The 56,855-nt window shown below is 71.3% G+C and carries 52 protein-coding genes and 2 tRNA genes (2 of these 54 cut by a window edge); 30 read left to right on the forward strand and 24 right to left on the reverse strand.

Annotated features, from left to right (window positions below):
• The 3 genes in view from AS850_RS12925 to AS850_RS12935 are tightly spaced (at most 1 nt apart) and all read left to right on the forward strand, a layout consistent with a single transcriptional unit that may run on beyond the window.
• Positions 1 to 450, forward strand: the end of a protein-coding gene (locus tag AS850_RS12925) for a sensor histidine kinase (RefSeq protein WP_119869494.1). Its footprint begins 2,043 nt before the window's first position; the window shows 450 of its 2,493 coding nt (coding positions 2,044-2,493); the start codon falls outside the window, past its left edge; it ends in the stop codon at positions 448 to 450.
• Entirely contained in the window at positions 447 to 1,148 is a 702-nt protein-coding gene (locus tag AS850_RS12930; protein ID WP_119869495.1) for a response regulator, read from the forward strand. The genes AS850_RS12925 and AS850_RS12930 overlap by 4 nt, the downstream gene beginning before the upstream one ends.
• Before the next feature lies 1 nt (position 1,149).
• The gene (locus AS850_RS12935; RefSeq protein ID WP_119869496.1) at positions 1,150 to 1,935 is read left to right on the forward strand and encodes an SGNH/GDSL hydrolase family protein; all 786 of its coding nucleotides are present in this window, start codon (positions 1,150 to 1,152) and stop codon (positions 1,933 to 1,935) included.
• Positions 1,936 to 1,955: 20 nt separating this feature from the next.
• Here the strand turns inward: AS850_RS12935 and AS850_RS12940 are convergent, their stop codons facing one another.
• A complete protein-coding gene (locus AS850_RS12940) occupies positions 1,956 to 2,495 on the reverse strand; it encodes a DUF6611 family protein (RefSeq protein WP_119869497.1) in 540 nt (179 codons plus the stop codon).
• A gap of 135 nt (positions 2,496 to 2,630) precedes the next feature.
• On the opposite strand from AS850_RS12940, the gene AS850_RS12945 reads away from it, so the two are divergent.
• The 5 genes from AS850_RS12945 to AS850_RS12965 all read left to right on the forward strand — a co-directional run bounded on the left by AS850_RS12945 (position 2,631) and on the right by AS850_RS12965 (position 6,860).
• Positions 2,631 to 3,485 (forward strand): DUF429 domain-containing protein, encoded by an 855-nt coding sequence (locus AS850_RS12945; RefSeq protein ID WP_119869498.1) that lies wholly within the window; start codon positions 2,631 to 2,633, stop codon positions 3,483 to 3,485.
• Positions 3,486 to 3,648: 163 nt separating this feature from the next.
• Positions 3,649 to 3,909 (forward strand): hypothetical protein, encoded by a 261-nt coding sequence (locus AS850_RS12950; protein WP_119869499.1) that lies wholly within the window; start codon positions 3,649 to 3,651, stop codon positions 3,907 to 3,909.
• A 3-nt stretch (positions 3,910 to 3,912) separates the two neighbouring features.
• On the forward strand, positions 3,913 to 4,074 hold the full coding sequence (locus tag AS850_RS17070) for a lactococcin 972 family bacteriocin (RefSeq protein WP_119870313.1): 162 nt from the start codon (positions 3,913 to 3,915) through the stop codon (positions 4,072 to 4,074).
• Positions 4,075 to 4,170: 96 nt separating this feature from the next.
• Positions 4,171 to 6,162 carry a hypothetical protein gene (locus AS850_RS12960; protein WP_119869500.1) on the forward strand — a complete coding sequence of 664 codons (1,992 nt, stop codon included), beginning with the start codon at positions 4,171 to 4,173 and terminating at the stop codon, positions 6,160 to 6,162.
• A 23-nt stretch (positions 6,163 to 6,185) separates the two neighbouring features.
• Positions 6,186 to 6,860: an ATP-binding cassette domain-containing protein gene (locus AS850_RS12965; RefSeq protein WP_216819755.1), complete on the forward strand. Its 675-nt coding sequence runs from the start codon at positions 6,186 to 6,188 to the stop codon at positions 6,858 to 6,860.
• Between the two features lie 82 nt (positions 6,861 to 6,942).
• Here the strand turns inward: AS850_RS12965 and AS850_RS12970 are convergent, their stop codons facing one another.
• Both AS850_RS12970 and glgX read right to left on the reverse strand, forming a co-directional pair.
• Positions 6,943 to 7,455 (reverse strand): GNAT family N-acetyltransferase, encoded by a 513-nt coding sequence (locus AS850_RS12970; protein WP_119869501.1) that lies wholly within the window; start codon positions 7,453 to 7,455, stop codon positions 6,943 to 6,945.
• Between the two features lie 112 nt (positions 7,456 to 7,567).
• Complete coding sequence (gene glgX / locus AS850_RS12975) at positions 7,568 to 9,595, reverse strand: glycogen debranching protein GlgX (RefSeq protein WP_119869502.1); 2,028 nt, start codon at positions 9,593 to 9,595, stop codon at positions 7,568 to 7,570.
• Positions 9,596 to 9,888: 293 nt separating this feature from the next.
• Between glgX and AS850_RS12980 the strand changes: the two genes are divergently transcribed.
• Both AS850_RS12980 and AS850_RS12985 read left to right on the forward strand, forming a co-directional pair.
• Positions 9,889 to 11,082 carry a glycosyltransferase gene (locus tag AS850_RS12980; protein ID WP_236940715.1) on the forward strand — a complete coding sequence of 398 codons (1,194 nt, stop codon included), beginning with the start codon at positions 9,889 to 9,891 and terminating at the stop codon, positions 11,080 to 11,082.
• A 9-nt stretch (positions 11,083 to 11,091) separates the two neighbouring features.
• Positions 11,092 to 11,637, forward strand: coding sequence for a dihydrofolate reductase family protein (locus AS850_RS12985; RefSeq protein ID WP_119869503.1), 546 nt, complete (start codon positions 11,092 to 11,094; stop codon positions 11,635 to 11,637).
• 3 nt (positions 11,638 to 11,640) lie between these two features.
• Here the strand turns inward: AS850_RS12985 and AS850_RS12990 are convergent, their stop codons facing one another.
• On the reverse strand, positions 11,641 to 12,396 hold the full coding sequence (locus AS850_RS12990) for an anti-sigma factor family protein (RefSeq protein WP_236940716.1): 756 nt from the start codon (positions 12,394 to 12,396) through the stop codon (positions 11,641 to 11,643).
• Complete coding sequence (locus tag AS850_RS12995) at positions 12,393 to 12,902, reverse strand: sigma-70 family RNA polymerase sigma factor (protein ID WP_119869504.1); 510 nt, start codon at positions 12,900 to 12,902, stop codon at positions 12,393 to 12,395. Before AS850_RS12995 ends, AS850_RS12990 begins: the two co-directional genes overlap by 4 nt.
• A gap of 207 nt (positions 12,903 to 13,109) precedes the next feature.
• Between AS850_RS12995 and AS850_RS13000 the strand changes: the two genes are divergently transcribed.
• Positions 13,110 to 13,802, forward strand: coding sequence for a YceI family protein (locus AS850_RS13000; RefSeq protein WP_119869505.1), 693 nt, complete (start codon positions 13,110 to 13,112; stop codon positions 13,800 to 13,802).
• Positions 13,803 to 13,823: 21 nt separating this feature from the next.
• Here AS850_RS13000 and AS850_RS13005 read toward each other — a convergent pair whose 3' ends face one another.
• Positions 13,824 to 15,488, reverse strand: coding sequence for an ABC-F family ATP-binding cassette domain-containing protein (locus AS850_RS13005; RefSeq protein ID WP_119869506.1), 1,665 nt, complete (start codon positions 15,486 to 15,488; stop codon positions 13,824 to 13,826).
• Between the two features lie 140 nt (positions 15,489 to 15,628).
• Here AS850_RS13005 and AS850_RS16695 point away from each other — a divergent pair, with 140 nt between their 5' ends.
• From AS850_RS16695 to AS850_RS13030, 4 genes are read left to right on the forward strand one after another with little or no spacing between them, the layout of a single operon-like run.
• Complete coding sequence (locus AS850_RS16695) at positions 15,629 to 16,285, forward strand: acyl carrier protein (protein ID WP_216819757.1); 657 nt, start codon at positions 15,629 to 15,631, stop codon at positions 16,283 to 16,285.
• Positions 16,282 to 17,469: an acyl-CoA dehydrogenase family protein gene (locus AS850_RS13020; RefSeq protein ID WP_216819759.1), complete on the forward strand. Its 1,188-nt coding sequence runs from the start codon at positions 16,282 to 16,284 to the stop codon at positions 17,467 to 17,469. The genes AS850_RS16695 and AS850_RS13020 overlap by 4 nt, the downstream gene beginning before the upstream one ends.
• A complete protein-coding gene (locus AS850_RS13025; protein WP_216819761.1) occupies positions 17,466 to 18,407 on the forward strand; it encodes a hypothetical protein in 942 nt (313 codons plus the stop codon). The genes AS850_RS13020 and AS850_RS13025 overlap by 4 nt, the downstream gene beginning before the upstream one ends.
• Positions 18,404 to 20,155, forward strand: coding sequence for a hypothetical protein (locus tag AS850_RS13030; RefSeq protein WP_119869507.1), 1,752 nt, complete (start codon positions 18,404 to 18,406; stop codon positions 20,153 to 20,155). The genes AS850_RS13025 and AS850_RS13030 overlap by 4 nt, the downstream gene beginning before the upstream one ends.
• Positions 20,156 to 20,162: 7 nt before the next feature.
• Here the strand turns inward: AS850_RS13030 and AS850_RS13035 are convergent, their stop codons facing one another.
• From AS850_RS13035 to AS850_RS13045, 3 genes are all read right to left on the reverse strand, one after another.
• Entirely contained in the window at positions 20,163 to 20,813 is a 651-nt protein-coding gene (locus tag AS850_RS13035) for a TetR/AcrR family transcriptional regulator (protein WP_119869508.1), read from the reverse strand.
• Positions 20,814 to 20,905: 92 nt separating this feature from the next.
• Positions 20,906 to 21,505 carry a hypothetical protein gene (locus tag AS850_RS13040; protein WP_123955515.1) on the reverse strand — a complete coding sequence of 200 codons (600 nt, stop codon included), beginning with the start codon at positions 21,503 to 21,505 and terminating at the stop codon, positions 20,906 to 20,908.
• Entirely contained in the window at positions 21,502 to 23,655 is a 2,154-nt protein-coding gene (locus AS850_RS13045) for a phosphoesterase (protein WP_119869510.1), read from the reverse strand. Before AS850_RS13045 ends, AS850_RS13040 begins: the two co-directional genes overlap by 4 nt.
• 152 nt (positions 23,656 to 23,807) lie before the next feature.
• On the opposite strand from AS850_RS13045, the gene AS850_RS13050 reads away from it, so the two are divergent.
• From AS850_RS13050 to AS850_RS13060, 3 genes are read left to right on the forward strand one after another with little or no spacing between them, the layout of a single operon-like run.
• Positions 23,808 to 25,088, forward strand: coding sequence for an Nramp family divalent metal transporter (locus AS850_RS13050; RefSeq protein ID WP_119869511.1), 1,281 nt, complete (start codon positions 23,808 to 23,810; stop codon positions 25,086 to 25,088).
• Positions 25,089 to 25,113: 25 nt separating this feature from the next.
• On the forward strand, positions 25,114 to 25,749 hold the full coding sequence (locus AS850_RS13055; RefSeq protein ID WP_119869512.1) for a metal-dependent transcriptional regulator: 636 nt from the start codon (positions 25,114 to 25,116) through the stop codon (positions 25,747 to 25,749).
• 42 nt (positions 25,750 to 25,791) lie between these two features.
• Positions 25,792 to 26,703 (forward strand): alpha/beta hydrolase, encoded by a 912-nt coding sequence (locus AS850_RS13060; protein ID WP_119869513.1) that lies wholly within the window; start codon positions 25,792 to 25,794, stop codon positions 26,701 to 26,703.
• A 49-nt stretch (positions 26,704 to 26,752) separates the two neighbouring features.
• Here AS850_RS13060 and AS850_RS13065 read toward each other — a convergent pair whose 3' ends face one another.
• The 3 genes from AS850_RS13065 to yczE all read right to left on the reverse strand — a co-directional run bounded on the left by AS850_RS13065 (position 26,753) and on the right by yczE (position 29,719).
• Positions 26,753 to 28,060, reverse strand: coding sequence for an LCP family protein (locus tag AS850_RS13065; RefSeq protein WP_119869514.1), 1,308 nt, complete (start codon positions 28,058 to 28,060; stop codon positions 26,753 to 26,755).
• Between the two features lie 169 nt (positions 28,061 to 28,229).
• Complete coding sequence (locus AS850_RS13070) at positions 28,230 to 28,970, reverse strand: S1 family peptidase (protein WP_119869515.1); 741 nt, start codon at positions 28,968 to 28,970, stop codon at positions 28,230 to 28,232.
• A gap of 80 nt (positions 28,971 to 29,050) precedes the next feature.
• On the reverse strand, positions 29,051 to 29,719 hold the full coding sequence (yczE, locus tag AS850_RS13075) for a membrane protein YczE (RefSeq protein WP_216819763.1): 669 nt from the start codon (positions 29,717 to 29,719) through the stop codon (positions 29,051 to 29,053).
• A 61-nt stretch (positions 29,720 to 29,780) separates the two neighbouring features.
• Between yczE and yczR the strand changes: the two genes are divergently transcribed.
• The gene (gene yczR, locus AS850_RS13080; protein ID WP_119869516.1) at positions 29,781 to 31,211 is read left to right on the forward strand and encodes a MocR-like transcription factor YczR; all 1,431 of its coding nucleotides are present in this window, start codon (positions 29,781 to 29,783) and stop codon (positions 31,209 to 31,211) included.
• Positions 31,212 to 31,352: 141 nt separating this feature from the next.
• Here the strand turns inward: yczR and AS850_RS13085 are convergent.
• Together AS850_RS13085 and AS850_RS13090 are read right to left on the reverse strand one after the other, a co-directional pair.
• Positions 31,353 to 31,443: transfer RNA gene (locus tag AS850_RS13085), tRNA-Ser, on the reverse strand.
• Positions 31,444 to 31,854: 411 nt separating this feature from the next.
• A complete protein-coding gene (locus tag AS850_RS13090) occupies positions 31,855 to 33,063 on the reverse strand; it encodes an LCP family protein (RefSeq protein ID WP_236940717.1) in 1,209 nt (402 codons plus the stop codon).
• A gap of 397 nt (positions 33,064 to 33,460) precedes the next feature.
• Here AS850_RS13090 and AS850_RS13095 point away from each other — a divergent pair, with 397 nt between their 5' ends.
• Entirely contained in the window at positions 33,461 to 34,849 is a 1,389-nt protein-coding gene (locus tag AS850_RS13095) for a magnesium chelatase (RefSeq protein WP_119870321.1), read from the forward strand.
• The gene (locus tag AS850_RS13100; protein WP_119869517.1) at positions 34,842 to 36,965 is read left to right on the forward strand and encodes a vWA domain-containing protein; all 2,124 of its coding nucleotides are present in this window, start codon (positions 34,842 to 34,844) and stop codon (positions 36,963 to 36,965) included. Before AS850_RS13095 ends, AS850_RS13100 begins: the two co-directional genes overlap by 8 nt.
• A 35-nt stretch (positions 36,966 to 37,000) precedes the next feature.
• Here the strand turns inward: AS850_RS13100 and AS850_RS13105 are convergent, their stop codons facing one another.
• The 6 genes from AS850_RS13105 to serS form a co-directional block, all read right to left on the reverse strand.
• Positions 37,001 to 37,786: an SCO1664 family protein gene (locus tag AS850_RS13105; RefSeq protein ID WP_119869518.1), complete on the reverse strand. Its 786-nt coding sequence runs from the start codon at positions 37,784 to 37,786 to the stop codon at positions 37,001 to 37,003.
• Positions 37,786 to 38,466, reverse strand: coding sequence for a DUF3090 domain-containing protein (locus AS850_RS13110; protein ID WP_119869519.1), 681 nt, complete (start codon positions 38,464 to 38,466; stop codon positions 37,786 to 37,788). Before AS850_RS13110 ends, AS850_RS13105 begins: the two co-directional genes overlap by 1 nt.
• 52 nt (positions 38,467 to 38,518) lie before the next feature.
• Positions 38,519 to 39,208, reverse strand: a complete 690-nt coding sequence (locus tag AS850_RS13115) for an MSMEG_4193 family putative phosphomutase (protein WP_119869520.1) — start codon at positions 39,206 to 39,208, stop codon at positions 38,519 to 38,521.
• A 74-nt stretch (positions 39,209 to 39,282) separates the two neighbouring features.
• Positions 39,283 to 39,367, reverse strand: a tRNA-Ser gene (locus AS850_RS13120).
• Positions 39,368 to 39,482: 115 nt separating this feature from the next.
• Entirely contained in the window at positions 39,483 to 40,382 is a 900-nt protein-coding gene (locus AS850_RS13125) for an HAD family hydrolase (RefSeq protein ID WP_236940718.1), read from the reverse strand.
• Entirely contained in the window at positions 40,379 to 41,644 is a 1,266-nt protein-coding gene (serS, locus tag AS850_RS13130; protein ID WP_119869521.1) for a serine--tRNA ligase, read from the reverse strand. Before serS ends, AS850_RS13125 begins: the two co-directional genes overlap by 4 nt.
• 83 nt (positions 41,645 to 41,727) lie before the next feature.
• Here serS and AS850_RS13135 point away from each other — a divergent pair, with 83 nt between their 5' ends.
• Positions 41,728 to 42,765: a diacylglycerol/lipid kinase family protein gene (locus tag AS850_RS13135; protein WP_119869522.1), complete on the forward strand. Its 1,038-nt coding sequence runs from the start codon at positions 41,728 to 41,730 to the stop codon at positions 42,763 to 42,765.
• A gap of 116 nt (positions 42,766 to 42,881) precedes the next feature.
• On the opposite strand, the gene pheA is transcribed toward AS850_RS13135, so the two are convergent.
• Positions 42,882 to 43,868, reverse strand: coding sequence for a prephenate dehydratase (gene pheA / locus AS850_RS13140; protein ID WP_119869523.1), 987 nt, complete (start codon positions 43,866 to 43,868; stop codon positions 42,882 to 42,884).
• A gap of 100 nt (positions 43,869 to 43,968) precedes the next feature.
• Between pheA and pgm the strand changes: the two genes are divergently transcribed.
• Positions 43,969 to 45,588, forward strand: coding sequence for a phosphoglucomutase (alpha-D-glucose-1,6-bisphosphate-dependent) (gene pgm, locus AS850_RS13145; RefSeq protein ID WP_119869524.1), 1,620 nt, complete (start codon positions 43,969 to 43,971; stop codon positions 45,586 to 45,588).
• Between the two features lie 386 nt (positions 45,589 to 45,974).
• Here the strand turns inward: pgm and AS850_RS13150 are convergent, their stop codons facing one another.
• From AS850_RS13150 to AS850_RS13160, 3 genes are read right to left on the reverse strand one after another with little or no spacing between them, the layout of a single operon-like run.
• Positions 45,975 to 47,684, reverse strand: coding sequence for an FAD-binding oxidoreductase (locus tag AS850_RS13150; protein WP_335589174.1), 1,710 nt, complete (start codon positions 47,682 to 47,684; stop codon positions 45,975 to 45,977).
• Positions 47,681 to 48,667: a lysophospholipid acyltransferase family protein gene (locus AS850_RS13155; protein WP_236940719.1), complete on the reverse strand. Its 987-nt coding sequence runs from the start codon at positions 48,665 to 48,667 to the stop codon at positions 47,681 to 47,683. The genes AS850_RS13150 and AS850_RS13155 overlap by 4 nt, the downstream gene beginning before the upstream one ends.
• Entirely contained in the window at positions 48,664 to 49,443 is a 780-nt protein-coding gene (locus AS850_RS13160; RefSeq protein ID WP_119869525.1) for an SDR family NAD(P)-dependent oxidoreductase, read from the reverse strand. The genes AS850_RS13155 and AS850_RS13160 overlap by 4 nt, the downstream gene beginning before the upstream one ends.
• 77 nt (positions 49,444 to 49,520) lie before the next feature.
• Between AS850_RS13160 and AS850_RS13165 the strand changes: the two genes are divergently transcribed.
• The 7 genes in view from AS850_RS13165 to AS850_RS13195 are tightly spaced (at most 51 nt apart) and all read left to right on the forward strand, a layout consistent with a single transcriptional unit that may run on beyond the window.
• Complete coding sequence (locus AS850_RS13165; protein WP_119869526.1) at positions 49,521 to 50,342, forward strand: hypothetical protein; 822 nt, start codon at positions 49,521 to 49,523, stop codon at positions 50,340 to 50,342.
• Positions 50,339 to 52,678, forward strand: coding sequence for an SDR family oxidoreductase (locus AS850_RS13170; RefSeq protein ID WP_119869527.1), 2,340 nt, complete (start codon positions 50,339 to 50,341; stop codon positions 52,676 to 52,678). Before AS850_RS13165 ends, AS850_RS13170 begins: the two co-directional genes overlap by 4 nt.
• A 20-nt stretch (positions 52,679 to 52,698) precedes the next feature.
• Positions 52,699 to 53,493: a ferritin-like domain-containing protein gene (locus AS850_RS13175; RefSeq protein WP_119869528.1), complete on the forward strand. Its 795-nt coding sequence runs from the start codon at positions 52,699 to 52,701 to the stop codon at positions 53,491 to 53,493.
• 51 nt (positions 53,494 to 53,544) lie between these two features.
• On the forward strand, positions 53,545 to 54,303 hold the full coding sequence (locus tag AS850_RS13180; RefSeq protein ID WP_164088459.1) for a DUF4129 domain-containing protein: 759 nt from the start codon (positions 53,545 to 53,547) through the stop codon (positions 54,301 to 54,303).
• On the forward strand, positions 54,300 to 54,887 hold the full coding sequence (locus tag AS850_RS13185) for a hypothetical protein (protein ID WP_123955516.1): 588 nt from the start codon (positions 54,300 to 54,302) through the stop codon (positions 54,885 to 54,887). The genes AS850_RS13180 and AS850_RS13185 overlap by 4 nt, the downstream gene beginning before the upstream one ends.
• Positions 54,884 to 55,906: an AAA family ATPase gene (locus tag AS850_RS13190; protein WP_236940720.1), complete on the forward strand. Its 1,023-nt coding sequence runs from the start codon at positions 54,884 to 54,886 to the stop codon at positions 55,904 to 55,906. The genes AS850_RS13185 and AS850_RS13190 overlap by 4 nt, the downstream gene beginning before the upstream one ends.
• On the forward strand, positions 55,903 to 56,855 hold the 5' portion of the coding sequence (locus AS850_RS13195; RefSeq protein ID WP_119869531.1) for a DUF58 domain-containing protein. The gene runs 400 nt beyond the window's last position; 953 of the gene's 1,353 nt are visible here — the first part of the coding sequence; its start codon is at positions 55,903 to 55,905; its stop codon lies beyond the right edge, outside the window. The genes AS850_RS13190 and AS850_RS13195 overlap by 4 nt, the downstream gene beginning before the upstream one ends.

Here is a 56,855-nt window from a genome sequence, read left to right on the forward strand (position 1 = left end):
GACGTCGACGACGTCATCCTCGGCTCCCTCGACGAATTGGGCCTCGGGCCCGACGAGGTCGAGCTCGGCCTCGGCGACGACGTGCCGCCGGTGCTGGCCGACGCCGTCCTGCTCCAGCGCGTCATCGTCAACCTGCTCGACAACGGCAACCGGCACAGCCCGCTCGGAACGCGGGTGCGCATCAGCGCCAGCCGTTTCGCCTCGCACGTCGAGATCCGCGTGGCCGACCACGGCCCGGGCATCGCGCGCGAGCGGCGCGACGAGGTGTTCCAGCCGTTCCAGAGGCTCGGCGACACCGACAACACGACCGGTCTCGGCCTCGGCCTCGCGCTCTCCAAGGGCTTCACCGAGGGCATGGGCGGGACCCTGCAGGCCGACGACACCCCCGGAGGCGGCCTCACCATGGTCGTCTCGCTGCCCGTTGCGATCCCCTACGGAGGCACCGCGTGAAGATCCTCGTCGCGGACGACGACCCCCAGATCATCCGCGCCCTCCGCGTCACGCTCGGGGCGAGCGGCTACGACGTGATCACGGCGGCGAACGGGGCGGAGGCCCTCAATCAGGCCATCAACCACCACCCCGACGTCGTCATGCTCGACCTCGGCATGCCCCACCTCAACGGCATCGAGGTGATCGAGGGGCTCCGCGGGTGGTCGCAGGTGCCCATCCTCGTCGTCTCCGGACGCACCGGGGCGGCCGACAAGGTCGACGCCCTCGACGCCGGGGCCGACGACTACGTCACCAAGCCTTTCGCGATGGACGAGCTGCTCGCCCGCATCCGGGCTCTCACCCGCCGTGTGCCGGCCGCCACCGAGGAGCCCTCCTCGGCCTTCGGCGACGTCTCGGTCGACTTCGCCGGCAAGACCGTGTCGCGCCTGGTCGACGGTCGGCCGACGTCGGTGCGCCTCACGCCCACCGAGTGGCGGATCCTCGAGCTCCTCGTGCAGAACCCCGGCAAACTGATCACGCGCGAGTCGATGCTGACGCAGATCTGGGGCCCCAACCACGCGCGCGACACCGGCTACCTCCGCCTCTACCTCGCGCAGCTCCGCAAGAAGCTCGAGCCGGAGCCGGGGCAGCCGCGCTACCTCGTCACCGTGCAGGGCATGGGTTACCGCTTCGTGCCAGACGGCGGGGCGGTCGGCTGACGTGCCCTCCCCCCTCCTCGTCGCAGCCCTCGGAAGCTCCTTCGCCGCGGGGCCCGGAATCGAGCCCGTGGCCGATGCCGCCGCCCTGCGCTCGGAGCGGAACTACGCGCACCAGCTCGCCGCGCGCCTCGGCGCCGACCTCGTCGATCTGACGGTGTCGGGGGCCACGACGTCGAACATCCTCGACACGCCCCAGCAGAGTCCGAACGGCGCCACCTTCCCGCCGCAGCTGGACGGCCTCCCCGCGGACACGGACGTCGTCACGATGACCGCGGGCGGGAACGACCTTCGGTTCGCCGGAGCCCTGCTCCACCTCTCCTGGCTTCGGGTCGAACCGGACTCCCCCCTCGTGCCGATGCTCGGGGAACCGTTTGCGGACGGCATCCCCCCGGCGACCGACGACGTCGTCGAGTCGGCGACGACCGGACTCGTGCGAGTCGTCGAGGCGGTGCGCCGGAAAGCTCCGAACGCGCGCGTCCTGCTGGTCGACTACCTGACCGTGCTCGACCGGGACTCCCTCCCGCACCTCCCCTTCACCGCGGACGAGTTCGAGGTCCTCCTGGTGATCCAGAGCGCCATCGGGAGGGTCTTCCGCGAGGCGGCCTCGCAGACGGGTGCCGACCTGGTCCTCGCCTCGACCCTGAGCGCCGGTCACGCGCTCGGGTCGAGCGACCCCTGGGTGCAACCCTTCCACCGGGACCCGGCAGCGACGGCCGGATCGTTCCATCCCACCGAGGCCGGCATGTCGGCGATCGCCGTCGAACTGGAGCGCGTCCTCCGGGCGTGATCGGCCGGCTCGCTCGCCGACTACGCCTCGAGGCGATCGTAGAGCGCCGCCCAGCGGAGCTCGTACGCGACCGGCGTGATGCGACCCTGTGCCTCGAGACGGTCGATCCTGTCGAACCCGCGCCGGACCTCCTGCAGGAGCCGCCCGTCGCCGTAGCAGCGCGCGCCGCCCGCCACGGCCACGATGCTCACGGTGAGGTGCCGCAGGCGCGGCCGGAGCCGCCGCGTCAGCGCCGCGCCGACGACGAAGCCGAGGGCGTAGATCGCCACGGCGGCGGCGAACGACGCCCACTGCGGCAGCGCGTCGAGCACCACGAGGGTGACGAGCGCCGCCGCCGCGCCGGCCACCGGCCAGGCGTGGAAGGCGTTCAGGAGGCGCCGCTCGCCCGCGTTCGTGCCGGGCGGGTAGACGGTCAGGCGCGTCCGGCACCAGCCCGAGCGTCCGCCGGGGTTCACGTCGACGCTCCCCCACCGGTGCTCGCCCTCGGTCAGGCGGGTCACGGCCCGCCGCACGGCGGTGCTCGGACGGTGGGACGCGGATCGGTCGGTGGTGGAGGTCACGACACGACGGTAGGGCTCGGGGCTCCTGCGCGGACCGGCCCTAACGGTTCCCCTACGGAGCGCCGACTTTTCCTAACGGCTCGCTGACGGAACTCCCAGCGGGGCCGCGCAGGGCGGGCGGAGCAGACTGGTCGCATGCTGTTCGTGGGTGTCGACCTGGCCTGGGGCGAGGGCACCCCGACGAGGCCCGCCAACGAGACGGGGATCTGCGTGCTCGACGAGACGGGGCGCGTGGTCGACGCGGGCTGGGAGCGGGGGGTCGCAGCGGTCGCCGAGCGGATCCTCGGTGTCGTCGGCGGGGGGACCGGCGGCGGGGGCGCCGTCCTCGCGGTCGACGCCCCGCTGGTCGTCCCGAACGCGACCGGTATGCGCGAGGCCGAGAAGCAGGTCGGCCGCGCCTACGGGCGTTGGAAGGTCAGCGCGAACGCCTCCAACCAGGGTCTCGGCTGGCTCGCCGGAGTCACGCTGCGCGACCGTCTCGAGGCGGCGGGCGTCGCGGTCGTGTCCGGGGTGGCGGCTCCCGCCCCCGACGACCGGGTGATGTTCGAGTGCTATCCGTTCACGACCCTCGTCGGCGCCGAGGAGCTCGGCTACGACGTCGAGCGCCCGCGCTACAAGCGGCTCGACCCGGCGCTGTCCCCGGCGGAGGCCCGCGCGGCCCGGGCGGTCGCCACCGACGATCTCGTGCGGCGGATGTCGGAGCTCCGGAGCGCCGATCCGCCCCTCGACCTCCTCTCGCATCCGGCGACCCGGGTCCTCGTCGAGACGCCCGATCCGCTGCCGGGGCCCGCTCACAAGCACCGGGAGGACCTCCTCGACGCGGCCCTCTGCGCCTGGACCGCCTCGCTGTGGCACCGGCACGGTCTGAGACGCACGCAGATCCTCGGCGGGATCGCGCCCGAGACCGAACCGCAGGATGCCCGGGGCCGACCCGCCACGATCGTCGCCCCGTGTCGCCCGTCCCAGCGCCTGCCGCTGCCGCCCCGCTGACCCCGCGCGCTCTCGCCGGTCGGATCGGCGTCGAGCGAACCGGCGACGTCGGTGGGCATAACTTTCGTCATTCACGACTGTGAAATTCTGATTTACTATTCGAATACGCAAGCCGGGCAGTCGAGGAATCGTATCCTTGCCCCCACTCTCGAAAAGGAATTCAGTGAAGAAACCACTCGTCATCGCGTCCACCGTCCTCTGTACCGCCGTGGGCCTCTCCCTGACACCTCTCGCGGCGCAGGCGGCTTCCGCTCCACCGGCACGCGATGGCGCCGCGACGTCGACGACGTTCTCGGACGAGGGAAGCGCCGATGGCGTCGACCGCTCCGCCGTCGTCGACGGTGACGGCCCGTCCACGTTCGGCACGATCGTCCACCCCGAGGGTGGCGAGTGGCACTACGGGGTCACGGGCGTCCTGGTCTAGAACCTGTATTCCGACTTCTACCACCCCTCGAGGAAGCACGGCTCCTCGGTCTACAACGGCAATGGCACCGGGAACCGAAGCGACATCGTCGAGGCCAAGATCTGGTCGCGGTCGAAGGTTCACCACACCTTCGTCGGAAACCAGGCGTTCTACCGATTCGGGTAGCACCGCGCACCACCACGGCCCGGCCGCGTCACCCGACCGGCCGGGTCACCGACGCGTGAGGGCAATTCGCCCTCTCATCGATTGGGAAGCGCAGCAATGGTCCTGAAACTCAGCCTGGCGGCAGCAGTGCTCACCGCACTTCTGGGTGCGTTCCTCGTGGTTCGCACGAGCGACGAGGCGATGGTCCGTGGCGCGACCGTCGCCATGATCGTGTGGGACATCGGTGACGAACTCTCGCGGGAGCAGGTTCAAGAGGAGATCGCCGGAACAGCGGCCCGAGAGGGCCTGAGCCTCTACCGCAGCATCGATTCGGTCACCCCGTCAGGACGCGCCACGCGAACTCTGACGGTCATCAACCCCGGTACCGACCAGGGCCTTCCCGGGCTCGCCGAGCCCTACCCCTCCTTCGGCAGGTCCTTGGAGACCCGCTTCGGCCCTCTCGCCGCGGGGTCGTCCCCGACGGGCACCTACGTGTCCAGCGGCAGCGCCCAGGCCGCCGACGAGCTCGCGACGACGCTGCGCGACCGAGGGGTGACCGTCTCGACGAGACGAGTCAGCCCGGCGGCCCTCGCGCTCTTCACGGCCGAGGTCGTTCCGCTCGCCCCTCTGGCCCTCGCTGCCGTTCTGAGCCTGGTTCTCGGCTGCGTCCACTCGACTGTCGGCTTTCGCCGACGCGACACCATCCGCGAGGTGCACGGGATGACTCGCGGTCGGATCGTCGTCGGCCACGCCGCGCGATGCCTGGCTACGACCTTCCTCTTCGGAGCCATCGGGCTCGTGGCCTCCGTTCCCGCTCTCGCCGCCTACAACGGCCTCGCCCAATTCGGCCGCTTCGCCGTGACAGCGGGCGTCGCCGTCGGCGCGGTGGCCGTCACGGCCGCGATGGTGGTCCTGCTCACGGCAGCCCGTCGATCACGCGTCCAGAACGCCGAGGCCATCGCCGGGCGACGACCGCTGCGCCGGCTCGCCGTCTTCGCCGGAGCGACCCATGCCGTGGCCCTGGGGCTCGTCCTCATCGTTCTCGCGTCAGCAACCGCGTCCGGCCTGCCCGCCCTGCAGAACAGGGCGGACGACTCGTCGTGGTCGTCGGCGGAAGATTTCACCTCACTCACGTTTCGGATCTCGAACACCGAACTCGACAGGGACACCGCGGCCTTCGCCGACATCGGCCGGCACGTCATCGCGCAGCCCCGCGACGGACTGATCGTGGCGGGCTCGGAAGGAGAACCGGAAGGCTACGGTCCCGAGGTCGGCAACTCCCTGATCGTCAACACCCGCTACCTCGACGAACAGGAGGTCCTCGGCCGAGGGGGACGCCGGGTGCTCCCGTCGGACCTCCGACCACAGGCCCTGACGCTCCTGATATCCGAAGGCATTCCGGTGGAGGTCGACACTCTCGTCCGTCAGTATCAGAGGTGGATCCTCTTCCAAGCCGAGCTCCCCGGGAGAGAGGTCCATCCCGAACGGATTCCGATCGACTACCAGGTCGTTCCGGCCGGCCAGTCGCTGTTCACCTACGCGACCAGCGAGCCGACGAGTCGGCAGCTCTCACCGGTCGTCGCGATCCTCCCGACGTCGAATCCGCTCCTCTCCGACGACTGGATCACCTCCAACATGACTCGCGGCGGTGTTCTCTTCGGCAACTCCAGCTGGCTCCGAACGGGCCTCAGCGACGCGGAGCTCGGGTCTTCGGTCCTCCTGAATCGTGTCGGTGACCTGGCAGCCCTTCGCCTGGCGGATCAGGAACGCACGCTTCGTGCGAGTGCGTTCTCAGGAGCTCTCGCCGCCCTCGTCGCGCTCCTCGCCGCCGCTCTTCTCGCCACCTCGATCGCCGAGCGGAATCGGCGCCGGGACTTCCTGCGCCACGTCCACGGGTACGGCTTCGCCACGACCGCACTGGCGCCGATCGCAGTGGTCGCGGCGTCGAACACCGCCGTCCTGGCACTGGCCACTACCGCTCAGCTCTTCGAGAGCCCGCTCGCTCAGGCACTCGCGAACGCCGTCGTCGCGGCGGATCTCGTCGTCGTGGGCGTCCTCCTGGCCTTCCAGAGGCGACGCTTCCGCACCGACACCATCACGAACTCGTGACACAGCTCGACCGAAAGGAACTCGTGAGCACCACCTCGCCGTCCACAGCGATCTCGGTAGAAGGACTCTCCAAAACGCGCGGAAAAGAGACGCTCTGGGCCGACGTGACCTTCACCGTCGAAGCCGGTTCGGCCCTGGCCGTCACCGGTCCGAGCGGTGCCGGCAAGTCGACGCTCCTGAACTGCGTCGGTCTCCTCGAAAAACCCGACGCCGGCACGATCGACCTCGACGGCGTCTCGACACGTCGGATCTCCCGCTCGACTCGACGACGGTTGTTCCGGTCCACCATCGGTCACCTCTTCCAGAACTACGGTCTCGTGGAGAGCTGGACGGTCGACGGCAATCTCGACGTCGCCTTCGTCGGCCGAGGCCTCGACCGTCGTCTGCGAAGAGATCGACGACGCGCCGCCCTCGAGCGGGTGGGGCTGACCGGTCTCGGCACGAGGCGCGTCTACTCCCTCAGCGGTGGCGAGCAGCAGCGAATAGCCCTTGCGCGCCTGCTCCTCAAGAACCCCACCGTGGTCCTGGCCGACGAGCCCTCGGCGGCGCTCGACCACGACAACGCCGCCGTCGTTCTCTCCGTCCTCGCAGAGCTCCGCCACGGGGGCAGCGCGATCGTCGTCGCGACCCATGACGACGTCGTGACCGAGTGGTGCGATGACCGGATCGAGCTCGCAAGGGGACGAACCGTCTGGTGATTCTCGACGCCGGGTCGGACCCTCCCGGACAGCGTCACCCGGGACGGGCACCGCGGCCGCTCGCGCGGGCGCAGCCGAGCGGTCAGGCGGTCAGCGGCTTCCGCATCTCCCACTCGAGGCCGTGCGGCGCCAGCTCGTAGGGCAGCCTTCGACCCGTGTCCGCGAAGCCACGTCGCTCGTAGAAGCGGATGGCACGGCCGTTCTCCTCGTGCACGAAGAGCGTGAGGTCGGTGCCGAAGTCGCGAGCCCACTCCTCGACGCGCGCGAGCAGCGCGTCGGCGACACCCGCATCCTGCCCTCGGAAGGCCGGAGCCACGTAGACGCCCACGAGAAGCGGCCCCGCCCCCGGCCCTGTCGGCAGGTAGCCGCCCATCGCGCCGACCCACCGCGACAAGTCCTCGTCGATCGCGGCGAACAGCGCCTGACGCGGCCCCTCGCCGCGGCGCGCCCGCTGACGCCACTCCGGCTCGGCATGGCGGAGCGCCCGCTCGAGGGTCTCCCCGTAGGCGATCGGCGTGTCCCCGAGCATCTCGAGGCGCAGGAGCCGGTACTCGCGCCAGTCCTCTTCGGTCGTCGGTCGGATGGTGACGCTCATCGACCCAGCCTAGGCAGGGGCACCTCCGAGCGCGCTAAACCCTCGCGGACGGCCGCCGCGGTGGCCCTAGGACCACCGCCGCAGCCGAGCACGAGGGTTTAGCGGGCGCAGGCTACGCCCGCGAACGCACCAGCGTGAAGGACGCGTCGCGCACGATGAGCGTCGTCACCGGGGCGGCGACCTGCTGCTCGGGGTCGCTCGACAGAGCGAGCTCCCAGTCGGCGAACGGCGCCTCGGGCAGCGTGAACTCGACGACGTTCGATGCCGCGTTCATCAGCAGGGCGAACGTGTCGGCCCCCTCGTGGCCGAGCACGAACATGACGGCGCGGTTCTCCGGATCCTGCCAGTCGGCCTCCTCGAAGCCGTTCGCGTCGGCGCGGAGCACTTCGACGGAGTCGGCCGCGGAGACGTCCGGCGCGGTGCGGAACCACTCCGGTCGCAGCGCCGGGTTCTCGCGGCGCAGCGCGATGAGCGACGTCGTGAACGCGAGGAGGTCGGCGTCGACGTCGTTCCAGTCGAACCACGAGATCTCGTTGTCCTGGCAGTAGGCGTTGTTGTTGCCGCCCTGCGTGCGGCCGACCTCGTCGCCGCCGAGGATCATCGGGACTCCGGCGGAGAGCAGCAGCGTCGCGAGCAGGTTGCGCTGCTGACGGCCGCGCCACTCGAGCACGCCCGCGTCGTCGGTCTCGCCCTCGACTCCGCCGTTGAAGGAGGCGTTGTTGCTCTCGCCGTCCTTGTTGTCCTCGCCGTTGGCCTCGTTGTGCTTCTCGGCGTAGGAGACGAGGTCGCGCAGGGTGAAGCCGTCGTGCGCGGTGACGAAGTTGACGCTGGCGAGCGGCGAGCGCCGGTCGGCCTGGTAGACGTCGGGGCTGCCCATGATCCGCTGCGAGAAGGTGCCGAGCACGTCGCCGTGACCCCAGTACTCGCGGGTGTCGTCGCGGAACTTCCCGTTCCACTCCGACCAATCGGCCGGGAAGCCGCCCACCTGGTAGCCGGCGGTGTCCCACGGCTCGGCGATGAGCTTGACCGGGGCGAGCACGGGATCCTGGTGGCACAGGTCGAGGAAGGCGGAGTGCTTCTCGGCGTCGCCGTCCTGTCGGGTCAGCGTCGTGGCGAGGTCGAAGCGGAACCCGTCGACGTGCATGTCGGTGACCCAGTAGCGCAGGCTGTCCATGATGAGGCGGAGGGCCGCCGGGTGGCCGACGTTGAGGCTGTTGCCGGTGCCGGTGGTGTCGAAGTAGTGTCCGCGGTCGTCGTCGACGAGCCGGTAGTAGGAGGCGTTGTCGATGCCCTTGAACGACAGCGTCGGGCCCTGGTCGTTGCCCTCGGCGGTGTGGTTGAAGACGACGTCGAGGATCACCTCGAGCCCGGCGTCGTGGAGGGCCTTGATCATCTCCTTGAACTCGGTCACCTGCTGACCGGCGTCGCCCGACGACGAGTACTCGCTGTGCGGGGCGAAGAAGCCGATGGAGTTGTACCCCCAGTAGTTGCGGAGGCCCTTGCCCGCGAGGGTGTCGTCCTGCGCGAACTGGTGGACCGGCAGGAGCTCGACGCTCGTCACGCCGAGGTCGGTCAGGTGCTTGATGGCCGCAGGATGCGCGAGGCCCGCGTAGGTCCCGCGGATCTCCTCGGGCACGTCCGGGTGCTGCTTCGTGAAGCCCTTGACGTGGACCTCGTAGACGACCGTCTCGTCGAGGGGGATCTCCGGGGAGCGGTCGTCGCCCCAGTCGAAGGAGTTGTCGGTGACGATGCACTTCGGCATGGACGCGGCGGAGTCGTCGTCGTTGCGGGTCTCCTGCGCCTCGAACTCGTGCGAGAAGAGCGCCTGGCCCCACTCGAAGGCGCCCTCGATGGCGCGGGCGTGCGGGTCGAGCAGCAGCTTGGCGACGTCGTGGCGGAGACCGTTCGCGGGGTCCCACGGTCCGTCGACCCGGAGGCCGTAGCGGGTGCCGACGGGCACGTCCGGCACGAAGCCGTGGAAGACGTAGCCGGTGCGGTGGTCGAGGGCGGTGCGGGTCTCGGCTCCTGCGTCGTCGAAGGCGCAGAAGAACACGGTCTCGGCGGTCTCCGAGTACACGGCGACGCGCACGCCGCCGTCGACGGGTGAGACACCGAGCGGATACGGGTAGGAGGTCGTCATGCCTCAGTTGTACGGGGTGCGGGCTGGGAGTGCGCACGCCCGCGGATTTGTCCCCCGACACGCGGTCTCTCGCAGCATCCCGCGACCCGGAGCCTGGCAGATTGCAGTCATGAACATCCAGCGTTCCGCACCCGAGGCCGAAACCACCCTCGCGGACACCGTGCCCATCGATCTCGCCGAGCTGCGCCAGCTTCTCGACGAGGGAGGCGCGGCGGCCCTCTAGCCGCCTCGCTCACCGCTCGCCGGGGTGGCGGTCGCCGAACGACGTCGGTCGCGACCGCTACCCTCGGGGAGTGCCTCCTGCCTCCTCCGATCCCCTCCGGATCGCCCTCGTCTGCCTGCACACCTCGCCCGCCTCCGACCCGGGAGTGGGCGATGCGGGCGGCATGAACGTCGTCGTGCGCAACCAGGCGACCGCCCTGGGGGCCCTCGGGCACCGAGTCGAGCTGATCACCCGCCGCTCGTCGCCCGATCAGCCCGCGGTGTCGGAGTTCGCCGAGAACGTCGTCCTCCGATACGTCGACGCCGGCCCCGCGCACCCGGTCGCCAAGGGGCGCCACGAGGAGTTCGTGGCCGACTTCCGCGACGCGCTGCGCGATCTCGGGCCGTTCGACGTGTTCCACTCGCACCACTGGTTCTCGGGGATGGCCGCCCTGCCCGTCGCCCGCGAGCGCGGCGTGCCGCACCTCCAGAGCTTCCACTCGATCGCCGCGGAGGAGTCGACCCCGCTCTCGGAGGGCGAACGGCCGGAGTCGCCGGGTCGCCTTGCGGGCGAGGCCTACCTGGCCCGCGAGTCCGACCTCGTCGTCGCGATCAGCGCCGCGGAGGCCGAGACGGTCGTGCACCGGCTCGGCGGCCGGGCCGACGACCTGCGGGTCGTCTCCCCCGGGGTCGACTCCGAGCTGTTCCGTCCTGGGGCGCGCTCCGACGATCCGTCGCTCGTCGTGGCCGGTCGGCTCGATCCGCTGAAGGGCTTCGACCTCGCCATCGAGGCCGTCGCCCTGCTGCCCGAGGGCGCCCGCCCCGAGCTTCTGATCGCGGGCGAGGAGTCGGTCGACTACGCCGACTATCCGGAGCGCCTGCGGGCCCTGGCCGACGAGCGCGGTCTCGGCGATCGGGTGCGCTTCGTCGGACCGCAGTCGCGCGGCGACCTGGCCGCCCTGCTCCGCGGCGCGGCCGTCGTGCTGATCCCCTCGCACTCCGAGACGTACGGCCTCGTCGCCCTCGAGGCGGCCGCCAGCGGCACACCCGTGGTCGCCGCCGCGGCGGGCGGGCTGCGCGAGGCCGTCGTCGACGGGGTCACCGGGCTGGTGCTGGGGTCGCGGGAGCCGCGGGCGTGGGCGGACGCCCTCTCGCGCATCCTGCTCGACCCCGACCTGGCGAGGTCGCTCTCGACCACGGCTCGCGTCCGGGCGGTCGGCCTGAGCTGGGAGCACTCGGCGGAAGCCCTCATCTCGATCTACCGTTCGCAGTCGACCTCGCGCTAGCGTGTCGCCATGGGACGCATCGTGGCGGTGGAATACCTGACCCTCGACGGGATCTTCGAGGAGCCCGGCTGGAGCGGTCCCTACTTCGGCGACGAGCTCGGCGCCTTCCAGGCGGCGAACCTCGACGAGGCCGACGCCCTCCTGCTCGGCCGGGTCACCTACGAGGGGTTCTCCCGCGCGTGGCCGCAGATGGAAGCCGAGACGGGCGCGTTCGGCGTGAAGATGAACGCGATGCCGAAGTGGGTCGCGACGTCGACCCCCGACGAGCTGGAGTGGAACGCCTCGGCGCTCCGCGGCGACGTGGTCGAGGCCGTCCGCGCGCTCAAGGCCGACCAGGCGACCGGGTCGCTGCTGATCAACGGCAGCGCCGACCTCGTCAACGCCCTCAGCGCGGCCGCCCTCATCGACGAGTACCGCTTCATGGTCTACCCGGTCGTCGTCGGCCGCGGCAAACGGCTCTGGGCCGACGGGGCGGCACCCCTCTCGCTGGAGCTGGTGTCGTCGGAGGTCACCTCCACCGGCGTCCCGATCCTCCGGTACCGGCCGGCCGCCTAGCCGTCAGAGCTCGATGCGCGTGAGAACGGTCCGGGAGTCGGCGGTCGTGATCTCGACGCTGCGCAGCCGGTCGAGAGGCAGTCGCGACGAGGCCGCGAGGCCGTCGGCGCCGCCGGGCGCGTTCTCCCACGTGGCCACCACGGTGCGGCTGCCGTCGATCTGCTCGACGACGAGGTCGTAGACCCCGGTGGCCCCTGCGTCGCGGGCGTAGGAGCAGTTCCAGTCGAAGCGGGTGCCCCACGACGTCGCCGTGACGGCGAGATCGGCGGTCACGGCGCCGCCGACCATCGACGTCATCGGGGTGAAGTGCGGGGCGGACGCGCCGGAGGCGAACGGTCGGGCCGCGACCGGCGCCCCCGACCGGGTGAGCTGCGCCCCCAGGGCGTACCCGCCGCCGGCGAGGACGACGGCCAGGGCGACGAGGCCCGCGGCGAGCAGCCGACGCCCGGAGAGGGAGCGTCGGCCCGAGACGGGCCGCCTTCCGGGCAGGAGGCGTCGGCGGGGGCGCCACGATCGCGCTCCGTGCGGCGCGGGCACCCGGGGCTCCTGCTCGGTGCTCGTCTCCGCGGCCCTCTCCGCGTCGTCGGCCGGCAGGAGGCGCAGGATCGCGGGAAGACCCGCCAGCTCGGCCACGGAGGCACGGCACGTCGCGCAGGTCTCCAGGTGCCTCTCGAACTCCACGCGCTCGTCGGCGCTCAGGCCGCCGAGCACGTAGGCCGCATCGTTCTCGTGGACGCCGTCCCGATCGTCGTCGATCATCGGGTCACCCCTCTCTCCTGCAGGGCCAGGCGCAGAGCCTTGGCGGCGTAGTGGAGCCGCGATTTGACGGTGCCCGCGGGGACGCCCTCGATCTCGGCGGTCTCGGCCACGGTCCGGCCGAGCCAGTAGCAGCTCACGACGACGCGGCGGTGCTCGGGCGAGAGCGAGACCAGGGCGTCCTCGATGAGGAGCCGGTCCAGCACCCGGTCGGACTCGTCGACGGGCGACCCGCGCTCGGGCAGGTCGTCGGTGGCGAACTCGTGCGTGCGGCGAGCGCTCCGGGAGTCGTCGATGACGAGGTTGCGGGCGACGGTGAAGAGCCACCTCCGCGCGGCGGCGTCCTCCTCGGCGAGGATCGCGGGCGAGCGCCACGCGCGCAGGAGCGCCTCCTGCGCGACGTCCTCGGCGAGGGCGTGATCGCTCGTCATACGGTGCACGTAGCGTCGCAGGACCTCCCCGTGCGCGTCGCTCAGCGCCCGGAGCCGTGCCGAACCGACGTCGACCATCGCACCTCCTCAGGCTTAAGACGAGACAGGACGCCGAAACGTTCACCCGCGGTCGGGATCCGTCGGAGACGTCCCTCCGCGGTCACGACAGTCGAAGACTCACCTGGGAGTGACCTGAGCGTCTGAACCCGCGGCCGCTCGGCGCCGTCGTACCAGGTGACGGCAGGTCGCCGTCGTCCGCCGCGACCGGAAGAAAGAGATCCCCCCATGCAGAAGAAGACCGGAGTCATCATCGGAGTCAGCGCGATCGTGGTCGTCGGGCTCGGGGTCACCGCCGCCGTGGCCGGGCCCGCTTTCTACCGCGACGTGATCGTGGGCGCGCCCGCTGCGGCTCCCACGGTCTCCGCGGCCGCCGGGGGCAGCACGCTCGACCCCACGAAGCTGAGCGGCGACTGGTCCATCGGCGGCGGGAGCACGGCCGGCTACCGGGTCGACGAGGTGCTCAACGGCACCGACGTGACGGTCGTCGGCAAGACGGAGAAGGTCACCGGCAGCCTGGAGGTCGACGGGGAGTCGGTGACGAAGGCCACCGTCGACGTCGACGTGGCGAGCATCGCGACCGACAGCGCGAACCGCGACAGCTACTTCCGCGACACGGCCCTCCAGGTCGGCTCGTTCCCGAAGGCGACCTTCGCCCTGACGAAGCCGCTCGAGAACGCCGTTCCCACCTCCGGCGCGGTCACGACCTCGGAGGCCACGGGCACCCTGACCATGCACGGCGTGACGAAGTCGGTGACGGTGCCGCTCAAGGCGGTGCTCTCGGGGTCGACGATCCAGGTCAGCGGGTCGATCCCGGTGACGTTCGCCGACTACGGTGTCCAGGCGCCGAGCCTCGGCTTCGTGAAGGTCCAGGACCAGGGCAAGGTGGAGTTCCTCGTGAGCGCGAAGCCGGCGTCCTGACGCGACGCGGCCGGGACGGCGTCAGAGCTCGGTGACGCGGCCCGCCTCGACGTGCCAGTGACGGTTCGTGCGGACGGTGTCGAGCATCCGGCGATCGTGGGTCACCAGGAGCAGCGTGCCCTCGTACGCCTCGAGCGCCTGTTCGAGCTGCTCGATGGCCACGAGGTCGAGGTGGTTGGTGGGCTCGTCGAGCACGAGGACGTTGACGCCCCGCGCCTGGAGGAGCGCGAGACCGGCCCGGGTCCGCTCGCCGGGTGAGAGGTCGTCGACGCGGCGGGACACGTGGTCGGCCTTCAGGCCGAACTTCGCCAGGAGGGTGCGGACCTCCGCCTGCGTCAGCTCCGGCACCTGCGACTCGAACGCGTCGGCGAGGACGCTCGGCCCGGCGAGCTGTGCCCGCGCCTGGTCGATCTCGCCGATCGCGGTGCTCGCGCCGAGGGACGCGTTCCCGGACGTGGGCTCCTGCCGACCGAGGAGGGCGCGGAGGAGCGTCGACTTGCCGGCGCCGTTCGGCCCCGTGATACCGATACGGTCGCCGCCCTCGACCTGCAGCGTCACCGGCCCGAGGGTGAAGGAGCCCTGGGTGAAGCGGGCGTCGGAGAGGGTCGAGACGACGGCCGACGACCGCGGCGCCTGCCCGATCGTGAACTCGAGCTGCCACTCCTTGCGCGGCTCGTCGACCTCGTCGAGCCGGGCGATCCGGCTCTCCATCTGCCGGACCTTCTGAGCCTGCTTCTCGCTCGACTCGGCGGCGGCCCGGCGGCGGATCTTGTCGTTGTCCGGGCTCTTGCGCATCGCATTGCGCACCCCCTGGCTCGACCACTCGCGCTGCGTCCGGGCCCGGCCGACGAGGTCGGCCTTCTTCTCGGCGAACTCGTCGTACGCCTCCCGCTTCTGGCGCCTCGCGACCTCGCGCTCCTCCAGGTAGGAGTCGTAGCCGCCGCCGAAGACGCGGTTGGTCGACTGCGCCAGGTCGAGCTCCAGCACGCGGGTGACCGACCGGGCGAGGAACTCGCGGTCGTGGCTCACGAGGACGACGCCGCCGCGGAGCCCGGCGACGAACCCCTCGAGCCGCTCCAACCCGTCGAGGTCGAGGTCGTTGGTCGGCTCGTCGAGCAGGACGACGTCGAAGCGCGAGAGCAGCAGCGCGGCGAGACCGACGCGGGCCGCCTGGCCGCCCGACAGCGAGGTCATGAGGGAGTCGACCGTGACGCTCCCCTCGCCCGCCCCGAGGGTCAACCCGAGGTCGGCGAGGACGGCGGGCACGCGGTCGTCGAGGTCGGCCGCGCCCGACGCCAGCCAGCGGTCGAGGGCCGCCGAGTAGACGTCGGCGCTGTCGGCAGGAGCATCGGGGTCGGCGAGCGCCGCGGCCGCCGCGTCCATCTCGCTCGTGGCCTCGGCGCAGCCGGTGCGACGACCGATGTAGGCGGCGACGGTCTCGCCCGGGACGCGCTCGTGCTCCTGCGGGAGGAAGCCCACGAAGGCGTCGGCGGGAGCGAGCGACACGGTGCCGGCGAGCGGCGCGTCGATCCCGGCGAGGAGGCGCAGGAGCGTCGACTTGCCCGCTCCGTTCACTCCGACGACGCCGACGACGTCTCCCGGGGCGACGGTCAGGTCGAGGTCGTCGAAGAGGGTGCGGGCCGCGTAGCCCCCGGCGAGGCCCTTGGCCACGAGCGTTGCGGTCATGCCTCCATGGTGCCATCCCTTCCGGGCGCCCCCGGACGGGGGTCGCCTGTCCCCTAGAAGGAGGACCCCGGCGGGCCCTACGATGAGCGGGTCGCGCGCACCCGAACGGGCGACTCCGTCCCTACCCGAGGGGATCCACCATGTCGCCGAGCGCGCCCTCCGACGCCTCCCGGCCCGTCGTCGGCACCGATCTCGTGTCGGTCGCCGACGTCGCCGACTCCGTTCGAGCCTTCGGCTACCGCTATCTGCAGCGCATCTACACACCGCTCGAGATCGCCCAGAGCGGCGGCGCGTCCGAGCGCCTCGCCGCACGGTTCGCCGGCAAGGAGGCCGTGGCGAAGATCCTGCGGCCCGACCCCGGCTCCGGCTTCCCGTACCGGGACATCGAGATCGCCTCGATGCCCACCGGGGCACCGCGCGTGCGCCTTCGCGGAGCGGCCCGCGACCGGGCGGCCCTGCTTCGTCTCGACACCATCTCCGTCTCCCTGACCCATGACCACGGCCTGGCCTTCGCGACCGCCGTCACCCTGCTTCCCCGAAAGGATCGACACCCCGTGAAAGACACCATCAGACAGGTCCTCGACCAGTACGGCCACCTGACGACCCCGGCGAACCGGCTCGCCGACTCCGACGACCTCTACCAGGCCGGATTGACCTCGCACGCGACGGTCAACGTGATGCTCGCCCTCGAGGACGAGCTCGACCTCGAGTTCCCCGACGAGCTGCTCTCGCGCGACACCTTCGCCACCATCGCGGCTCTCGACGAGGCGGCGCGCTCCCTCGGGGCGTCTTCGTGACCGACACCCTGGTCGGGAGCGTCGGCACGGCGGCCCGCTTCGCCTCGCGTGCCCGCGAGTCCGCCCTCGTCGCAGCCGCCCACGCCGACGACGTCGACTCGCGGGCACGGTTCCCCCTCGAGGCGATCACGTCGCTCCGGGACGCCGGTCTTCTGGGTGCGGCCGTGCCGACGCACCTCGGCGGTGAGGGCGCCTCCCTGACCGAGCTGGCCGAGATCGCGACGACGATCGCCGAGGGCTGCTCCGCCACGGGAATGATCTTCGTCATGCACCAGATCCAGGTGCTCTGCCTCACGAGGCACGGCGCCGGGTCGACCGCTGCGGAGTCCACCCTCCGCGGAGTCGCGTCCCGGGGCGATCTCGTCGCCTCCGCCACGACGGAGATCGGGATCGGCGGGAACACCCGCACGAGCGGTTGCGCCGTGGAGCCCCGGTCGGACGGCAGGATGCACCTGGCGAAGACGGCCCCCGTCATCTCCTATGGCGCCCAGGCCGACGTGATCCTCACCACCGCCCGGCGGAACGTCGACAGCGCCCCCTCCGATCAGGTGCTGGTCATCTGCTCGCGGGACCAGACCACGCTCGTGCCCACCGGGGACTGGGACACCCTCGGCTTCCGGGGAACCTGCAGCCCGGGCTTCGAACTCGACGCGACCGTCGGAGCGGACGACGTCCTGCCCGTCGACTACGCGACCATCTCCGGCGAGACCATGCTGCCCGTGTCGCACACGCTGTGGGCGGCCGTCTGGCTCGGAATCGCCCGGGCCGCGACGGACCGCGCGACGTCCGTCACCCAGCGGGCGGCCAGACGGTCCATCGGCACCCTCCCCCCGTCGGCGACGCGCCTGGCCGAGCTGCTCGGCATGCTCGGTGCCTTCGAGGGCGTCGTCGCGGACGCCGCGAGCACCTTCGACCGCCTGGCCGACGACCGGAAGGCGATCACCTCGATCCCGCGCGCGATCGGCTACAACGCCCTCAAGCTGACGGCCTCGCAGTCGGTCATCGACATCGTCGGGAAGGCGATGCTGGTGTGCGGTATCCAGGGCTACCGCCAGGACACGGACGTCAGCCTCGGCCGCCTGCTCCGCGACTCCTACGGCACCGCCGTCATGGTCAACAACGACCGCATCCTCGCCAACAACGCCCAGCTCTCGCTCCTGCAGCGCCGTAAAGGACTCCGATGACCGACATGTCCGACGACCGGACGGCCCTCGACCGGGCCCGAGACGACTTCCGCGCCGAGGTGCTCGACGCCGGCCTCCTCGTCGACGCGGGAGAACCCGGTCTCTACGGGCGCTCCGGCGTGTTCGACGACCTCGTCGACCGGATCGCCGCCTTCGCCTCCACCGGCTTCGCGGAGCTCGGAGCCGAGCGACTCCGATTCGCGCCCGTGTTTCCTCGCCGCGAGTTCGAGCGCACCGACTACATCGTCTCGTTCCCGCACCTGACCGGCACGATCAACGGGTTCGTCGGCTCCGAGGCCGACCACAAGAGCCTCGTCACCGCGCGCGCCGCCGGCGAAGCCTGGGATTCCTGGTTGAGCCCGGCGGAGACGGCTCTCGTGCCCGCGGTCTGCCACCCCCTCTACGAGCGCCTCAGCGGCACCATCCCGGGAGACCGTGTCTACGACCTCCGCGGATTCTGTTTCCGCCACGAGCCGTCGAACGACCCGATGCGACTGCAGGCGTTCCGGATGCAGGAGCTCGTCTTCGTGGGCGACCCGGACGCCGCCCACGAGTTCCGCACCGTCCAGTGCGAGCGACAGCTCCGGGGCCTCGTCGAGCTGGGCCTCGACGCGCGACTCCAGCCGGCGAACGACCCGTTCTTCGGCAGGACGGGTCGGTTCCTCGCGCGGAACCAGCTGGCTGACGAGGCGAAGCTCGAGGTCATCGTGCCCATCTACGGGGACCTCGACGAGGGGACCGCCGTGGCGTCCGGCAACCGCCACGGAGAACACTTCGGCGACACGTTCGGCATCCTGCTCCCCGACGGCAGCGCCGCGCACAGCACCTGCCTCGGCTGGGGCCTGGAGCGGATCGCCCTCGCGCTGATCCGGACGCACGGCGTCGATGTGGCAGCCTGGCCGGCCGACGTGACGCGCCTCCTGGCGCCGGCCCCGTGACGACGACCTTCGGAGCCGTCCCGGGAACGGAGGGGCGCACCCCCGAATCCGACGGCGGATCGTCCGGCGGCCCGCGGACCGTCGACACCTGGCTCGGTGGCGGCGCCGTCCTCGCGACCGTGCACGACCCCGGTTCGGCGGCCACCACCGGCGTCGTCATCTGCCCGCCTCTCGGCTACGAGTACGCCGTGGCCTATCGCACCCTGAGGCACCTCGCCGACCGGATCGCCGAGACGGCGGCCCTCCCCGTAGTGCGCTTCGACTACCCCGGGCTGGGCGACTCGACCGCCGAGCTGACGCTCGAGTCGTTCGAGGCCGGTCCCCGCCTCGCGGCGGAGGCGCTGCGCAGAGCAGGATGCGCGGGGGTCGTCTACCTCGGGCTCGGAAGCGGCGCCCTGGTCGCCGCCGCCGCGGCCGCCCGGGATCCGGAGAGCCGCGGTCTCGCCCTGTGGGACCCGGCGGCGTCCGGACGCCAGTGGCTCCGCCGGCAGCGCTCCCTCTACGCGATCGAGGTCGGCCCCGACGCCGAACAGGCTCCCGACGGCGTCGTCATGATCGCAGGAGCCGAGCTCCCCGATGCCGTCGCGGCCCGGATCGCCGCTCTCGACTACGACCCGACCGTGGCGGAGCGGCTCCCCACGCTCCTCGCTGTTCGCCAGGGCCCGTCGGGCACGGTCCCGAAGGCCCTCCGCACCGTGGCGGACCGACTCGATCTCGTCGAGGTGCCCGGCCACGAGGACTCCCTCGACATGTCGAGCATCACGGCGTCCATTCCGGCGCAGAGCGTCGCCTCCGTCGCGGAGTGGTTCGCCGCACGATTCGGAGCCGGGGAGGGCGACGGGCCCTCGGGCGTGGAATTCACCGCCCCTGATCCCGAGGACCGCGTCACGTTCGTCCACGACGGCCTGCCCCTGGAGGAGAGACTGGTCCGCGTCGGACCGCACCGCCTGTTCGCCGTGGAGACGCGCCCCGCAGCGGGGCCGGAGGACCTGCCCGTGGTCGTCCTGCACAACGGCTCCGCGGAGCACCGCGTCGGCGCCTCCCGCCACCAGGTGGAGCTCGCTCGACGGCTCGCCACCCGAGGCATCCGCGCCCTCCGGGTCGATCGCCGGGGCACGGGCGAGAGCGGCGCCGTCACGCCCGACGAGCCCAGCCTCCTGTTCACCCGCGAGTGGCTGGAGGACGGTCGGGACGTGGTCGCCGGCCTCGGGCTGCCGAGAGAACGGATCGGGATCGCGGGGATGTGCGTCGGCGGATGGGTCGGCCTGGTCGGGACACCCGACAGTGTCGCGTTCGTCGCCGCCCTCTCGCTGAACGACCACCGCGTGCGACCGCAGGAGCCGCGGCCCACCGGGGTCGTCGCTCCCGTCGCGCCGACGGACGCCGCACCCGTCGGACGAGCGGACCGCCTCGTCGCAGTGGCCAAGCGACGGCTTCCGTATCGGATCCTGCTGGCCGCGGCGTCCCGCGGTCGCATCCGATTCGCCGAGCCGAATCTCCGTCGAGCCCTGGCAGCGGGGACGGACGTCCTGGTGCTGATCGGACCGGAGGACGTCGCCGTCTTCGAGGAGCACGGTGGACGGAAGGCCGTGGAGCGACTCCGCGGACTGCCCGGGACCCTCACGATGGTGGAGCGCCCGACGGGTGATCACGCCCTCTACAGCCCGGCGATCCGGCGCGCGGCCATCGACGAGACGGTGGCGCTGGCGGAGCGGGCCTTCGGGATCGGGGCGGACGACCGCCGCTAGCCCGTTCTCAGCGGCGGACGTGCAGGGGGATCCCCGCGGCGACGTCGAGGGCGTCGGCCTCCGGGTCGCGGCCGACCCCGAGGATCGGCTCCAGGATGCTCTCCACGGCGCGGGTCACGAACGCCTCGTCGAGGGGGAGCTCCCTCTGGGCGGCGTGCTCGACGGCGAGCGCGTGGACGGCGCGGGTCACGAACGCCGCGTCGTAGCGGACGGGCGCGGCCTCGCCCCTCGAGACGGCCCGGCGCACCACGACGGTCAGTGCCCGGGTGCGCTCCGCGTGCGTCGCGGCGTCGAAGGCGCGCCAGATGTCGGGGTCGCGGGAGATCGCGGCGATGACGTGGCGGAACTCGGCGGCGGGGTAGCCGATGGGGCTCACCCACATGCGGACCAGCTCGCAGAGATCGGAGCGGAGGCGCCCGGTGTCCGGGATCGTCGTGTCGACGTCGAAAGCCGCGACGGCGTCGCGCACGAGGGAGCGCTTGTCGTCCCAGCGGCGGTAGAGCGTGGCCTTGCTCGCGCCCGCCCTCTCGGCGACCCGGTTGAGCGTCAGCGCCTCGATGCCGATCTCGGCGATCAGCTCCTGCGTCACCCGCAGCAGCTTGCCCTCGAGCAGGGGGTCGCGGGGGCGACCGACCCTGCGCGCGCCACCTGAATCCACACCCGAATCCTAGTGCGCGGCGTCTCGTCGACCCCGAGGCCTCCGGGGCCGCTCCCTCGATGCCGAGCGGGTCGGATCAGTCGACGGACGGGTCAGTCGTTCTCCACGACGAAGTCCCACTGCGCGACGACCGAACGGCCGCCGGGAGCCCAGCGGAACACGCCCTCGCCGACCTTCATCACGGTGCGGAGCTCGAAGGTCGCGGTGGCGCCGCGGTGGAGGACGGCAGGGGGTGCCGGCCTCCCCGCGACGGGGGCGAGTCGGTAGACGTTGCCGAGCTGGTCGAGCGTCGTCATCTCGGTCGTCCGGAGCGGGACGTCGCGCGTCGCCCCGGAGAGCGTGATCGTCCACGTGCAGGTGGTGGTCTCGTGCTGCACCGGGAGCCCCTCGCCGGGGACGACGGGGCCCACGACGGTCGCCGACACCGTACCTCCTGCGGGGAGCTCCACCGTCACGGCGTCGCCCTCGGTGGTGAGGGCCGGGCGGCCGACGCTCCCCGTGAGGACGCTGTCGGACGTGATGGAGTCCTTCGGGAGGAACGACGGGAGTCCGCCGTACGTGTCTGGCGGTGCGGGCGGAGCCGCCTGCGTGCAGCCGACGAGGGCCACGGAGGCTCCGAGCGCGACGGCGACGAGGAACGCCCGAGGGGCGGCTCGACGCACGAGCCGCCCCCGGGATCCTCGCGTGGTCACCATCCGTGCCGACCGGTGGACGCGTTGTTGAAGACGTCGCGGCCGAAGGGCATCAGCCCCGACTCGGCGGCGAAGCCGATGTGTCCCTTGCCGTCCACGCCGCCCGACACGGTCCCGCCGGGGATCGCCGCGTGGTCGTGACCGGCCGACACCTGGAAGATGTCCTCCATCGTGCGGAGCCAGCTGTAGTGGTCGTAGTTGACGGTCGATACCGTGCCCGGCTTGATGAGCGGGCTGATCAGGACGCTGCCGGTGTCGCCGCCGCCGGGGGTGGCGTCGGTGGCGTCGTAGAGCGGGTCGGCGGTCTGGCCGGCGCTGGGGAAGCCCGGGGCTCCCTCGGCGCTCAGGGTCACCTTCGACACGGCACCGGTCGGGGTCACCGGGTCGCCCGTCGAGTCGACGAGCTGGAACGAGCCGGAGACCGCCTTGCCGGTCGGCGAGCCGACGGCGTTGGGGCCGGTGTCGCTGACGGTTCCGACGAAGGTGTCCGCCGGGATCGGGCTCGTCCCGCCGGGGCCGGTCGCGTCAGCGGTGTCGACGACCTGGCGACCGGTGTCGTTCGCCACGATCGACTGGTCGAGGACGAAGGGCGACGCGGTGGAGGCGAGCGCGGTGTCGGTGCGCGCTCCGGGCGTGCTGCCCGAGCCGCCGCGGACGATGTTCGGAACGCAGTTGGCCGGCACGAGCGTCGGCGTCGTCTGCGTGCACACGGGCGGCCGGTCGATGAAGGCGTTGTTGCCGGGGCCCGGGTAGAGCTGGTGCCCCAGCGAGTCGGTCCCGAGGGTCGCGTTCGGGCCGGTCGGCTCGGTGGCGACGTTCTTGCCGTCGATGTTCTCGCCGGCGCGGTCGGAGACGAGGCCGGAGGAGGCGTTCGGCTGGTCACCGAGGGTGGGGCCGTAGGCATTCGCGTTGTTGAAGCTGTTGCCCGAGTAGGTGAAGGGCGGGTTCGCCTCGTCGAAGGTGACGTCGATCAGGCCGCCGTCCTTGAACGCCGCCGATCGCTCGATCATCGGGATGTAGTACTTGAGGAAGAGGTCGGAGGCGTAGAGGCCGCCGGTGTAGTTGACCGGTGTCGTCGTCTGCGGAGCCGGGGTGCCGCTCTGGTAGATCGGCTGTCCGTCCTTCGTGAACGACCCGGACAGGTTGTTGCCCTTGCAGACGGCGTCGTGGGCGTCGGAGCAGTTGTTGGGCGTGATCCAGCTGAACGCCGGGGTCGTCTTCTCGCTCTGGAGGTCCTTGAAGAGACCGTGGTTCGCGGAGTCCAGGTTGGCGATGTGGTTCGCGTCGCAGTCGGAGCCGCCGCCGCGCGGCGTCGTGAGGGCAGGAGTCGCGGTGCCGTTCTTGTCGATCCCGCCGGTCATGCTGGCGAACCAGGGCATCGGGAAGTGCTTCGCCACGTACTGGTCGTTGGCCTGGGCGCCGGTGAAGCTCGTGACCCCCGCCGGCAGCGGGTGCTGCGCGGTGGCGCTCATGAACGTGGGGTTCGTCGTCGGGTTGTTCCCGGCGGTGCCGGGGGCGCCGCAGACCGCGTCCTCGCGACCGGGCTGGTTGCCCAGATCCTGCGCGTAGCCCTTCCACGACTTGCCGGCCGCGTCGAACTGGTTGAAGAGCGTCGGGGTCGTGGTCGGGTAGGTGCAGCCGTTGCTGCCGTCGGGCGCGTTGGCCTTGCTCGGCTGGGCGGCGTTGGCGAGCGAGGCGACCTGGCCCCGGTTCACGCCCGGCTTCGTGATCGTGCTCGCGGTGCTGCCGAAGTTCGTGTTGGCGACGTCGCAGTCGGACTGCGTGTCGGCCTGCGGCCCCTGGCCGGAGACCATGGAGATGTAGTTGTCCATGCTGTAGTGCCCGGTGCCGTAGTAGTTCTTGAGCAGCACGCCCTGGCTCGGCAGCGTCTTCCAGAGGTAGCTGTTCTGGTTGAGGCCCGTGAAGGTCGCGTCGTACGACTTGTTCTCGAGGATGATCAGCCACACGTGCTTGACCTGTCCCGGCCGGAGCCCCGTGCTGGTGATCGTCGTTCCCGACTGTCCGCCGTGCTCGACCTTCGCGTTCGCCGCGGTCGAGACCCCCACGATGCCAGCGGCCGCGAGGCCCACCGCTGCGGCCGCCGCGACGATGCGGCGCCTCTTCGTCTTCGCCCTGCCCATGATCTGCATAGGGATGGTCTATCAATCCGCAGGGTCGTCGAACGCGGTCGCCGGGTGAACAGGAGATGAATCTGCGCGATCTGCAGCTTTTCTGCGGCTGCAGGATGTCCCGACGCACGATTCCGGCCCTCGGGACGAGAGTTAAGGTAACTTAACTCATCATGACCGACGTACGCATCGACGCGACACCGCCGACCGAGGGTGCTGAGGGGGCGACGCGCACGAAGGCCCCCGAGCGCCGGCTCCTGCACCTGCTCGGCCCCGCCTTCGTCGCGGCCATCGCCTACGTCGACCCCGGCAACGTCGCCGCCAACATCAGCGCCGGCGCCGGCTACGGCTACCTCCTGGTCTGGGTGCTGGTCGCCGCCAACGTCATGGCCGTCGTCGTCCAGTACCTCTCCGCGAAACTCGGCCTCGTGACGGGGCGGAGCCTGCCGGAGCTCCTCGGCGACCGGCTGCCGCGCCCGGCGCGGCTCGTCTACTGGGCCCAGGCGGAGATCGTCGCCGCCGCGACCGACCTCGCCGAGGTCATCGGCGGCGCGATCGCGCTGCAGATCCTCTTCGGGCTTCCCCTCCCGCTCGGCGGCCTCCTCGTCGGGCTCGTCTCCATGGTGCTGCTCTCGATCCAGTCCCGGCGGGGTCAGCGCCCGTTCGAGTTCGTCATCATGGGCCTCCTCGCGGTGATCGCCCTCGGCTTCCTGGCCGGACTCTTCGTGAGCCACACCGACTGGGGCGCCGCGGTCGGCGGGCTCGTGCCGCGGTTCGAGGGGACGCCGACGGTCCTCCTCGCGGCCAGCATGCTCGGCGCCACGGTGATGCCCCACGCCATCTACCTGCACTCCGGGCTCTCCCGCGACCGCCACGGGAGCGACCACGCTCCCGACCGGCTCCGGCGGCTGCTGCACGCCACCCGGGTCGACGTCGTGTTCGCCCTGGTGATCGCAGGGACGGTCAACGTCGCGATGCTCCTGCTGGCCGCCTCGAGCCTCTTCGGCGTCGACGGCACCGACACGATCCAGGGCGCGCACCGGGCCATCGTCGACGCGCTCGGGCCGACCGTCGGCGTCGTCTTCGGCATCGGGCTCCTGGCCTCGGGCCTCGCCTCGACCTCGGTCGGCTGCTACGCCGGGTCGACGATCATGGCCGGGCTCCTGCACGTGCGGATCCCGCTCCTGCTCCGACGCGGCCTCACCCTCGTCCCGGCCGTGGTGCTCCTCAGCACGGGCTTCGACCCGACCCTCGCCCTCGTGCTCAGCCAGGCGCTCCTGAGCGTCGGCATCCCGTTCGCGCTCATCCCCCTCGTGAAGTACACCTCCGACCATCGACTCCTCGGCGACTTCGCCAATCGCAGGAGCCTCACCGTCGTCGCGTGGGCGGTGACCGCCGCGATCGTGGGGCTGAACGTGGTGCTCCTCGTGCTCACCGTCACCGGCGCGGCCTGAGCCGCTCCCCCGCTACTCTCGGCACGTGGACATCGATTCGATCACCCCGGTCGCCCAGGACTTCGTCAAGGCGATCTGGTCGGCCACGGAGTGGGGCGACCCGCCGATCACCACCAAGGAGCTCGCGGCCCGATTCGGCACGACGCCCGCCAGCGTGACCGACACCGTCCGCCGCCTCGCCTCCCAGGGGCTCGTCGACTACGAGCCCTACCGCCCCGTGACCCTGACCGAGCTCGGCGCCTCCTACGCCGTCGCGATGGTGCGGCGCCACCGGCTCCTGGAGACCTTCCTCGTCACGACCCTCGGCTACGGCTGGGAGGAGGTCCACGACGAGGCGGAGCGGCTGGAGCACGCGGCGTCGAACGCCCTGATCGAGCGGATCGACGCCCTGCTCGGGCATCCGGCCGCCGACCCGCACGGCGACCCCATCCCCGAGGCCGACGGCCGGACCACGATGCGCCCGGGGGTCGCCCGCCTGGCCTCCGCTCCCGCCGGCGACTACCTCGTCGTCCGCGTCTCCGACCGCGATCCCGATCGGCTCGACCGCGCGGCGCAGCTCGGTCTCGTACCGGGAGCCGGGGTCACCGTCGCCGCAGCCCCGCTGCCGGACGTCGCCGACGCCGTCTGGGTCGTCCCGGCCGTGGCGGGAGCCCCCTCGTGACCTGGGCGGGAGCCGCCTCGTGACCGGGGCGGGAGCCGCCTCGTGACCGGCGAGGACGGCCGCCGGGTCTCGCGGCGAGCGCTCATCGCGGGTGGGAGCACGGCCGCGGGCCTGGGGATCCTCACCCTCGCGACGGGCGTCGCCGTCGACCAGCGCATCCTGCCGGGGCGGTCGCGCCTCTACCGGGCCCTCGGGCTCGACGGCGACGCGGGCGTCGTGCCCACGGCGTCCGGCGGCCACCTCGTCTCCGGCTCGTTCCGGTCGACCCACCGCGGGGGTCGCACCGTCGGCTGGTCGATCGCCTACCCGCCCGGGTCGACGCCCGGCGACCCCCTCCCCGTCGTGGTCGTGCTGCACGCCTACGGCGGCAACCACGGCAGCGCGTTCGGCAGCCGTCTCGGACTCGACCACTTCCTCGCGCAGTCGGTCGAGAGGGGCGGACCGCGATTCGCGATCGCCGCGGCCGACGGAGGCAACACCTACTGGCACGCCCGATCCAGCGGCGAGGACGCCGCGGCGATGGTGACCGACGAGTTCCTCCCGCTGCTGGCCGAGCGCGGCCTCGACACCCGGCGCATCGGTCTCTTCGGCTGGTCCATGGGCGGCTACGGGGTCCTGCGGCTCGGCGGGGTGCTCGGTGCCTCGCGCGTCGCGGCCGTCGTGGCCGAGAGCCCCGCACTCTGGCACACGGCCGCGCAGGCCGCCGGGCCGGCCTTCGACTCGGCGGCGGACTTCCGCGCCAACACCGTCTACGGGCGGCAGGAGTCGCTGGCCGGCGTCGCCGTCCGGGTCGACTGCGGCACCGGCGACGGGTTCTGCCCCAACGCCCGCGACTACGTAGCGGGATTCGCCGCGGCACCCTCGGGCGGTTTCGAGCCCGGAGCCCACGACCTCGACTACTGGCGTCGGATGGCGCCCGCGCAGCTCGCGTTCCTCGGCGCGCACCTGGCCTGAGGCGCGACGTTCCGTGCGACGCGCGACGTCGGGACGTCGCGCCTCCCGCCTACTTCTTGGCGGTGCAGGTCTGCTGCGATGCGTCCTGTCCCGTCGCCGTGCTCGGCAGGACCGCGGCACTGGAACTCGGGGAGGGGGACGCCGAGCCGGAGGGGGACGCCGAGCCCGTGGCTCCTGCGGCGGGTGTCGTCGCGGAGGGGGCGGGAGTCGCGGTCGCCCCCGGCGCCAGGACGGCGGACTGGCCGAGGCTGTCGGGCGAGAGCTGGATCCGCTGGTTGCTCTGCAGGGCCTGCTTGAGCGCCGCGACGCCGGCCTCGTCGGGGACGAGGCGGTTGGGGTCCGCGGGATCGTCGACGCTCGGGTACTGGAGGAAGACGATGTTGGAGAGGCCGATCGCCCGGATCGCCACGCCGATCTTGACCAGGGTCGCCGCGTCGAGCGTGTTGGACAGCTCGACGTTCTTCAGCGCCGTCGATGCCAGCCCGTAGAGCTTGACGGGGTTCGTGAGGACGCCGCCGTTGACGATCTGCCGCATCATGCTCGACATGAACACCTGCTGGTTGCTGATGCGCGCGGTGTCGCCGCCGAACCCGACGCCGTGGCGCGAGCGGAGGAACGCGCCGGCCTCGGCTCCGACCAGCGGGACGTTGCCCGCCGGGAGGTCGAGCGCCGGGGTCACGTTGTCGTCGACGAGAGGCGTCGCGAGACAGACGGTGACGCCGCCGATCGCGGTCGACATCGACACGACGCCGTCGAAGGTGATGAGCGCACCGTAGTTGATCTGGACCCCGGTCAGCTCCGACACGGCCGCGGCCGCGCAGGAGAGACCGAGCTTGTCACCGCCGCGATCGAGGGCCGTGTTGAGCATCGCCTGGCTGGTCGCGGGCGTCGTTCCGCCCTGGTCGTTCTTGCAGGCGGGGAAGGCCACCTCGAGGTCGCGCGGCAGGCTGATGACGGCCATGCTCGTGTGGTCCTTGTTGATGTGGATTAGCAGGTTGGTGTCGTTGTTCCCGGCGCCGGAGGAGGCGGCCTGGTTGGCGGCGTCCTGGAAGCCGGCGCCCTGGCCGGTCCGGGTGTCGGTCGCGACGACGAGCATGTTGACCTCGCCCGAATAGGCGCTGATCTCCGGGGCGGCGGTGGCCTTGCCCGACGGCCCCATCACCTGGAAGGCGACGGCCGGCTTGCCCTGCCGGAAGACCTGCCACGTCGCGATCGCCGCGACGGAGGTCGCGCTGACGAGGACGACCGCCATCACGATGCCGATCAGCCCGAGCGCGTGCCGCGCAGGATGCCCGCGCCCGAGTCGCCCGTGGCGCGCGATCGGCGCCCTGCTCCCCTGACCGGTCTCCTCGGACATGCGGCGCCCTGCCTTCTCGCTCTCGCGGGCGCTCCGAATCCGGGCGCCCCTCGCCCGCATCCTGACACACGGGTCGATACCCGACCTGGGAACCGTCGGGGCCGCGTGAGAACGCTCGAACGGCCCCGGATCGTTCGACGGGGCCGTTCGGTGGTGCGGGGGCGGGCGATCAGACGCCGGCGGTGGACCGGATCCAGCCGGCGCTCTGCGCCAGGACGGCGTAGTTCGAGCCCGCGTTGACGTTCGCGCCGGGGTCGGCGCTGTCGCCGGTCGAGCAGACGCCCACGATGGCTCCGCCGACGACGAGCGGGCCGCCGGAGTCGCCGTGGTTGGAGGCGCCGTCGACTCCGGTGAGGTGCTGGGCCGTCCCGCCGTAGGCGTCGGTCGAGCGGCCGGTCAGACGGACGGTCGCCTGGTAGAGGCCGGTGGAGGGCGTCGCATTCGCGCGCAGCCCGTAGCCGGAGACCACGCCGGTGCCGGAGGACTTCGTGGTGTAACCGAGGTCGAGGGTCGGGTAGCTCGACAGGGGCGAGCTGACCGAGAGGTGCACGAGGGCGATGTCGCCCGCGGGAGCCGAGTAGAGCGCGTCGGCGGCGACGGCCGGGCCCCGGTTGCTGGTGCTGTTGCTGTGGTAGACGTTCATGGCGGTCGTGCCGTCGACGCAGTGGTTCGCCGTGAGGACCCAGTCGGCGTTGATCTGCTCGCCCGTGCAGCCGTAGCTCCCGCTGCCCTGCTGGAAGATGAGCTGCACCTCCCAGGGGGTCGCCGGCGCCTGAGTGCCGCCGCCGATCCTCGGCGCGCTCGTGGTGGAGCCGGTGCCGACGGGGACGGCGTTCGCCGTCGTCGAGAGTCCGAGGGTGCTGAGAGCGAGGGTCGCCGAGACGGCGGCCACTGCGAGAATTTTCTTCACCTGTGGATGACCTTTCGAGTGCCTGATGGGCGCTTCTGCGCTCACGGAGACTCTCCGCCACCCCCGTTCGGGGGGGCAAGTCAGCACTTCGGTGGGACTTTCTGTACCCCGTCCATCATTCGGGGGACAGCCTGGTCCGGCTGTCGAAGGACCATCGGCCTCACCGCCAGGAGCGGGATCGCGACGCTGCAGAGCGGGCCGATGGCCACGGCGAACACGACCGTACCGACGCCGACGTTCCCTCCGAGGAGCCAGCCGGCCAGGAGGGCCGAGCCCTCGACGAGGGTCCTCGCGAGCCAGATCGGCAGCCCCAGGCGGTGGTGCAGGCCCAGCATCAGGCCGTCGCGCGGTCCGGCTCCGAGGCCCGCCCCCACGTAGACGCCGGTGGCCGCGGCGAGCAGCAGGATGCCGAACCCGAGTTCCGCGACGCGCACCGGCATCCCGGCCACCGCCGGCAGCACGGCCAGCGTGGCGCCCGCGGCGGTGCCGACGAGCAGCACGTTCGCGACGGTCCCAATGCCCGGGCGCTGCCGCAGCGGCCACCAGAGGAGGAGCACGGCCGCGCCGATGACGTTCGTCGCGACTCCGAAGGGCAGACCGGTCAGCCGCGCGACCCCCTGGGCGAACACGTCCCACGGGCCGACGCCGAGGCCCGCCTGGACGATGAAGCCGATCGCGACTCCGTAGAGAGCGAGCCCGACGACCAATCGGATCAGGCGGCGCGGGTCTGGTCTCAGCCGATCGAACATAGGAAGAGCCAATCGGCCCCCGGCCGATCTGTCCAGAGGCCAATCCACCTAGACTGGCCTCATGCCGCATCGCCTGACCGCCCGCGCCACCCGGGAGCTGCTCGGCGAGTGGACGAGCGACGAGCCGATGCAGGCCGCCCTCGCCGCCCGCATCCGGGTGCTCCTCCTCGACGGACGGCTCTCCGCCGACTCGCTCCTGCCCGCCGAGCGCGAGCTCGCCGCGGCGCTCCGCGTGAGCCGGACGACCGTCTCGGCCGCCTACCGCCTGCTCCGGGAGACCGGATTCGCCCGCAGCCGCGTCGGCTCCGGGACGACGACGGCCGTCCCGCGCTCCGAGACGCCGCGCGACGGCGACCCGCGCGGACTGATCGACCTGACGAAGGCGTCGTTCCCCGCGACGCGCCTCCTCGAGGGCGCTCTCGAGCGGGCCGCTCTCGACCTGAGGCCCCTCCTGCCCACCTCCGGCTACGACACCTACGGCTTGCCGTCGCTCCGGCGGGCCATCGCCGACCGGTACACCGAGCGCGGTCTGCCGACCGGGCCGGGCGAGATCCTGGTGACGACTGGGGCGCAGAGCGCCATCGCCATCGCTGCCCGCGTCCTCGCCGACCGGGGCGATCGCGTCTACGCGGAGAGCCCCTCCTATCCGCACGCCTACGACGCTCTCCGCTCGGCGGGCGGGCGGCTGATCACGAGCCCGGTCTCGGCGACCGACGGCTGGGACCTCGACGCCCTCGAAGCCGCCTTCCGCCGGAGCGGCCCGACCCTGGGCTACGTCATGCCCGACTTCCACAACCCGACCGGCCGGAACCTGTCGACGGCCGGGCGGCACCGCCTCCTGGAGGCCGCCTCGGCGGCGGGCACGATCCTCCTCGCCGACGACACGACCGCCGAGCTCAGCATCGACCGTGTCATCGACCATGCGCCGCTGGCCGCGCTCGCTCCGGCTTCCGGGGCCACCGTCGTCCACATCGGCTCGGCGAGCAAGATCTTCTGGGGAGGTCTGCGGATCGGCTGGATCCGCGCGTCGGAGCACCTCGTCGACCGACTCGCCGCGGCCCGCACCTCGAGCGACCTCGCGAGCCCCGTCCTCGAGCAGCTCGTCGTCGCGCGCCTCCTCGAGGACGTCACGGAGGTGCTGGCCGAGCGCCGCCTCCAACTCGCCGAGGGTCGGGCGACCGTGGCCGAGGCGGTCCGGCGGCACCTGCCCGGCTGGACGATGCCCGAGACGCTGGAGGGCGGCCTGTCCGCCTGGATCAACCTCGGCGCGCCCGTCAGCTCGCAGCTCTCGTTCGCGGCGAGGGCGCGCGGCATCCTGATCACCGCGGGCCCGCGATTCGGCGTCGACGGAGCGTTCGAGACGTTCCTGCGGGTGCCGATCATGCAGGATCCTGCGCTGCTGACCCACGCCCTCCGTGTGTTCGGCGAGATCTGGCCGACCCTCGACCGGCTGCCGCGCGCGGCCGCCGAGAGCGTCTCGGCCGTCGCCTGAGGGAGAGCGCCACGAGGGGATCCGGCCAGAAGAAACGGCCGGATCACGAGGGGATCCGGCCAGAAGAAACGGCCGGATCACGAAGGGATCCGGCCAGAAGAAACGGCCGGATCACGAAGGGATCCGGCCGGGAGGCACGAGCGGAGACGGTGGGATTTGAACCCACGGTGCCCCGTAAAGGGCACTCCACCTTAGCAGGGTGGTGCACTAGGCCGAACTATGCGACGTCTCCAGGCGCTCGACGAGCGAACGCACGCCCACAACTGTAGCGGACCGGCGGCGCGGTTCCCACTCGGCGGGCCGGGCATCCTGCGGTCTCCCCTCGTGTCGGCATTAAGGCCCACATTTTTGCCCCCCGATTTGGGTGAAAGTGTCCCCTTGTCCTCCATAATGCGGACCCATAGAGTTGCTGCACAGCCCGTTCCACCCGCGGCGGCCCCGAAGCCTCGAAGAACCCGAATCTCTTCGAGTCTCGCCGACGAACGGACATTCCACCGCGCATCGTCGCGCGGCACGCAGCGCCCTGCGAGGTCGTACACCCCTGATCCCGGCCTCGCAGGGTCCCGCTCGTCCACCACCCCTGGGTGGGCGAGCGACCTCCAGGCCGTCCCGAGAGCTGGTTACTCTCGGGGCGGCCTTCTCTCTAGAACCGGTAGGCCACCGAGCAGGTCCGGTCGGCGGCCGTCTGACCGGTGAGCCCCTCGATGGCGGTGGTGCCCGCCGACGCTCCCGGCGCCGGCGTCGTCGACGCCGAGCCGCTCGCGGAACCGGTGGCGACCGGCGCGGGGGCGGCGGACGAGGGGGCAGGAGCAGCCGCGCCGCTCTGCGTGGTCTCCGACCCGACCCCGGTGCTCCCCGGGGTCAGTCCGAACGGCCTGTCGGCCCGGATGGCGTCGAACAGCCGGCCGGCCGTGGCCGTGTCGGGCTGGACCTTGCCCGAGTACACGCCCGTGCCCCCGGTCGAGCCCGGGTACTGCACGAAGTTCACGTTCTGCAGCGGGAGGTCCTTCAGGGCGAGACCGATCTTCGTCATGGTGTCGAGGTCGTTGAGGCTGTTCGACAGGGTCATGTTGCTCGCGGCGGCGCGGGCCAGCTTGTACAGCTTGGTCGGGCTTGCGAGGACCCCGCCGGACTTGATGGTCCGGAGCATCGACGACAGGTAGACCTGCTGGCTCGAGATCCGGCCGAGGTCGGAGCCGTCGCCGATGCCGTGGCGCGAGCGGAGGAAGGCGAGGGCGTCGGCGCCCTGGAGCGTGGAGGACCCCGCGGGGAGGTCGAGTCCGGTGTAGCGGTCCGTGACGGGCTCGTTCACGCAGACCGGCACGCCGCCGATCGCGTTGGTCATCTCGATGACGCCGTTGAACGAGATGAGCCCCGCGAACGGCACGTCGACGCCGGTGAGCTGCTTCACGGTCTGGACGACGCAGTTGAGGCCGCCGTCCTCGTAGGCGCTGTTGATCGGCTGCGCCGACATGGCCGGGGTGGTGCCGGAGCCGTCCTCCTTCGGGCAGCTCGGGATCGGCACGACGAGGTCGCGCGGGATGCTGACGGCCGTCGCGTTGCTGTGGTCGGCGGACACGTGAAGCAGGATGTTGACGTCGTTCAGCGTCGCGTCGCGCTTGCCGAACGAGTCGCCCTGCTTCACGTCGTTGTCCGTGCCGACGATGAGGACGTTGAAGCCGCCCTCGTAGGCGGTCAACCCCGGGGCCTGCTTCGCGGCCTTCGCCGTCTCCTCGCCCTGGAGGGCCACGCCCTGGCCGAGGTCGTCGGAGACCTGCTTGAGCGCGATGGCCCCGACCGAGACGCCGCTCACCAGGAGCACGGCCACGGCGACCCCGACCGACCTCAGCACGGCGCCGAAGGGGCGAGGGGTCGCGAGTCGCCCGTGCCGGGCGATGCCCTCGGGCGAGGGTGCGGGCCGTGCGACGCGTGCGACGCGTGCGAACCGTGCGGCCCGGGGGCTGCGAGCGTCCCGAACGGCTCTGGCCGCCCGTCGGGGGCTGTCGGTTCCGTGACGCGGGTCGCTCACGGGTGTCCTCTCGGTCGGTGACACGGCGCGCGGACGACGACTGTCAGCGGGTGAGACTGACGCGACGGCACCGGTCGGCAATCGGGCAAGGTTCGACAGGGTGCCAGAAGCTCCTGGGAGTTTCCGGCCAGCGGGGCGGGGACGGCGCGGTCTCGAGAGACGCCGGCCACGGGCATCCTGCGGGCCCTGTCGGGAGTCGCCGGTGCGGCGTAGCGTTGCCCTGGTGAATCGACCAACTGCGGCAACCGTCGGGGAGCTCCGCGCCTCGGGGCACGAACTGAAGACACTGCGGGCCGAGATCCGCGACAACCTCCTGGCCTTCCTCCGGGAGGGCCGCGATCCCTGGCCGGGCCTCCACGGATTCGAGTCGACGGTGATCCCGCAGCTCGAGCGCGCGCTGATCGCCGGGCACGACATCGTCCTCCTCGGCGAGCGCGGGCAGGGCAAGACCCGGCTCCTGCGGACCCTCTCGGGCCTTCTCGACGAGTGGTCGCCCGTCATCGCGGGATCGGAGCTGGGCGAGCACCCCTTCGAGCCGATCACCGTCGAGAGCCGTCGCCGCGCCGCCGAGCTGGGCGACGACCTCCCCGTCGAGTGGCGACGCCGCGAAGAGCGCTACGTCGAGAAGCTGGCGACCCCCGACACGAGCGTGGCCGACCTGATCGGCGACGTCGACCCGATGAAGGTCGCCGAGGGCCGCAGCCTGGGCGATCCCGAGACGATCCACTTCGGGCTCATCCCGCGCAGCCACCGCGGCATCGTGGCGATCAACGAGCTGCCCGACCTGGCCGAGCGGATCCAGGTCGCCATGCTCAACGTGATGGAGGAGCGCGACATCCAGATCCGCGGCTACGTGCTGCGTCTCCCCCTCGACGTCCTCGTGGTGGCGAGCGCCAATCCGGAGGACTACACGAACCGCGGGCGCATCATCACGCCGCTGAAGGACCGCTTCGGCGCCGAGATCCGCACCCACTACCCCACCGAGCTCGAGGACGAGATCGCGGTGGTCCGGCAGGAGGCCCAGCTCACCGCGCTGGTCCCCGACCACCTCGTCGAGATCCTCGCCCGGTTCACCCGCGCCCTCCGCTCCTCCCCGTCGGTCGACCAACGCAGTGGCGTCAGCGCACGATTCGCCATCGCCGGAGCCGAGACCATCGCCGCGGCCGCCATCCACCGCGCCACACGCCAGGGCGAGCCGGAAGCGGTGGCCCGCCCGATCGACCTCGAGACCGCGGTCGACGTGCTCAGCGGCAAGATCGAGTTCGAGTCGGGCGAGGAGGGCCGCGAGGACGAGATCCTCGACCACCTGCTCCGCACCGCGACGGCCGAGACGGTGCGCTCGCACTTCCGCGGCATCGACTTCGCCCCGCTCATCGAGGCTCTCGACGGCGGCGTCATGGTGACCACCGGGGAGCAGGTGTCCGCGCGCGACTTCCTCGCGGGGCTGCCCTCCCTCGGGGAGTCCGAGCTGTACGACGAGATCGGCGACCGCCTGGGGGCGACCTCCGACGGCGAGCGGGCAGGAGCCATCGAGCTCGCTCTCGAGGGCCTCTACCTCTCGCGCAAGGTGAGCAAGGAGAGCGGCGGAGGCGAGGCCGTCTATGGCTAGGTCGAACCGGCGCCTGCGCCGCGACGCGCAGTACGCCCGGTACGCGGGCGGTCCGGATCCGCTGGCGCCGCCGGTCGACACCGCCGAGGCCCTCGACGCCATCGGTCAGGACGTCATGGCGGGGACCTCCCCCGAGCGAGCCCTCCGCGAGTTCCTCCGCCGCGGCGGTCGCGATCAGTCGGGTCTCGACGACCTCGCGCGTCGCGTCGCCGAGCGTCGACGCGAGCTGACGCAGAAGAACAACCTCGACGGCACCCTGCTCGAGATCCGCGAGTTGCTCGACAAAGCCGTCCTCGAGGAGCGCAAGCAGCTCGCCCGCGACGTCACGCTCGACGACGCGGACCGCACGCTGTCCGAGATGCAGCTCGACAGCCTCCCCCCGTCCACCGCCGCCGCCGTCAGCGAACTGAGCGATTACGCGTGGAAGAGCGCCGAGGCCCGGGCCGACTACGCGAAGATCAAGGATCTCCTCGGACGGGAGATGCTCGACCAGCGGTTCGCCGGGATGAAGCAGGCCCTCGAGAGCGCCACCGACGCCGACCGCGAGGCCATCACGGCCATGCTCGACGACCTCAACGAGCTCCTCGACGCCCACGCTCACGGAACCGACAGCCAGGAGCAGTTCGACGACTTCATGGCCGAGCACGGCGAGTTCTTCCCCGAGCGACCGGAGAACATCGACGAACTGCTCGACGCCCTCGCCTCGCGGGCGGCCGCCGCCCAGCGGATGCGCAACTCGATGACCGAGGAGCAGCGCGACGAGCTCGACGCCCTCGCTCAGCAGGCGTTCGGCTCGCCCGGCCTGATGGATTCCCTCTCCCGGCTCGACGACACCCTCCGCTCCCTCCGACCCGGCGAGGACTGGGGCTCCTCCGAGCGGATGGACGGCGAGCAGGGCCTCGGACTCGGCGACGGCACCGGCGTCTTCCAGGATCTCGCCGATCTCGACCAGTTGGCCGAGCAGCTGGCGCAGTCGAGCCAGGGCTCGCAGCTCGACGACCTCGACCTCGACCGGCTCGCTCGGCAGCTCGGCGACGAGGCCGCCGTCGACGCGCGCACGCTGCAGCAGCTCGAGAAGGCGCTCCGCGACTCCGGCGCCATGAAGCGCGCCTCCGACGGGAAGCTGAAGCTCACCCCCAAGGCGATGCGGCAGCTCGGCAAGGCCCTCCTCCGCGACATCGCCGACACCATGTCGGGTCGTCAGGGCGCCCGCGACCTGCGGCGCGCAGGAGCCGCGGGCGAACGCTCCGGGGCCACGCGCGAGTGGGCCTTCGGCGACACCGAGCCGTGGGACGTCACCCGCACGGTCACGAACGCGATCACGCGCGAGGCGAGCGAGCGGGCGAGCGGCGGGGGCTTGCCGGCGGGTGGCGCGTCGGCGGGGCCGGCGGGTGGTGCGTCGGGTGCTGCGTCGGCGCCGGACCGCGGCTCCCGCGTCCGGATCGAGATCGGGGACGTCGAGGTCCAGGAGACGGAGGCGCGGACGCAGGCCTGCGTCGCCCTGCTCGTCGACACGTCGTTCTCGATGGCGATGGACGGCCGCTGGGTGCCGATGAAACGCACCGCGCTGGCCCTCCACACGCTCATCACGAGCCGCTTCCGCGGTGACGACCTCCAGTTGATCGCGTTCGGACGCTCCGCCGAGGTCATGGACATCGAGGAGCTCGTCGGCCTCGACGCGATGTGGGACAAGGGGACGAACCTTCACCACGCGCTCCTGCTGGCGAACCGCCACTTCCGCAAGCACCCGACGGCGCAGCCGATCCTGCTCATCGTGACCGACGGCGAGCCGACCTCGCACCTCGAGCCCGACGGCGAGGTCTACTTCAGCTACCCGCCCGACCCGCTCACCGTCGCCTACGCCGTGCGGGAGCTCGACAACTCCCTGCGGCTCGGAGCCCACACGACGTTCTTCCGGCTGGGCGAGGACCCCGGGCTGGCGCGCTTCATCGACTCGATGGCGCGTCGCGTGGGCGGCTCGGTCGTCGCGCCCGAGGCGGACGACCTCGGGGCGGCCGTCGTGGAGTCGTACCTCGGATCGAGGCAGGGGCGGGGCGGCCCGGGCGGGGGCGACGGCGGGTTCTCGTCGATGTTCGGGCGCGGCTGGGGGTTCTGAGCGAGGTCGAACGCGACGGGCTGCGGCTCAGGGCCTTAGAACAGCGGCCAGGGCACGGCGGGCATGTGGCCTCGCGGGGCCGGGAAGGTGCCGTGGTCGAGCAGACGATCGCACCGGTGGGCGAGCGTGTCGATCTCGCGCTCGGTGAGGAGGTCGGCGAGTGCGGCCCCGAGGTCGCCGGCGAGATCGGCCCGGACCCGCTCCACCCCCGCGCGTTCGTCCGCGTCGAGGTCGGCGCCGAGCCAGCCCCAGAGGACGGTCCGGAGCTTGTGCTCGACGTGGAACGTGAGGCCGTGATCGACCCCGTGGCGGTGTCCGCCCGGAATCGCGAGGATATGCCCGCCCTTGCGGTCGGCGTTGTTGACGACGACGTCGAACACGGCCATCCGGCGGAGAGCCGCGGAATCCTCGTGGATCAGGGTCACCGGCTGGTCGTCCTCGTCGCTGCCCTCGAAGACGTGGCGCCATCCGGACTCGGGGACGTCACCGGGGGCGACGAGATCGACGGTCTGCTGCGCCGGGTCGGCATCCTGCCAGAGCTGCACCATGCCGGGGCCGAGGGGGCCGTCGCGGAGCCAGGTGCGAGGCACGACGTCCCAGCCGAACGACTCGGAGACGAGGTAGGCGGCCCGCTCCCGGTCGGCGAGGGTTCCGTCGGGGAAATCCCAGAGCGGCTTCTCACCCGCGACCGGCTTGTAGACGACCTCCACACCGGCGATCCGGCCGAGGAACGTCGCGTTCGAGGCGATCGTGACGCGGGCCGTCAGGTCGAGGGTGCCCCGCTCGAGCTGGTCGTCCGTGGCTCCGGCCGCCGCTGCCATCAGAGGTCGTCGGGCAGGATGCAGGTGTGGCCGTCGGGGTCCATCGGCATGCCGCAGCGCGGGCACAGCGGCCGCCCCGCTCCGACGACCTCCAGCGTGCGCTTGGCGAACGCGCGCGCGGTGCCCACGGGGATGCGCACCTGGAGGATCTCCTCCGGCTCGGCCACCAGGAAGACGTCGGCGTCGTCGTCGACTCCGGTGGAACCGTCGCCGACCGATCCGTCGGCGCTCGATCCGTCGGCGCTCAATCCATCGGCATCGCGGGAGAAGGCCTCGAGATCGAAGGCATCGCTGTCGAGGGCGACGGCGTCCGACTCCACCGCGACCTCCACGATCGGGAACGCCTCGATGACGACCTGCGCGGTCGAGGGATCCCAGCCGAGACTGATCGCCCCGATGCGGAACTGCGCCTCGACCGGCTCGTCGAGCGGGTCGTTGTCGACGAGCTCGACCGGCGTCGAGGCCGGGATCGTGACGGGGTTACCCTCCGCGACCATCAACTCGTCCAGGATCTCGTCGATCTTCTGGGCGAGCAGAGCGGACTGCTCCTTCTCGAGCGCCACGCTCACGACACGGGAACCGTCACGCGCCTGAAGGTAAAAGGTGCGCGCCCCGGGGCGACCAACTGTGCCGACGACGACCCGGTCGGGCCAGTCGAAGTCGTGAACTCGAGTGGGCATGAGCCCATCCTACGAGCGGTCGGCCGCGCGGGTCACAGGGTGCGCACGTGGTTCAGGCGGGTCCGGCGCCGCCGCCGACCGGAGCATCGGCGACCGGTGGCGCGGCCTTCAACCACGAGAGGTCGCCGGAGTCGGAGTTGGTCGACACGACCTCGGGGCGGCTCGTGCCGTAGCGCACGATCGACAGCGACGCGGGACCGACGCTGATCCGCTGGAACAGGTCGAGGTGCATGCCGAGCGCGTCCGCGAGGATCGACTTGATGATGTCGCCGTGGCTGACCGCCACCCAGACGGCTCCCGGACCGTGCTCGGTCTCGAACGCCGCGTCGAGCCTCCGGATCGCCGACACCGACCGGGACTGCATCGTCTGCATCGACTCTCCCCGGGGGAAGACTGCCGCCGACGGCTGAGTCTGCACGACGGACCACAGCGGTTCCTTGGCGAGATCGCTCAGCTTGCCGCCCTGCCAGTCGCCGTAGTCGCACTCGGTGATCGCTCGTTCGATCGACACCGCGGGACCGTCGGCCGGCTGCCGCTCCAGGATCGCGCGGGCGGTCTGACGGCACCGCTCCAGCGGGCTCGACACGACGCCGACGAGGGGCACGACGCCGAGCCGCTCCCCCGCCCGCACCGCCTGCTCCCGCCCGACGCGATCGAGCTTCACACCGGTGGTCCGTCCCGCCAGGATGCCGGTGGCGTTCGCGGTGGTGCGTCCGTGCCGCACGAGGATGACTGTGGCCATGTCGCCAGCCTAGGCGGGTGGTGGTGTGCGTCCGTGTGGACTGCCTTCGACAGGTGGACACCGTGGGACATTCGCGGAGGGCGTGGGATTCGAACCCACGAAGGTTTTACCCTCACTTGTTTTCAAGACAAGCTCCATCGGCCGCTCGGACAGCCCTCCCGGCTGGCGAGCCTCGCGGGTCGCCGCCGGAGCCGAGTCTATCGGACGGCCACGAGCATCCTGCGGGCGTCGGCGCAGCCGGAATGACGACCGGGAGCGATGCCGCCGCGCGCGGTCAGAGCGTCGCGAGAACCGCCGCGAGGCCGTCGTCGACGTCGGACCCCGTCGTCTCGGAGGAGACCTCGATCACGTCGTCGGGAGCCTGCCCCATGGCGACGCCCCGGCCGCCCTGGGCCGCCCAGGCGAGCATGTCGATGTCGTTGCGACCGTCTCCGACGGCCATGACCCGGTCTGTGGGCACGTCGAGCCAGGTGCGGACGCGCTCCATCGCCGTCGCCTTGGTGACGCCGAACGGGGCGATGTCGAGCCAGGCGGTCCAGCCGACGTTGTAGGTGACCTTGTGGAGCCCCATGCCCTCGACGATCTCGAGGAACTCCTCGAGGCTGTGCGAGGGCGACATCACGACGACGCGCGTGGCGGACACTTCGAGGAGCTCCTCGAAGTCGACCTCGCGGCTGTTCGGCGCCAGGGCGACCTCCGGGAAGGCGCCCTTGTAGAGCATGAGACCGTGGGCGTCTTCGACCGCGTACCCGGCACCGTCGAGTCGACCGTTGATCGTGGTCAGCACCTCGGCGGGATCGAACTCCTCGACGTAGACCGCCGAGTAGCCCTCGGGCGCCTTCTCGTCGCGGCCCAGCGTGATGGCGCCGTTCGAGCAGACGACGTAGTCGGACGTCAGGCCGAGACGCTCGAGGACAGGGAGCGTCATCGCGACCGAGCGCCCGGTCGCGATCATGACCTCGTGGCCCTCGGTGCGGAGGCGCGTGATCTGGTCGACCACGGCATCGCTGATGTTGCCGCCCTCCGTCATGATCGTGCCATCCACGTCGAGGGCGACGAGCCATTTGGCCGATCCCGGAACCCCGGAGAGGGTCTCGTCGGGCCCCCGGCCCGAGCTCTCGGCCTGCAGTGCTTCGGCGTTCATCGAGTCGGTGCTCATCGAGTCGGCGCTCATGCGACGGGCTCCAGGATTTCGAGGCCGCCGAGGTACGGGCGCAGCGCCGCGGGAACGACGACCGAACCGTCGGCCTGCTGGTGCGTCTCCAGGATGGCGACGAGCCAGCGCGTCGTGGCGAGCGTGCCGTTGAGCGTGGCGACCGGAGCCGTCTTGCCGCTCTCGGTGCGGTAGCGGATGTCGAGGCGCCTGGCCTGGAACGTCGTGCAGTTGGACGTCGAGGTCAGCTCGCGGTAGGTGCCCTGCGTCGGGACCCAGGCCTCGATGTCGTACTTGCGCGCGGCCGACGAACCGAGATCGCCGGCGGCGACGTCGATCACGCGGTAGCTGAGCTCGCAAGCCTGCAGCATGCGCTCCTGGAACGAGACGAGCCGGTCGTGCTCGGCCTCGGCCTCGTCGGGGTGCACATAGCTGAACATCTCGAGCTTGTTGAACTGGTGGACCCGCAGGATGCCCCGATTGTCCTTCCCCGCGGCCCCGGCCTCCCGGCGGTAGCACGTGGACCAGCCCGCATAGCGGATCGGACCCGAGGACAGATCGAGGATCTCGTCCGCGTGGTAACCCGCCAGGGCGACCTCGCTGGTGCCGGTGAGGTAGAGGTCGTCGGCCGGCAGGTAGTAGACCTCGTCGGCGTGAGAACCGAGGAAGCCGGTGCCGCCCATGACCTCCGGGCGGACGAGGGTGGGAGTGATCAGCGGGACGAAGTCGTCGCGGATCGCCTGGTCGAGGGCCATGTTCATCAGGCCGAGCTCGAGGCGGGCGCCGACGCCCCGGAGGAAGTAGAAGCGCGAGCCCGACACCTTGGTGCCTCGCTTGATGTCGATCGCGCCGAGCTTCTCCCCGAGGTCGGCGTGATCCTGCGGCTCGAAATCGAAGGTGCGCGGCTCGCCGACGGTGCGGAGCGTCGTGAAGGCGTCCTCGCCTCCGGCCGGCACGCCGTCGATGACCGGGTTGGCGATCGCACGGATGGCCTGGTCGAAGGTCTCGTCGGCCGCCGAGGAAGCCGCGCTCGCCTCCTTGACGCGAGCCGCCAGCTCCTGCGCTCGGGCCACGAGTTCTTTCTTCTCGTCTTTGGGGGCCTTGGCCACCACCTTGCCGAACGCGTTCTGCTCGGCTCGGAGATCTTCGAAGGCGACGATGGCGGCACGGCGTGAAACGTCTGCAGCCAGGGCGACGTCGACCGCCTCGACGGAATCCCCGCGGGCCGCCTGGCTCTTCTTGATGAGGTCGGGGTCGTCGCGGAGCAGTTGGGGATCGATCACGAGACCATCCTAAGGAGTGCCGATGTGCCTCGCCCCGGGGAAGCCGGGGCGCAGGGCACCCCGCCGTCGAATACCGTGGGAGCATGACCCCTCCGTCCTCCCCGCCTTCCGAGAAGGACGCGTCGGCACCGACGCTCGCCGACCACGAACTCCGCGACTCGAGCAAGCTCACCGCCGCGGTGGTCTACAACCCGATCAAGGTCTCGCTGCGCGACATCAAGAAGTCGGTGAAGCGCCACCAGAAGGCCGCCGGCTGGAACGAGACCCTCTTCTTCGCCACGAGCATCGAGGACCCGGGGAGCGGAGTGACGCGGCAGGCCCTGGAGCAGGGCGCGGACGTCGTCGTCGCGGCGGGCGGAGACGGTACTGTGCGACGCGTCGCCGAGACGCTCCGCGGAACCGAGGCGGCGCTGGGACTCGTGCCGTCGGGCACGGGAAACCTCCTCGCCCGGAATCTGAAGATCTCGCTCGACCGCCTCGACGAGGCGATCGCCACCGTGTTCACCGGCGTCGACAAGAAGATCGATGTCGGCGTGGTCGACATCGAGAACCCCGACGGGAGCCGCGACCGGAGCGCCTTCGTCGTCATGGCGGGGTTGGGGCTCGACGCGAAGATGCTCGCGAACACCAACGACAGGTTGAAGAACCGCGTCGGCTGGCTCGCCTACGTCGACGCCATCTTCCGCTCGCTGCGCGACGAGAATCGCATCACCATCCGCTACGACCTCGACGGCACCGGCAGGAAGACGATGCGAACGAACACCATCATCGTCGGCAACTGCGGACTGCTGCCGGGGAACCTGATGCTCCTGCCCGACGCGGCCGTCGACGACGGGATCTTCGACATCGTCGCGCTCCGCCCCGAGAGACGGATCGACTGGATCGGCATCTGGCTCAAGATCGTGTGGGAGAACGGGGTGCTCCGTCGCAGCCGTACCGGCCGGAAGATCATGGAGCACACCCGGGAGATCAAGACCGTGCGCTACATGAAGGGTAGCGAGATCGTGGTTCGGCTCGACTCGCCGCAGGACTTCGAACTCGACGGCGACTCGCACGGCATGGCCGTCGCGATCCGCGCGTGGGTCGACCCGCTGGCTCTGACCGTGAGGGTCCCGGCCTAGGAGGTCGACGACGCGCCCTCGGGTGTGGTCGGGCCCCCGCCCTCTGCTCCGTCCGGACTGTCCGCTCCGGCCGGACTCTCCGCTCCGGCCGGACCGGAGAAGGGTGGTGCCGCTCCTCATCGCGCGTCGGGCTCTCCCGGCTCGCCGGCGATCAGGCCACGGAGCCAGTCTCGCGCTTCGACGAACGCCTGGTTGTCGTAGCGGGTGGTGACCGTGACCTGCTCGCGGTCGGCCCGCGGGTAGGAGCCGAGGAAGGTGACCCTCGGGCTGAACCGCTTGAGCCCGAGAAGGGCGTCGGCGACCCGCTCGTCGAGGATGTGCCCGTCGAGATCGATCACGAACCGGTAGCGGCCCAGGGCGTCGCCGATGGGACGGGACTGCAGGAGGCTCATGTTGATGCCGCGGGTCGCGAACTGCTCGAGCATGTCGAGGAGGCCACCCGCGCGGTCGTCGGGGAGTTCGGCGATGAGAGTCGTCTTGTCGGAGCCGGTCGCAGGAGGCACGGCCGAGACGCGCCCGACGAGCACGAATCGCGTCACCGCGTTCGGATTGTCGCCGATCCCGCTCGCCAGGATCTCGAGCGGGTAGTGCTCGGTGATGCCGGGCGGTGCGACCGCCGCGTCGGCGAGACCGCCGACGACGGAACCGCCCTCGGGCGGAAGGAGAGCGATCGCGGCGGCGACGTTGGAGGTCGCCGGGAGATGCCCGTGCTCCGGCAGGGATCGCTCCAGCCAGAGCCTGGTCTGCGCGTAGGCGACCGGATGCGCGTTCACGACCCGGACCTCGTCGAGACTCGTGCCGGGACGTGCGACGAGGACGAAGTCGACGGGAACGAGGTATTCACCCAGGATCCGGAGCCCCGGGACGTTCGCCAGGGCATCCTGCGTGGCGCTGACCCCGCCGTCGACGCTGTTCTCGATGGCGATCATCGCCGCGACGCTCCGGCCCGCCACGACGTCACCGAGCGCTTCGCCGACGTTGTTCACACTGCGCCACGTCTTGCCGACGGCCTCGGGCACCTGCTTGAGGGCGGCCTCGGTGAAGGTGCCGGCGGGGCCGAGATAGCTGTAGGCGTCGAGGGAGTCGTCGTGGTTCTGGGGCATGCGGAAGAGCCTAGGGCAGGGGTGACGGGCTCCATCGGCCGGGGAACCGACCTGTGGATAACTTCCGCATTCGGGCTCGACGAGTGCCACTATGAATGCCATGACCGATCGCGCAGGCACCTACGCCGAAGACTCCGACCTCATCGACCCCGAAGCCGTCTCAGCGGCCTACTACGACCTGATCCCCGACGTGTCGGATCCTGCTCAGAAGGTCGTCTTCGGCACCTCGGGGCACCGCGGCTCCTCCCTCGACGCGGCCTTCAACGAGGCGCACATCGCCGCGATCACGCAGGCCATCGTGGAGTACCGCGCGAATCAGGGCGTCACCGGTCCCCTGTTCATCGGCCGGGACACCCACATCCTCTCGGGCCCCGCGGAGCGCACGGCACTCGAGGTCCTGGCGGGCAACGGCGTCACCGTGCTCGCGGACGCCGAGGGCGGCTACGTGCCCACTCCCGTCGTCAGCCACGCGATCCTGGTCTACAACAACGACCCGTCGCACACCGATCAGGCCGACGGCATCGTGGTCACGCCGAGCCACAACCCCCCGCGCGACGGCGGTTTCAAGTACAACCCGCCCCACGGCGGGCCCGCTGACAGCGACGCCACCTCGTGGATCGCCGATCGCGCGAACGAGATCATCGCGGGCGGCAACGTCGAGGTGAAGAAGAGCATGGTGAGCCCGGGCCGCCACGACTTCCTCCGCGGCTACGTGATCGACCTCGCCAACGTCATCGACTTCGACGCCATCAAGAAGGCCGGCGTCCGTATCGGCGCCGACCCCCTCGGCGGCGCGAGCGTCGAGTACTGGGCCGCGATCCGCGACGCCTACGACCTCGACCTGACCGTCATGAACCCCGGGGTCGACCCGACGTGGCGTTTCATGACCCTCGACTGGGACGAGAAGATCCGTATGGATCCTTCGAGCGCGTCCGTGATGGCGAGCGTCGTCTCGCGGAAAGACGAGTTCGACATCGTCACGGGCAACGACGCCGACGCCGACCGTCACGGCATCGTGACGCCCGACGGCGGCCTGATGAACCCCAACCACTATCTCGCCGTCGCGATCGACTACCTCTACGCCCACCGGCCCGAGTGGCGCGACGACGCCGCCATCGGCAAGACGCTCGTGTCGTCGTCGATCATCGACCGCGTGGCGGAGTCCCTCGGCCGCCGCCTGTGGGAGGTCCCCGTCGGCTTCAAGTGGTTCGTGCCCGGCCTGGTCGACGGAAGCGTCGCCTTCGGCGGCGAGGAGAGCGCAGGAGCCTCGTTCCTCCGCCGCGACGGTTCGGTGTGGACCACCGACAAAGACGGCATCATCCTGGCCCTTCTCGCGAGCGAGATCCTCGCCGTGACCGGTAAGACCCCGTCGCAGCTCTACACGGAGCTGACGGCGAAGTTCGGCGACCCGGTCTATCAGCGCGTCGACGCGGCGGCCTCCAAGGAGCAGAAGGCCCGACTCGGGAAGCTCTCCGGCGACGCGATCACGGCGACCGAGCTGGCCGGCGATCCGATCATTGCGAAGCTCAGCGAGGCTCCGGGCAATGGGGCGGCGGTCGGCGGGGTCAAGGTCGTGACGGAGAAGGCCTGGTTCGCGGCGCGCCCCTCGGGCACGGAAGACGTCTACAAGATCTACGCCGAGTCGTTCGAGGGCCCCGAGCACCTCAAGCGTGTTCAGGCCGAGGCGAAGACGATCGTCGACGCGGCACTGGGGGGCTGAGCGGTAGCGACCGCTGAGTCCTCGCGACGAAGGAGGGGCACCCCGATCGGGGTGCCCCTCCTTCGTCTTCTTCCGCTGTCCGCTCGAGCCCTCACGTCGGCGCGAGACTCCACGATTTGCCACGCCCAGCGAAAGTGAGCGGCGTGTTGTGGAGTCTCGCGGAGAGACGGCTCGCGCCGCGGCGCGAGACTCCACAATTTGCCACGCCCAGCGAAAGTGAGCAGCGTGTTGTGGAGTCTCGCGGAGAGACGGCTCGCGCCACCGCGCGAGACTCCACAATTTGCCACGCCCAGCGAAAGTGAGCGGCGTGTTGTGGAGTTTCGGGGGGGGCGGGGCGGGGGCGCGCGGTGCGCGCGCAGACAGCGGCGGGCGCAGCCCGCCCCGACCTACTTGCCCGTCACCTTGCCGGGGTTGAAGCGCCCGGCCGGGTCGGCCGAGTCGAGCAGCCCCTGCATCAGAGCGAGCCCGGGAGCCGAGACGTCGTCGCGCATCCACGGGGCGTGCTCGAGGCCGACGCCGTGGTGGTGCGAGACGGTTCCGCCCTCGGCGATGAAGGCATCCTGGATGGCCTTCTTGACCACGTCGTACTGCTCGAGCGGCCGGTCGCCGTGCTCGAACGCGAACGTGAAGTAGAGGCAGGCGCCCGTGTGGTACGAGTGCGAGAGGTGCGCCATGATCAGGCCCTGCACGCCGACCTTCTCGAACGCCCGGTTCGCGGCGGCGTAGACGCCGTTGTAGAGCGGGAGCAGCTTCGACCAGGGGGCGGACGTCTCGGAGACGTCGGCCGCACCGCCGTGGTCGAGGAAGAAGTCGCGCAGGTAGGGCGTGTCGAACTTCTTCTGGTCGTAGAGCACGCCCGGCCCCTTGCCGACCCCGAGCCCGCCGTACTTCTTGACGATCTTGTTGACGAGCTTCTGGTTGCGGTCGACGTGCTCGTCGCTGCCCTCGTAGCCGATGAAGGACAGGCACATCTTCGCGGTGTCCCAGCCCTTGACCTTGAGGAAGCGCTGGAGCCCCTGCATGACGAGCGCCGAGACGCCCTTGCTCTCCTTGGAGGTCGCGAACGACATCTCCGTCTCGAACTCGTTGGACACGCGGGTCACCGACGGCGTCGCGTCGGACTCCGCGATGGCCTGCATCGCCTTGAGGCCAGCCTCCCAGGTCGGGAAAAGGTAGGCGAGGATCTCGCGCTTCTCGGGGATGCGGTGCACCTGCACGGTGACCTCGGTGATCACGCCGAGACGGCCCTCGCTGCCGAGGATCATCTCGCGGAGGCTCGGTCCGGTCGAGGCCGACGGAACGGCCCGGATGACGACGACGCCGTCGGGTCGCACCATGCGGAGACCCCGGGTGATGTCGGCGATGTCGCCGAACTTGTCGGACTGCATGCCCGACGAACGCGTCGCCACCCAGCCGCCGAGGGTCGAGTGCGTGAAGCTGTCGGGGAAGTGACCGAGGGTCCAGCCGCGCGGATTGAGCTGCGCCTCGATGTCGGGGCCCTGCGTGCCTGCCTGGATGCGGGCGAGCCCGGAGTCCTCGTCGATGTCGAGCACGCGGTCGAGGCGGCCCATGTCGAGGGAGATGACGATGCGGTCCTCGCCGGGCATGGGCTCGAGGCTGCCGACGATGTTGCTGCCGCCGCCGAAGGGGATGATCACGAAGTCGTGCTCGGTCGAGGCGGCGACGATCTTGGCGACCTCCGACTCGGTCGCCGGGTAGACGACGGCGTCCGGGGTGCGGGGGAAGACGCCGTTGCGGATCCGGATGAGGTCGCGGATGCTCTTGCCGTACGTGTGCACGACGCGCTCCATGTCGCCGATGACGACGTGGTCCTCGCCGACGATGAGCGAGAGCGCGCCCGCGACGTCCGCCGTGAGGCGCGACGACGGGATGTCGAGGTCGTCGAAGGCAGGAGCCACGGCGACGCTTTCGGAGTTGAGGTCGACGCCGACCATCTTCTTGACGAACGGCGCGAAGGCCGGCTTGTCGTCGTGGTGGAAGGCGGTCCCCTCGAGGCCCCAGCCCCACCACTTCATGTGCTTGACGTCGGGCCCGTCGGTGGCTCCCGAGGTCGTCGACGGCTTGAGATCGGTCACGGACGTGCTCCTTCGGATGGTGCGGACGCCCCAAGGATATCCGCCGAATACTGGGTCTTGAGTCGCAGGATCTCGGTGCGCAGCCGGGCGGAGAAGTCCAGCGCGGTCTCCCCCTGCTCCGGTCGCATCGGGTCGCCGAAGGCCACGCCGACGGGGAGTCGTCCGGGCCGCGGCCAGCTCGTGCCGCGCGGTTGCGCGATGTTGGCGCCGATGAGCGCGAGCGGCACGATCGGGACGTCGCAGGCCGCCGCGAGGCGCGCGGCTCCGGGCTTGAACGGGCCCATCACTCCGTCTTTGGAGCGGGTCCCCTCCGGGAACACGAGCACCGGGAATCCGCGCTGCAGGAGCGACGCGGCGCTGACCGTGGGATCGGCCCGGCCGCTCCTGCGCTCCGATCGCTTGGCCTCGGGCTCCGACTTCTCCGCGCGGCCCTTCCCGCGCGACCTGCCGCGCTGGATGGGGAAGGCGTTGAAGAAGAGGGAGGTGAGCCCGCGACGCCACCAGACGTCGAAGAAGTAGTCGGCCGCGGCTCCGGTCGCCAGGTAGCGCGAGAGCTTGCGCGGCAGCGCCCCGACGATGAGGGGCGCGTCGAGGTGGCTCGAGTGGTTGGCGATCAGGATGAAGCCGCCCTCGAGGCCTTTGAGGCGTTCGCGACCGAGGACGGTCACGTCGGTGACGGACCAGATCGTCGGCTTCATCACCCAGCGCTGGGCCACGAAGCGCGCCGACGCGTGGACGCGCGAGTTGAAGCGGTCGCGGACGTCGACGGCTCGGTCGCCGACGCGCCCCGCCACGTCGCCGGCGCGGCCCGCGACGTCGCCGGCGGCGTCGGACATGCGGCCGGCCACCTCGCCGGCGGCGTCGGACACGCGTCCGGCCACGACATGGATCCGGTCGGAGAGGTGCGCCTGGTCGTGCGCGGGAGCGTCAGAGGCCTCGGGCTCGTCGGTCGAGGCCCGCTTCGCCTCGTCGTCGCGGATCACGAGTTCACCGGGGTGCGGCGGCTCGACGAGATCTTCGCCGAGACGGCGCGCACAGCGCTCTTGGGAGCGTGTCGGAGCAGTCCGACGAGCACTCGGTACCGAACGGTGGGTATGGAGATCACTTTTCCCCTGTCGACGTCGCGCAGGCACGCGGACACCAGTTGTTCGGTGTCGAGCCAGAGGGAGTTTGGGATGCTCGAGGCGCGGATCCCGGCGCGCTGATGGAACTCGGTGCGCACCCAGCCCGGAAGGAGCGCGGTGACGGTCACGCCCGTCCCCCGCAGCTCGACCGACAGACCCTCCGAGAACGAGGTGACCCAGGCCTTGATGGCCGAGTAGGTCCCCATCGCGAGGAGGCCCGCCGTGGACGAGACGTTGACGATCCGGCCGGAGCCGCGCTCCCGCATCCCGCGCGCCGCCGCCCCCGACAGCACGAGCACGGCGCGGCACATCACCTCGAAGCCGAGGTCATGCGCGGAGACGTCCTCGGACGTCAGCGGGACATGCATGCCGAATCCGGCATTGTTCACCAGCAGCTCGATCGGGCGGTCGGGATCGGCGAGCCGGTCGGCCACGCGGTCGACGGCGGCGCGGTCGGCGAGGTCGGCCGGAAGGATCTCGACCGTGCGGCCGAGGACCCGCAGTTCCGCCGCCGTCGTCTCCAAACGGACCTCGTCTCGAGCGACGAGAACGAGGTCGTATCCACGATGTGCGAGCTGGCGGGCAAATTCGGCTCCGATGCCGGATGTGCCCCCCGTCACGAGCGCTACAGCCATGCCGCTTACGATACGGTGCTGGAGGGCAACTTCGTGCATCGATCACTGCTCAGACCCGCTCCGGAGGCAAACGTTTCATGACTACGACCAGTGGCGCGCGGAGCGACGAACCCTTCGACATCCGCGGATTCACGCGCACCGCGCAGGGCGACTTCCGCTCCGAGCTCGACCTCGCGTCGTTCGAGGCGACTCCTCTCGACGGGGCGACCCTCGACCTCGTCCGCTATCTCACGCGCCTCGAGGCGGCGACGATGGAGCACCTCCGCAATCTCCTCGTCACGGCCACGCACAAGGACGCCCGGGTGACCGCTTTCCTCGTCACCTGGGCGTTCGAGAAGTTCTGGATCGCCGAGGCTCTCGACGCCGTCCTGGAGAAGCACGGTCTGGAGCGGACGAAGAACGTTCCCGAGGGCACCAAGCGCCACGGGGTCGGCGAGGCCGTCGAGCGTCGCGGGCCGATCCGACGCGCGGTCATCGCGGTCGGGCTGGGCGCTCCGATCGTCGCCGTGCACATGGCGACCGGCCTCGTCGACGAATGGATTCTCCGAGCGGCATACGACCGTCTGCGCGAGACGACGCCCCACCCCGCGCTCCGCGACCTGGTCGCACGGATCCAGTCCATCAAGGCCCGGCACGAGGAGTTCTTCGCGGACGAGACCGACTGGCGTCTCCGCGACTCCGGCCGCGCCGTGCGCCAGACCCGCGCCGCTCTCCTGGCCGCCGTCTGGCCGATCGGCGCCGTGGAACGCGCCGCGACCGACCGCGACCTGTTCGAATCGTTCGTGTTCGGCGGTGAGGAGGGCGGTCGTCGCGCCTCCGCCATCGGTGAGCGCGTGGCCGGGCTCCCCGGCATGACCGAGGCCATCGGCAGCGCCACGGCCAGAAAGCTGATCCCGTGAGCACCCCGACACCCGTCCCGCATCCCGACCTCGGCGTCGACCTCGGCGGCAAGCACGTCTTCCTCACCGGAGGGACGGGCTTCGTCGGGCAGGCGATCCTCGAGCGCCTCCTCTCCTCGCACCCGGACACGACCGTGTCGCTGCTGATCCGTACGAAGGGCAGCACGTCCGGCGTCGACCGCCTGCGCCACCTCCTGCGGAAGCCCGTGTTCCGCTCCTGGCGGGAGCGCGTCGGCGACGAGGGGGTCGAGCGGGCCCTGACGACTCGTCTCCGTGTCCTCGAGGGCGGCCTCGACTCGGTGCCGCCGCTTCCGCACGATCTCGACGTGGTCATCCACAGCGCCTCGAGCGTCTCCTTCGACCCGCCCATCGACCAGGCGTTCGAGACGAACGTCGGCGGTGCGGTCGGGCTCTACGAGGCCCTCCTCGCCACGGGGACCGACCCCTACGTCGTGCACGTCTCCACCGCCTACGTGGGCGGGCTCCGCAAGGGGATCTTCCCGGAGGCCTCGCTGACGCACGACGTCGACTGGCGGACCGAGTTCGAGGCGGCGCGCGCCGCACGGTTCCGCGTCGAGCTCGCCTCCCGGCAGCCGGAGGTGCTCCGTCGCTTCGTGGCCGAGGCGCGGGCCAAGCACGGCAAGGAGGGGCCGCTCGCAGTCTCGCGCGAGGCCGAGGCCGGGCGCGTCGCGTGGGTCAAGGCCAAGCTCGTCGACCACGGCAGGATGCGCGCCGAGAGCCTCGGCTGGACCGACGTCTACACGCTGACGAAAGCCTTCGCGGAGCGCGCCGGCGAGGAGCTGTGGGCGGCGGCCGGGCACCGGCTGTCGTTCGTCCGACCCGCCATCGTCGAGAGTGCGCTGCGCCACCCCTACCCGGGCTGGATCGACGGCTTCAAGGTCGCCGACCCGCTGATCATGGCCTACGGGCGCGGGATGCTCCCGGAGTTCCCCGGCCTTCCCGACAGCGTGCTCGACGTGATCCCGGTGGACTTCGTCGTGAACGTGATCCTGCTCGTGGCGGCCAATCCGAAGCCGGACGAGACCCAGTACTTCCACGTCAGCTCGGGGGCGAGCAACCCGTTCCCGATCCACCGGATGTTCTCGAACCTCAGCGCCTTCTTCACCGCCAATCCGGTGCCCACGCCCGACAGCGGCTCCATCGAGGCCGCGACCTGGCGCTTCCCCGGTGGCCGCAAGGTCGAGCGGGCCCTGCGGCTGCGCTCCCGGATCAACGACGCCCGCGAGTCCGTGTTCATCCGGATGCCGTCCACCGACCGCACGCGGAAGGCGCTCACGGAGGTCGACCAACGCCGGGCCGACCTCGAGTCGCTCCAGAGCCTGACCGATCTCTACCGGCACTACATCCAGTCGGAGATCATCTTCGGCGACCGCAAGACGAAGGCCCTGCAGGATGCGCTGGTCGCGACCCAGCCGGAAGCCGTCTCCCGAGACCGCGGCTTCGACGTGACCGACATCGACTGGGAGGAGTACTTCCAGGAGATCCACTTCCCCGCGGTCACCACGATGACGCGCGCGTTCGTCGTGCGGCCGCCGTCTTCGGCCCGACCCGAGTCGGCCCTCCCCGAGCGCAGCGACGTCGTCGCGGTGTTCGACCTCGAGGGCACCGTCGTCGACTCCAACATCGTGGAGCAGTACCTCTGGGTGCGCTCGTCCGGTTTCGGCAAGGCGACGTGGCCGGGTGAGGTGGCGAGTCTCCTGGCGTCGCTCCCGGGCTATCTCCGCGCCGAGCAGCGCGACCGCGGCGAGTTCATCCGGGCCTTCCTCCGTCGCTACGCCGGGATGCCGGTCGCGCGACTCGAGGAGGTCGTGGCGAAGAACTTCGGTCAGACGATGCTCCGGCACACGATGCCCGAGGCCCTGGAGCGGATCGCCCTCCACCGCGCGGCCGGACACCGCACCGTCCTCGTGACCGGATCCATCGGAACCCTGGTCGAGCCGCTCGCCGGCCTCTTCGACGAGGTCGTCGCCGGGACGATGCATGCTCGCGACGGCATCTTCACCGGTTACCTGGCAGCGCCCCCTCTGGTGGACGAGGCCAGAGCGGCCTGGCTGCGCCAGTACGCGGAGACGAACGGGTTCGATCTCTCAGCGTCCTACGGTTACGGTGATAGCCACGCGGACCTCGTCTGGCTCGAACTCCTGGGCAATCCGAGCGCCGTGAACCCCGACGCCAATCTCTCGCGGGAGGCGCTCCGAAGAAAGTGGAGGATCCGCGATTGGAAGCGCGGACCATACGAGCTAACCTCGAAGCACGTCACCGACGCGGCGCGAGCGGCTGAGAAGAGCACCCCGAAGGGAGTGGAAGAGGCTTAATATTCCTCTTCCGACATGTAATGGCATTCGACATCGACAAGTACGCCGCCACCTCCGAGCGCCTGGGCTGGGACGACCTCGATCTCGATCACTTCCGCGAGAACCCCCTCTCGCCCGGGACTCTCCGCACCCTCCGCTACATGGCCGACGTCGAGTACCACACCGTCTGCTACACCCGCGACCTGCTCACGACGCCCTCGCACAAGGACGGCGACATCTCGACGTTCATGACGATGTGGAACCGCGAGGAGTTCTGGCACGGCGAGGCCCTCGGCGCCGTCCTCGAGGTGCACGGCATCACGGTCGACTACGACGCCCTCCGCGCCTCGCGGCTCAAGCTCGGGTGGCGCGACCGGCTCGACCCGATCAAGCAGTCGATGCTCGGCAAGATCGTCGGCAGCGACTTCGTCGCCGTCCACATGTCGTGGGGCGCCGCCAACGAGTGGTCCGCCGTGAGCGCATACAAGCGCATGGCCGACCTCGAGACCGACCCGGTCCTCGGCGAGCTCCTGCGCCGCATCGCCCGCCAGGAGGCTCGTCACGTGGCGTTCTACGTCTCGCAGGCCCGCGCCCGGCTCGAGAAGAGCGCGCGCGCTCAGAAGCTCACGCGGCTCCTGCTCTCGAAGTTCTGGGCTCCGGTCGGGTCGAGCATCATGGAGCGCGACGACGTGCAGTTCGTCTTCGGTCAGATCATGAGCGGCCCCGACGGTCGCCGCGAGATGCGCAAGCTCGACAACAACATCGCCAGCCTGCCCGGCATGAAGGGCCTCACCATCTTCGAGAAGGCGCTCGACGGTCTCGGCGTCGCCGCCTGAGCCGCCGACCGTCTCCGGAGACGGTCGGCGGCATCGGGTACCGTTCAGGGCATGGCGGGACGATCTGACGACGCGCGCCCGACGGAGCACCGGCGCACGCTGCCGGTGGCCCTCGTCGGGTCGGGAGCCCTCGTGGTCCTCATCGCCGTCGCGGCAGCGTTCTCGAGCCCGCTGACGTTCTCCGGTCCCCGCTTCCTCTTCCCCGGCAGCTCCGCCGTCGTGCCCTCGCCGACGTCCGCGGCGCAGCCCCCTCCGAGCGCCCCGTCGACGCGGACTCCGGCCCCGGCCGACTCGGGCGCCACCCCGAATCTGACCTGGATCCTCTTCGTCCTCCTCGCCCTCGTCCTCGGCGTCATCGTGTTCGCCGCCGTGCGCTGGTACCGAGCTCGGAGGCGCGACGCGGTGGAGGGGGTCGTCGCCCCGCTCGACGGCCTCGGCGCGGTGGCACCCGACGCCGAACCGACGGTCGAGACGAGCGCGCCGTACCTGCGACGCGGGCTCCTGCGCGCCATCGACGTCCTCGACGGGGACCGTCCGCCGACGGACGCCATCGTGGCCGCCTGGCTGGGCCTGCAGGAGGCGGCCGAGGACGCCGGCTGGACGCGGCAGATCAGCGAGACGCCGACGGAGTTCACCACGCGCATCCTGCGCCTCGTCGACGTCGACAGGGCACCCCTCGACACCCTGCGGAGGCTCTACCTCGCAGTGCGGTTCGGCGACGCCACGGCGACGGACGACGACGTGAGGGCCGCCAGGCGCGCCCTCGAGACCCTGTCGACCCAGTGGTCGACGGCCGAGGCCACCCCGTGAGGCCCCCGAGGCTGTTCGCCCCACCGCTCCGCCGCCTCTCGGTGCTGGTGCTCGTCGCGGCGGCCGTGGTGGGGTTCCTCTGCTGGTTCTTCGGGCTCGACGTCCTGCCCTCCGTCCTCGTCGCCGCGGCCGTCGCGGCCGTCGGCTTCACCTGGGTCGCGGTCCAGGAGGCGCCTCCCCTCGACTGGCCGCAACCGGAGGCGCGCCGCACGCCCGGGGCGCGCCGCGACATCGAGACGCTCGGCTGGTCGATGCGCTCCCGCGGCGGCGTCGCCGACAAATCGCTCGCCCGGGCCCGGGAGGCGGCCCGGCACCGGCTCTGGTTCCTCTACGGACTCGACCTCTTCTCGCCCGACGACCGCTCCGCCGTCGAGAGCGTCCTCGCGCCGAGCGTCGTCAAGATCCTCACGGCCCCGCGCCAGGGCACGCTCGACCTCGCGTCGTTCACGCGGATCCTGAGCGCCCTCGAGGGCCTCGGGTCCCGCTCGGCGCCGGAGCCGCGGCGGACCCCGCAGACGCTTGCCGCCTCCCCCGAGGCACCCGCACCCACCGCACCCACCGCATCCACCGAGAGGCCCTCGTGACCACCGCCACCGAACCGTCGATCGACAACGCCCAGCCGCTCTCCGTCGAGGAGGTCTCGCGCCTCGCGGCCGACATCCTCGACCAGGTCGGGAGCGTCGTGGTCGGCATGCGCGACCCCCTGGGCCTGGCCCTCGCGAGCATCCTCGCCGGTGGTCACGTGCTCTTCGAGGACGTCCCCGGGCTCGGCAAGACCCTCGCCGCTCGGAGCCTCGCGGAGGCGTCCGGCCTCGACTTCCGACGGCTGCAGTGCACCCCCGACCTCCTGCCCTCCGACATCACGGGCTCGTTCCTCTACGCGCCGTCGACGTCGGAGTTCGTCTTCCGCCCCGGGCCGGTGTTCACGGGGCTCTTCCTCGCCGACGAGATCAACCGCACCTCGCCGAAGACGCAATCGGCCCTGCTGGAGGCGATGGCGGAGGGCCAGGTGACCGTCGAGGGCCAGAGCTTCCCCCTGCCTCGCCCCTTCCACGTGATCGCGACCTCGAACCCGATCGAGTACGAGGGCACCTACGCGCTCCCCGAGGCGCAGCTCGACCGCTTCATGGTGCGCCTGGCCGTCGGCTATCCGAGCCGCGAGAGCGAGCAGCGGGTGCTCCTCAACCGGGTCGACCGACGCCGCGAGGTGGCCACGGTCACGGCGGTGGTGTCCCCCGAGACGCTGCTGCGGATGCAGGCCACCGTCGAGAGCGTCCACGTCGACCCCGACATCGCGCTCTACTGCGTCGACCTCGTGACGGCGACGCGCACCCACCGCGACGTCCAGGTCGGAGCCTCGCCCCGCGGCGCTCAGGGCCTGATGCTCGTCGGCCGCGCCCGCGCCGTCATGGACGGCCGCGACTTCGTCGCCCCGGAGGACGTCAAGGCGGCGGCGATCCCCGTCCTCGCGCACCGGATCTCCCTCACCCCGCAGGCCTGGGCGAACGGCGTCGACGCCGCCTCCGTGGTCGCCCAGATCGTGGGTGCGGTCGCCGGCCCGCCGGCCGTCGGCGCCCGCGGCGGCGCGCAGGAGTCGCGGTGACGGATCCCGCCCCGACCCACCACCCCGACGACGCGGCCGGTGCGCCCGTCGACACGTCCCTCGACGTGCCGCGCTGGTCGGTGAACCCCGCGGTCGCCTACGGGGCGTCCGTCGGCCTCCTGCTCGCCGCCCTCGGCCTCGTGACGAAGCAGCCGGTGTTCGCGCTCGTCGCGCTGCCGCTGATCGTGAGCGCCGTGGTCGGGCTCGAACGCCGCCCGCGACGCGCGGACGGCGTCGCCATGACGACCGCCCTCCGCCCCGACGACGATGCGAGCGGTGTCCGCTACACCGTCCGCGCAGAGCTGCCGGACGGCGTCGAGGCGGTCTCCCTGCACCTCGTCGGCGGGGACGACGTCACGCACCGCTTCGCCGTCGACTGCGCGACGGCGGCCTCGTTCTCCGGCCGCATCCCCGTGACGCATTCCGGTCCGCAGGAGATCGTGCGCCTCCACTACTCGCTCCTCGCGGACGGCGGCACCTCGGTCAGCAGCCCCGCCCCCGGCCCGATCAGCTCGAGGCTCATCCCCGCCCCCCGGCTCCGGATGGAGAGCCTGCCGCTGCCGCACCGGGTCGTCGGCATCACCGGGGCGCACGGCTCCGCGAACCCGGGCGAGGGCGGCGAGTTCCGCGACGTCGCGCTGTTCGCCCCCGGCGACCGGCTCCGCCGGATCGACTGGAAGGCGACCGCCCGCCGCGCACAGCGCCCCGGCGAGCTCTACGTCCGGCGTTCCTTCGCCACGGCCGACGCCATCGTGATGCTCGTCGTCGACGACCGCGACGAGCTCGGCTCCGACGTCACGCGCTGGAGCGGCGCGCGCGGCGGCGCCCCCACCGCGACCTCCCTCGATCTCGCCCGCGAGGCGGCGACCTCCCTCGCCGCCGCGTACATCACGGCGGGCGACCGGGTCGGGCTCCGCGACCTCGCCGGCACCGCGCGATCGGTGGAGCC

This window comes from Frondihabitans sp. 762G35 (assembly GCF_002074055.1).
Classification (GTDB): domain Bacteria; phylum Actinomycetota; class Actinomycetes; order Actinomycetales; family Microbacteriaceae; genus Frondihabitans.

What these genes read in the sequence shown, in the direction of transcription:
- yczE (WP_216819763.1), bottom strand. Translation starts at nt 29,719, where the DNA reads ATGTTCGATCGGCTGAGACCAGACCCGCGCCGCCTGATCCGATTGGTC.
- AS850_RS12960 (WP_119869500.1), top strand. Translation starts at nt 4,171, where the DNA reads ATGGTCCTGAAACTCAGCCTGGCGGCAGCAGTGCTCACCGCACTTCTG.
- pgm (WP_119869524.1), top strand. Translation starts at nt 43,969, where the DNA reads ATGACCGATCGCGCAGGCACCTACGCCGAAGACTCCGACCTCATCGAC.
- AS850_RS13135 (WP_119869522.1), top strand. Translation starts at nt 41,728, where the DNA reads ATGACCCCTCCGTCCTCCCCGCCTTCCGAGAAGGACGCGTCGGCACCG.
- AS850_RS13000 (WP_119869505.1), top strand. Translation starts at nt 13,110, where the DNA reads ATGCAGAAGAAGACCGGAGTCATCATCGGAGTCAGCGCGATCGTGGTC.
- AS850_RS13110 (WP_119869519.1), bottom strand. Translation starts at nt 38,466, where the DNA reads ATGCCCACTCGAGTTCACGACTTCGACTGGCCCGACCGGGTCGTCGTC.
- AS850_RS13160 (WP_119869525.1), bottom strand. Translation starts at nt 49,443, where the DNA reads ATGGCTGTAGCGCTCGTGACGGGGGGCACATCCGGCATCGGAGCCGAA.
- AS850_RS13165 (WP_119869526.1), top strand. Translation starts at nt 49,521, where the DNA reads ATGACTACGACCAGTGGCGCGCGGAGCGACGAACCCTTCGACATCCGC.
- AS850_RS12970 (WP_119869501.1), bottom strand. Translation starts at nt 7,455, where the DNA reads ATGAGCGTCACCATCCGACCGACGACCGAAGAGGACTGGCGCGAGTAC.
- AS850_RS13025 (WP_216819761.1), top strand. Translation starts at nt 17,466, where the DNA reads ATGACCGACATGTCCGACGACCGGACGGCCCTCGACCGGGCCCGAGAC.
- pheA (WP_119869523.1), bottom strand. Translation starts at nt 43,868, where the DNA reads ATGCCCCAGAACCACGACGACTCCCTCGACGCCTACAGCTATCTCGGC.
- AS850_RS13005 (WP_119869506.1), bottom strand. Translation starts at nt 15,488, where the DNA reads ATGACCGCAACGCTCGTGGCCAAGGGCCTCGCCGGGGGCTACGCGGCC.
- yczR (WP_119869516.1), top strand. Translation starts at nt 29,781, where the DNA reads ATGCCGCATCGCCTGACCGCCCGCGCCACCCGGGAGCTGCTCGGCGAG.
- AS850_RS12945 (WP_119869498.1), top strand. Translation starts at nt 2,631, where the DNA reads ATGCTGTTCGTGGGTGTCGACCTGGCCTGGGGCGAGGGCACCCCGACG.
- AS850_RS13125 (WP_236940718.1), bottom strand. Translation starts at nt 40,382, where the DNA reads ATGAGCGCCGACTCGATGAGCACCGACTCGATGAACGCCGAAGCACTG.
- AS850_RS12990 (WP_236940716.1), bottom strand. Translation starts at nt 12,396, where the DNA reads ATGATCGACGACGATCGGGACGGCGTCCACGAGAACGATGCGGCCTAC.
- AS850_RS13100 (WP_119869517.1), top strand. Translation starts at nt 34,842, where the DNA reads ATGGCTAGGTCGAACCGGCGCCTGCGCCGCGACGCGCAGTACGCCCGG.
- AS850_RS13180 (WP_164088459.1), top strand. Translation starts at nt 53,545, where the DNA reads ATGGCGGGACGATCTGACGACGCGCGCCCGACGGAGCACCGGCGCACG.
- AS850_RS13175 (WP_119869528.1), top strand. Translation starts at nt 52,699, where the DNA reads ATGGCATTCGACATCGACAAGTACGCCGCCACCTCCGAGCGCCTGGGC.
- AS850_RS13065 (WP_119869514.1), bottom strand. Translation starts at nt 28,060, where the DNA reads ATGTCCGAGGAGACCGGTCAGGGGAGCAGGGCGCCGATCGCGCGCCAC.
- AS850_RS16695 (WP_216819757.1), top strand. Translation starts at nt 15,629, where the DNA reads ATGTCGCCGAGCGCGCCCTCCGACGCCTCCCGGCCCGTCGTCGGCACC.
- glgX (WP_119869502.1), bottom strand. Translation starts at nt 9,595, where the DNA reads ATGACGACCTCCTACCCGTATCCGCTCGGTGTCTCACCCGTCGACGGC.
- AS850_RS12985 (WP_119869503.1), top strand. Translation starts at nt 11,092, where the DNA reads ATGGGACGCATCGTGGCGGTGGAATACCTGACCCTCGACGGGATCTTC.
- AS850_RS13105 (WP_119869518.1), bottom strand. Translation starts at nt 37,786, where the DNA reads ATGGCAGCGGCGGCCGGAGCCACGGACGACCAGCTCGAGCGGGGCACC.
- AS850_RS13115 (WP_119869520.1), bottom strand. Translation starts at nt 39,208, where the DNA reads ATGGCCACAGTCATCCTCGTGCGGCACGGACGCACCACCGCGAACGCC.
- AS850_RS13050 (WP_119869511.1), top strand. Translation starts at nt 23,808, where the DNA reads ATGACCGACGTACGCATCGACGCGACACCGCCGACCGAGGGTGCTGAG.
- AS850_RS13045 (WP_119869510.1), bottom strand. Translation starts at nt 23,655, where the DNA reads ATGCAGATCATGGGCAGGGCGAAGACGAAGAGGCGCCGCATCGTCGCG.
- AS850_RS12995 (WP_119869504.1), bottom strand. Translation starts at nt 12,902, where the DNA reads ATGGTCGACGTCGGTTCGGCACGGCTCCGGGCGCTGAGCGACGCGCAC.